The following is a 57,671-nucleotide window of genomic DNA, read 5'->3' as shown; positions in this document are numbered from 1 at the left end:
TCTTTTTACTTTTCCTGTTAATACACTTACTCCTTTTGGAAATGGATTACCTGAAGAACGCCTGAACGAAACAATTTGTCCTGTATGCCAAAGAGCATCACCAATAGGTCCATTTAATTGATTCCAAAAAGGATATTCAGCTACTTTACCATTCCCTCTTTTTAATTTCATTACATATTGTGATAAATCTGTAGCCTTTCTTAAAATATCACTCGATTTTTTAAAGTTTTCCAATGTCATTTTACGCATTTCTTTAAACGAAAGCGATCCTTCTTTAGGAAACTTCATTTCTGTATTTTCTAATGTACTTAATGTCATTATTGATAACACTAAAATATGATCTACTGTTTCAAAAACACTTCTGGTATTATCTCCTGGTTTATACGCTAAATCTTTTTCTGTTAAACCTTCAGTTGCCCAATAATAACGAAAACCTAATCCATCAATAGTTCTACTTGCAACAGTACCTGCTGTATATTCTTTTGGAGCTTCTGGAATTTCATAATAAGGTAAATCTTGAGCATTCATATTTATAACATAAAATAGAATTGTAAAAACTGTAGTTAGTAATTTCATTAGTGTTTGTTTAATTGGCTAATTTAATGAAAACTTTCATAGATTTTATTGAATTCAAATTGCGTTATTAACAAAAAAAATCCTTCTGAGAAAACCTCAAAAGGATTAAATTAATATTTATATTTAATGGTATAAATTACTTTTTTATAAGCTTTAAAACTTCACTTCCTTTATCCGTTTTAAACAAAGCAAAATAAATACCTGTGTTTAATTTTTCTATAGGTATAGAAAGCTGATCTGTATTTAAGTTAGTTAAATCAATAGCTTTTTCTCCTAATATATTGTACACTTTTACAGCATTAATCATACTATTATTAGTTGTTATATTCCAAATTGATGAAGATGGATTAGGAGATACAGAAAATGCTATCGATTTTTCATCATCTATACTTGCTGTTGATGATTTATAGAAATAAATATTATCAATCCAAATATTTCCATTTCCGTCATATTTTAACTGATCTACTTTAGTTAAATCTACCACATCACTAAAACTAGATAAAGGAATATCAACACTATTCCATTCTTCTACGGTTCCTGAAGGAATTAACAAATATTCTTTTTCCATTGCTGGTGTTGATACCGCCGAAGAATTGATTAAGAAAAATCCTAAATCGGTAGAGCTTTTTGCCCAAAAATCTATATGAATGTGTGTTTTACCAGATACATCAACTGGAGCAGAAAAAGCATGACCTTGATAGTTTAATCCTCCTAATTTAATCGTATTATTTCCGCCAATTATTTCCTCTGCGAACGTTGTACTTTGTCCCCAATCAGGATTGAAGTTTGTACCAGACACGTTGGTATAGGCATCACTATAAATAGAAATCACCTCAAATGCTGTTTCATCTCTAGTAGGAGCTGTAGCACCTGCTGCTGGCTCTTCAATAGTACAAGCATTAGCACATGAGCCTCCACAGTCAACACCTTCTTCGTCACCATTTTTTAAACCATCTGAACAAGTAGCTGCTAATACTACTCCTCCATCAAAATCATCAAAATAATAAGTATCGTCATTTCCTGCATTAGCATCTCCAAAATCAGTAAAAATCACCAATTTTGAATATTTAGATAAACCAGCTCCAAAATCTACGCTTATATTTTGCCAACCAGTTCCTGTAGTAGTAAAAGCTAATTCTGTATTTCCATCTGGTCCTTCAAATTTTAGCAAATGTGATCCGCTTGAACCAGTTCCTGTTCCGGTAGGATTTATTCTAAAAGTAATAGTGTTATTACTATCATCAGATAAATCAACAAATTGTGTAAGCACCAGTGATGCTCCGTCAAAAGCCATATTAGCTCCTATTAATTTTAATGTTTTGTTACTTGCATCGCTTGGATCTGCCTCATAACTTACAGAAGCTCCATTAAAAGCTTCAAAATTCTCGTCTGCTACATCCGTAAAATCTATAGGAAACACCTGAGCATACCCTAAAGAAATTATGAACATAAAGATAACGGGGGTAACTTTTCTAATCATTCTATATTGTTTTGTTTGTAAAAATTGTTTCATACAATTTACGCAATTTTAAGCAAAACAAAAAATAACAACCTAAATACAAGTAACTTAACAATAAAAAAGAGACTACTTTAAAAGTAATCTCTTTTGATTTATCATAAAATAGTATTGTAACTATTTCAATTTTATCTACTAATAATAGGTAAATCTACGAACTTTAGCGATATGCTTTGCTAAACGCATTACTTGATGAGAATATCCATACTCATTATCATACCAAATGTAGATTACAATTGTATTACCATCAGCAATTGTAGCTTTGCTATCAAAAATTGAAGGAGCAGTTGTTCCTACGATATCAGAAGAAACTAATTCGTTATTTAATGAATATTTAATTTGCTCTACTAAATCACCTTCTAAAGCATACTTTTTCATAATTGAATTAATAGCATCTACTGAAGCTTCTGAATTCAATTGTAAATTTAAAATAGCTAAAGATCCATTAGGTACTGGTACTCTAATTGCGTTAGAAGTTAATTTTCCTTCTAAAGCAGGCAATGCTTTTGATACTGCTTTTCCAGCACCTGTTTCAGTAATTACCATGTTTAAAGCAGCTGCTCTTCCTCTACGGTACTTTTTGTGCATATTATCAACCAAATTTTGATCGTTTGTATATGCATGAATTGTTTCTAAGTGTCCTTTTTTAATACCGTAATTATCTTCTAATACTTTTAAAATTGGAGTAATAGCATTAGTAGTACAAGAAGCAGCAGAAAAGATATCTATGTTATCAGGATTGTTCTCTAAATGGTTTACACCGTGAACAATATTTGGTACTCCTTTACCTGGTGCAGTTAATAATACTTTACTTGCTCCGTTTGGTACTAAATGACGACTTAATGCTTCTTTATCTCTAAAAGCACCTGTGTTGTCTATAATTAAAGCATCGTTAATACCGTACTTAGTATAATCAATATCTTCTGGTTGCGCTGCAGAAATCATATAAACGGTCGTTCCGTTAATGATTAAAGCGTTATTATCAGCATCAACTTGAACTGTCCCTAAGAAATCACCGTGAACAGAATCAACACTTAATAAAGAAGCTCTTTTTTCTAAAACAGATTGATCTATTTTTCCACGAGTAACAACAGCTCTTAATCTTAATTGAGAACCTTTACCCATTTTACTACTTAACTCACGAGCTAATAAGCGTCCGATACGTCCAAAACCATATAATACAACATCTTTTGGAGCTATTTGATTTGCTTGAGTAGCATCTTTAAGTTGATTTTTAACAAAATCAACTTTATCTAAATTACTATCGTCAATTAAGTGATATTCGTAAGCTAACTTACCAATATCTAACTTTGATGCTGGTAACTCTATTGATTGTATAGCTTTTGCTATTTCTAAAGCATCTTGAATAGAAATTGGCTTTGCTACAAACTCTCTAGCATAATCTATTAAGTTAAGAACTTCACTAGCTCTTTTATCTACTAAAGGGTTTCTAAATAGCACTAATTCAATAGACTTGTCGTACCATAAGTCGTTTACAACATTAATGAATTCTGTGGTTGCTCTACGTGTTTGAGCTTGTGCTACCACTTCTTTTTCGTAATTTGTTATTGTTGACATAGTTGTGTGTTAACTAATATTAAAATTTTTGCAAAAGTAGTTATTTCAAACGATTTCGTAACTTTTTTAAAATAAAAAACTCGATATTTTTTTATATCGAGTTTTTTATTGTATTAGAAATTATTAAAATTTATACCTTTCTACTTCTCCTTTAAGGTTCAACATTTCAATGTACATTCTATCATTGGTCTTCCCATAAGTTTCTAAAATTGAAACTGCTTGTGATGCGTTTAAGATTTCTTTACCATTAATTTTAGTTATAATGAAACCTTTTCCAACTTCGAAATACTCAAACCCTTTGTTTGAAGATTCTACTATTTTGGCACCTCCTTCAATGTTTAATTTTTTCTTATCTGATTCTGTTAAATCTTTCAAAATTACACTAAACCTATTAGATACAAACGAAGTTCTCTTGCTCAAAGTAACCGTTTTCACTAACTCTTCACCGTCTCTGTCAACAGTTAAATCAATTACTTCTCCTGGTCTTTTGGCTTTTAATTGTCCTTTAAGATCTGAAAATTTAGAAATTTTTACATTATTTACCTTCGTAATAACATCTCCTGCTTTTAAACCTGCTTTTAATGCATCACTATCTTCATCAATAGACCCAATTCTTACTCCTTCTACTTCATCAAAACTATTAGGATCTGGTCTAAAACCAATTAATGCTTCTTGTACATTTCCATATTCTAATAAATCATCTACAATCTTTTTAGTTATGTTAGACGGTACTGCAAAAGAATATCCTATGTATGAACCTGTTCTTGATGTAATAGCTGTATTAATACCTATCAATTCTCCTCTTGTATTTACTAATGCTCCACCACTATTTCCAGGATTTACAGCTGCATCAGTTTGTATAAAAGAATCTACCACGTTTTTGCTTCCTTCTAAATCTCTTCCTTTAGCACTAATAATTCCTGCTGTTACAGTAGAATTTAAATTATAAGGATTACCTACAGCCAGCACCCATTCTCCTATTCTTGCATTGTCAGAATTACCAAATGTAATATAAGGTAACTCAATGTCTGAATCTATTTTTAATAAAGCAATATCATTATCAGGATCAGTACCAATTAATTCTGCAATTACTTTTTTTCTGTTGTTTAAAGTAATTTCAATTTCTGTAGCTTGATCAATAACATGATTATTGGTTACAATATATCCATCCGAAGAAATGATTACACCACTTCCTGTTCCTACTTGCTGTCTCTTACTTCTACCAGATCCTCCAAAAAATTCATCTAAAGGATTATAAACCTCTTTTACAGCTGTATTTTTAACATGTACTACAGCATTTACTGTTTTTTCTGCTGCTTCTGTAAAATCAGTAGGCTCTGCAACTGTATTTACAATTGCTGGTGTATAATTAGCTCTAACGGTTTGTAAAGCTGGTTCTGCTGTTTTTTCAATAATAAGTTGGGGTTGTTCTATAAATAATTTGTAACCTCCTAACGCAAACACTCCTCCTAAGAAAGCGATGCCTAAAATTCCAAATACTCTCTTCATAATTACTAAATTTTGTTACTCAAATATACAATTTAAACATTTTAACTCAATCTGTTTAACTTCATTTTAACGCACTTTAACCAGTGTTTAACAGTACTCTTATCTTATGTAAATATGTATCTTTGCGACACATGAAAATTACTTTTAAAAAATACCAAGGAACTGGGAACGACTTTATAATAGTCGATAATAGAGCGAATAACTTTCCAAAAGAAAATGTTCAAATTATCAATTCATTATGCCATCGTAATTTCGGAATTGGAGCAGATGGCTTCATTCTTCTTGAAAATGATGAAGATACAGACTTTAGAATGGTTTATTTCAATGCTGATGGAAATGAAAGTACAATGTGTGGTAATGGAGGAAGGTGTATTGTCGCTTTTGCTCATCAATTAGGAATTTTTGAGCACTCAACAACCTTTAATGCTATTGATGGACTGCATCACGCAACTATAAAAGACAATATTGTTTCTTTACAAATGATTGATGTAAATAGTGTAGATATAAAAGAAAATTATGTTTTTACTAATACTGGATCTCCTCATCATGTTGAATTAGTTTCTGATATTGGAAATTTTGATGTTTTCAATAAAGGAAGAGACATTAGAAATAACATATATGGTAAAGAAGGTAGTAATGTAAATTTTGTTGAACCACTTGGTGAGGGTGCTTTTAGATTAAGAACTTACGAAAGAGGTGTAGAAAATGAAACCTTGGCCTGTGGTACGGGTGCAACTGCTGCTGCAATAGCAATGTACGCTACTAATAAAACCAACAAAAATACCATTGACTTAAAGGTTGAAGGTGGAAATTTGACAGTATCTTTTGATTATAATAACAATATATACTCAAATGTATTTTTAAAAGGTCCTGCTGATTTTGTTTTTGAAGGTAACATTATTGTGTAATATTTCTTTAAAATCTTTAAGTTTACAGCTACTAAATTAATTTAATGAATACATTAAAAGGAAAACTAGTTTCTTTAAAGGCTATAGAACCTGAAGATCTCGAATTTTTGTTTACAATTGAGAATGATGAATCTTTCTGGGAATTAAGCAACACACAAGCTCCTTTTTCTAAATTTTTATTAAAGCAATATATTGAAAACTGTCATTTAGATATATATGAAGCCAAACAACTTCGATTAGCCGTTAAAGAAAATGGTACTAATAAAAATGTAGGTTTAATTGATTTATTTGATTTTGATCCAAAAAATAAAAGAGCTGGAGTTGGAATCATTATTCATACAAATTCTCAAAAAAAAGGATATGCTTCTGAGGCTTTAAGTTTATTAATTAATTATAGTTTTATACATTTACAGCTGCATCAACTTTATGCTAATGTTACAAGTGATAATAATAACAGCTTGCATTTATTTAAAAAGCATAATTTTAAACAAATAGGTATAAAAAAAGATTGGATTTTATCAAAAGGTGCTTATAAAGATGAAATCTTATTTCAACTGATTCATGAAAAATAAATTAATTTACATTGTAGTTGCACTATTTTTAATTGGTGGTATTTTTGGTTTTTCTTATTACAAAAAAGTGTTTGGAAAAACTGTTATTAAAGATGCTGAAATATTTATTCCTACAAATAGTAATTTAGATGAAGTTTCCAAACTTATAAGTAATGTAGTTGAAAACACAAGTGATTTTACCTTTGTTGCAGGTTTAAAAAAATACAATAAACCAAAGGCTGGTAGGTATTTATTAAAAAAAGGAATGACTACCAATGCTCTTGTTAATTTATTAAGATCAGGAAATCAAGTGGCTGTTAAAGTTACTTTTAACAATCAAGATTCATTAGAAAAATTAGCTGGTAGAATAGCACAACAAATAGAAACTGATAGTGTTTCTTTGTTAACTGCAATGACTGACATTTCTTTTTTAAAAAAACAAAATCTTGATAAAAGATCTGCTCTTGCAATGTATATTCCTAATCAATATGAATTTTACTGGAATACTAGTCCTGAAAAATTCAGAGATAAAATGTTGAGTTATTACAACAAGTTTTGGAATAAAAATAGGACTGCAAAGGCTGAAAAACTTGGACTTACAAAAAATCAAGTTTCTACATTAGCCTCGATTGTTCAAAAAGAAACCGCCAAAGTTTCTGAAAGACCAACAGTTGCTGGATTGTATTTAAATAGATACAAGAGCGGCTGGGCATTACAAGCTGATCCAACGGTTATTTATGCTTTAAAAGAAAAAAATGGACAAGATTTTATTGTTAAACGTGTTTTGAATAAAGATTTAGAAATAGATTCACCATACAATACTTATAAAAATGTAGGCTTACCTCCTTCTCCAATTGGTATGCCTGATATTTCTGCTATTGATGCCGTTTTGAATCCAGAACAACATCAATATTATTATATGTGTGCTAGTGTAGATAAAATCGGATTTCATGATTTTGCCAAAACTTTAGCACAGCATAACAGAAATGCAGCTAAATATCAGCGTTGGATCAGTAAACAAGGAATTAAAAGATAATTTTTTACTCAAATAATCATTTTTTTTACAACATTACAAACTAGCTTTCAATACTTTAATTTTACCATTAAAATTTTAGCGATAATTTTTTAGAAAAAAATAACATTTTTAACAATAATACAGGTTTTTAACACGTTAATAGCTTAGTTTAGTTGAAACTACTGTTTTTTTAACAAAAATTTATTCTTCAATAAATTAACCTATTTTAGGAATTTTAACAAGTTAAACGAAGCAGAAATTATGTTTTTTCTATTTTAAAACCCTCTTTACTATAAAAATAATAATACCGAAAAAACAAGTGTCTTTTTCGGTGTATTGCCATTTGTATTTTTATCATATATTTGCCCCCGCTAAACAGAAAGTATATTAATTATCAGAAATTTAGGACTTTTGTTACTAGTGCTATTAGTTTCTAGTTTTACAAAAGAAAAAGAAATTAAGACAACCAAAGTTACACCTAAAAACTACTACAAAGCTACAGAGGAGATTTTAATCTTAGAAAAAGATTTTATTGGGTTTAAAGAAGCATTAGCTTTTAAAGAATCTCAAGGTAGATATAGAGTTATTAATAAATTAGGGTATTTAGGAAAGTATCAGTTTGGAAAAAGCACTTTAAGAAGATTCAAAATTTACAATTCTCAAGAATTTCTTAAAGATCCACAATTACAAGAGAATGCTTTTATAGCTCTTTGTAAAGTGAATAAATGGATTTTAAGGAGAGACATCTCTCGTTTTATTGGGAAACGAATTGATGGAGTTTTAGTAACCGAATCAGGAATTTTAGCTGCTGCGCATTTAGCCGGAGCAGGAAATGTTAAGAAGTTTTTACGTTCTTATGGTAAATTCCAATTTAAAGACGCTTTTGGAACCTCAATTAAATCTTATATGAGAAAATTTGCAGGATACGATGTATCATATATTAAAGCAGATAAATTCGCTAAGGTTTAATAAAAAATATCAAATTAAAAGTTTAAAAGGGAAACAGTTATATCTGTTTCCCTTTTAAGTTTTATAATATTTACTGAAATAAGTCTGACGAAATTTTAAATAAATAATTATTTATTTTGAGAACTATTAAAGAATCAAATTTCATAAATCAGCATAACTCATTAAATAATTATTTCTTAAAAGTAAACCTCAAAAAACTAACTAACAGGATTATAAATTTCAACCTGTAATAATTGAATACTTTATTTATTTTAATTGCATTGAGTCATTGCACATCAATAATCTGATGAAAACAACTGATCAAAAGTTTTTCAGATAGTTTTGGATAAAAAAAATCGCCTAAAATAAATTTAGACGATTATTAGTATTATAAATCTTGAAAGATTGCGTGCATCATTCTCTTCTTATCATTGATGCTCTCTTCTAATGCAATCATCGTTTCTGTTCTACTAACTCCATGAATTTCATCTATTCTGTAGATGATATCCTTAGCATCGTTAGTGCTCTTTGCTCTAACTTTACAGAAGATGTTATACTTACCTGCAGTTACATAAGCTACAGTAACGTTTGGAATTAATCTTAAATTATCAATAACGTGTTGAGTCATTGACGTTTTTTCAAGAAATATTCCAACGTGAGCTATAAAAGAATATCCCATCTTTTCATAATCTAACGTAAGTGTAGAACCTTGAATAATTCCTTCGTCTTCCATTTTCTTTACTCTAACATGAATAGTACCTGCTGATACTAATAATTTTTTAGCGATGTCGGTAAAAGGTGTTCTTGCATTCTCGATTAAAATATCTAATATTTGATGATCGATTTCGTCTAATACAAATTTCTTCATTTTTAAATTTTATTCATAGTAGACCACAAAAATATGAATAATTAATAACAAATAACAAGTTTTTGGCATGTTAAATTTAATAATTAATAATACTTTATTGACCGAAAACGATTTCGGTATGGCCTATATATTCGTTTAAGTTCCCTTTTTTTTGTTCTTTTAATTTTGAAATTAATTGATTCTCTACTACTTGATCTATGTATAAGAATGCAACGTCTTCTTTTTGTTCGTTTCTATGGATAACATCATAAAAATTTTTAATGTTATCTGGTATATTAAAATAAGGTTTATAGACTTTAAACTCAGTGTTAACAGTGATATGATAAATACCTTGAATTAAAGCATAAAAATTAAATTCTCTTGTTTTTTCTCTCTCATAATCATCTGGGTAATGTCCTGCTTCAATTAAAATTGTATTATGCCCCAATTTTTGAAAGTTATCTCCTGTAGCTGTAGGATAAAATTCATCTGTATACCTACCAATATGATCTGGAATAATTTGTTGTAATAATTCATTCATAGCAACAATTACATTCATAGTTGCAATTCTTCCATCTGTTAGCTTTCTTGTTTCTTCTTCAGAAGGTGCTAAAAATGAAATGGTTGCTGGCTTCTCAGTTCCTTTTACTCCAAAAATTGTGCGTTGATCGTGTAAATTGAAACAAAAATGTGGATTAAACTCATCTAAATGTTTCCTTAAAAGGACACTTTCACAAGCTTTTAAATCAACAGCATCTCTATTTAAATCTACTTTATTAGCATTCACCCTAGTATATGCCAATGCTCCATCTGGATTTAACATTGGAATTATCTCTATAGTACAACTGTCTATTATTTCTTTTACAATACTAGGATTGGTATTTTGAGTCATAAAATTTAAGAAATCAAAAACAGCTTTTGTACCTGTACTTTCATTTCCATGCATTTGACTCCAAATTAAGATTCGCTTTTCTCCTTTACCAAATCTTAATTTATAAATATCTCTCCCTTGCTCTGACTTACCAATTATTTCTTTTGAAACAAATCCGTTTAACTCAACATACAAAGGTTCAATATCTGTTAACGTAATCCATTTTCCGTGTAACTTTTTCTCTTTTACATCAGGATATACTTCCTGTAAAAAATCTATATCTAAAATATTCATCATCTAAATTGAAAACCACGACTTCACAAGTTCTCTTTCTACGGGGGCTACAGAGTTATGTACATAATCATTTTTTATAGCATCATATTTATAGTCTAAACTCCATTCTTCTATGTTAGCATGTAATTCTTTTAATGAATTGCAAATAAACGTTAACTCATCATTTGTAACTGTAGGATGAAGAGATAAACGAACCCAACCTGGTTTTTCTACATTACAACCTTCTAAAATTTTACTTTCAATAGATTTTGAAGTTACTCTATCAACATTTAATAAAAAGTGACCATAAGTACCTGCACAAGAACAACCACCTCTGGTTTGTATACCAAAACGATCGTTTAATAATTTTACTACTAGATTAAAATGATACTTTTCAAAATAAAAAGAAAATATACTTAATCTTTCTTTATGATTTGGCGCTAAAATATGTACTCCTGATAATTTTTCTAAACAATCAAATAGTACTTTATTAATTTCATCTTCACGCTTTTTTATAACGTCTGTACCCATTTGATCTTTTAACTGAATTGATAATGCAATTCGAATTGTTTGTAAAAAAGCAGGTGTTCCTCCATCTTCACGCGTTTCTACATCATCTATATAATCATGTTCTCCCCAAGGATTTGTGTATGTTACAGTTCCTCCTCCTGGGTTATCAGGAATCATGTTTTTGTATAACTTCTTGTTAAATACCAAAACTCCAGAACTTCCTGGACCTCCTAAAAACTTATGTGGTGAAAAGAAAATGGCATCTAAATACTCATCTTCATTTTCAGGATGCATATCAATATCTACATAAGGAGCACAGCATGCAAAATCAACAAAACATAAACCATTATATTTATGAATTAATGCTGCAACTTTGTGATACTGTGTTTTAATACCTGTTACGTTAGATCCACCAATAATAGATGCTATTTTAATAGGTCTATCTTCGTATTCCTTAATTTTTTGCTCAAACAAATCTAAACACACCAATCCTTCATTATTACAAGGAACCACTTCCACATCGGCAATGGTTTCAATCCATGAAGTCTGATTAGAATGATGCTCCATGTGACTTACAAAAACAATCGGTTTTTTGTCTAGCGGAACTTCTGTATGATCTTTTAAATTTTCAGATATTTTTAATCCTAAAATACGTTGGAACTTATTAACTACTCCAGTCATTCCTGATCCTTCAGTAATTAATACATCATCTTTTGATGCATTTACATGTTGCTTAATGATTTTTCTTGCTTCATGATAAGCCAAAGTCATTGCTGCACCAGTGGTAGACGTTTCTGTATGTGTGTTGGCTACAAAAGGTCCAAACTCATTCATTAACTTTTCTTCAATTGGTCGATATAAACGACCACTCGCTGTCCAGTCTGTATATATTAATTTTTTTTCTCCATAAGGAGTGGTAAACGTTTGGTCAACTCCTATAATATGTTTTCTAAACTGATTAAAATATTGCTCTAAACTCATTCCCTTATTGTTTACGCGTTACGAATTTCTATAAAATTATTGAATCTACACATTCCTTACTTAATATTTAACAACCCTAGTAATTTTGTATGGTTTTATATAAAATGAAAAAACTCGCACTAGGCGAGTTTTTTGTTAAGCTATTATTTCTTTTATTTCAGATATAAATCGTTCTGCTAAATCATCTGCTTTTGTTTGCGATTTAGCTTCGGTATAAATTCGAATAATGGGCTCAGTATTTGATTTTCTTAAATGAATCCATTCTTCTGCAAAATCAATTTTTACACCATCAATTATATTTACATCTTCATTTTTATACTTCTCTGCCATAGTAGATAAAATTTCATCTACATTTATTTTAGGAGTTAATTGAATTTTATTCTTACTCATAAAATAACTAGGATAACTATCTCTTAATGTTTTACAAGATACTTTTTTTGTAGCTAAGTGCGATAAAAATAAAGCAACACCTACTAAAGAATCTCTACCATAATGTGAAGCAGGATAAATAATACCACCATTACCTTCTCCACCAATAACAGTATCAGTATCTTTCATCATTTGTACTACATTTACTTCACCAACAGCACTTGCCGTATACTTTCCGCCATGTTTTTCAGTTACATCACGTAAAGCTCTAGATGAAGATAAATTAGAAACAGTATTTCCTCCGTTCATTTTACCTAACACATAATCGGCACAAGCAACTAAAGTATACTCTTCACCAAACATTGATCCGTCTTCAGATATTAATGCCAAACGATCTACATCAGGATCTACAACAATACCTAAATCTGCTTTTTCTTTTACTACTAATTCAGAAAGATCTGTTAAGTGTTCTTTTAAAGGTTCTGGATTATGAGGAAAATGACCATTAGGCTCACAATATAATTCTACGCATTCTACACCTAACTCTTTTAATAAAGCAGGAATAGCAATACCACCAGTAGAATTTACACCATCTACTACTACTTTAAAATTAGCACCTTTAATAGCATCTTGATCTACTAAATCAAGTTTTAAAACTTCTTGAATATGTTTTTCTATGTAATCGTTTTTACTTTCAACAGTACCTAAACTATCTACATCAGCAAAATCAAAATCTTCTTTATCGGCAATACTTAAAATTACCTTACCATCTTCACCATTTAAAAACTCTCCTTTCTCATTTAATAATTTTAATGCATTCCATTGTTTCGGGTTATGTGACGCTGTTAAAATTATTCCTCCATCTGCTTTTTCAATAGGAACTGCCACTTCTACTGTAGGGGTTGTAGACAATCCTAAATCAATAACATCGATACCTAAACCAATTAAAGTATCAGATACTAAACCGCTAATCATTTTACCAGAAATACGAGCATCTCTACCAATAACAATCTTTATTTTTTCTTTTTCTGAATTTTTATTTTTTATGAAAGTACCATAAGCAGCTGCAAATTTTACAGCATCAATAGGAGTTAAATTATCTCCTGTGTTACCACCAATAGTACCTCTAATCCCTGAGATTGATTTTATTAATGTCATCCTTTCTTTTTTGGTTTCGAGCAAATATAAACATCTAAAATAGATGTGTTGCCAATTAAACTTTAAAATATCATATGTTAACAAAAATGACCATTCTTTTTTATAAGAATGCCTATTATTCACATAAAAAACCACTGCTTAAACAGTGGTTTTATAAATATTATGATTGTTTTATGCTTACAGAGCAAACATAAAACCAGCGTTTATGTATCCTCCAGATCCAATTCCTGAATAAGAAGCTCTTAACGCTACAGAATTACTTAATTTGTATTCAAAAATTGGTCTAAAGTAAAAACCATTTCCTAAATTGTTAATTCCAATAGCATATCCCATATCTAATCCAAGATCAATATCGCTAGTTGCATGAAAACGTCCTGCAATAGCTAAAGGTAATATAATAGAATTTCCATCTGTTATAACTGCAAGTCCTGTAGCAGCACCAACACTAAATCTATCTTCAGCATTGAATAAATAGTCTACATCACCTCCTACAACAAAAGAAGATCCTCCGTTAGTAGTAACACCAATATGACCACCTACTCTTAATTGTCCGTCTTGCGCATTTGAATTAATAGCAAATGCTACTAAAAACATTAGAAATACAATTTTTCTCATTTTTTAAAATTTTAATTTTTTGTTTTATTCATTAACGACAAATATACTCTTAAAGTATAGCTACGAATTTATCAAACTTTATTCCAAAAAAAAAGAATCACTAAAATAAATGGGAATTACTCCACATATTTAATGAGTTGAATATTTAGCAAAACCAACTTAAATTACTAAAAATAAACTACTAACAAAACACTATCTTAAAATCAAAAGTGTTCCTCAAACATTTAATTTTACAATAAGAAAAACCTTCTGTTTAGAAGGTTTTTCATTTATCTTTCTTACTGTTTTAGATGTACTATTTTATAAAAGTTCTACTTGTGTAAGTATAATATTTGGGGGGCGCATTAAGAACTTTTATAAAATTGCTCAACCTAATGTGGTAGTTTATCTTTAAACAAACCATATAAGAAAGTACCAATAATAGATGATAATAAAACGATAACTAAAGGTAAATACCCTACACCTATTAGTGTAAACATTGGTCCAGGGCAAACTCCTGCTAAAGACCAACCTAAACCAAAAATTACACCTCCAAACATATAACGTTTAAAGCTTTTGGTTTTAGGATTTAATGCTATTTTTTCTCCATAAAAAGATTTAATTTCTAACTTTTTAATTAATTGTATTCCTACTATTCCTATTATTAATGCAGAACCTATAATACCATACATATGATATGACTGGAATTTAAACATTTCATATATGCGAAACCAAGAAGCTGCTTCAGACTTAAACATTGTGATTCCTAAAAGAATTCCTATAAATAAATATATAATTGTTCTCATTACTTAAAATATTAAAGGGAACATTAAATGAACCATTAACAATCCTCCTAAAAAGAAGCCTATTACTGCAATTAGCGAAGGCAACTGCAAATTACTTAATCCTGATATTGCATGTCCAGAAGTACATCCTCCAGCATATCTTGCACCAAAACCTACAAGAAGACCACCTATTATTAAAATCACAACCGATTTAAAACTTAATAAAGCTTCCTTCTGAAATAATTTTGTGGGTAAATAAGCTTCACCTGCGCTATTAAACCCTAAATTCTTTAAATCACTAACTGTATTAGGGTTTATAATTACTGTAGCATCAACTGTTAAATAATTAGATGCTATAAATCCTCCTATAATAGTTCCTAACACCACTATTAAATTCCATTTTTGTAATTTCCAATCAAACTTAAAAAAGTTAGTTTTTTGTCCTGCTCCGCAAATGGTACACATTGTTCTAAGATTGGCAGACATTCCAAAATTTTTACCTGTCATTAATAATAAAAACATTATAAGAGCAATCATTGGTCCTCCAACGTACCAAGGCCATGGTTTATAAATCCAATACATTTTATTTATTTTTTGACAAAGTAAACTTATTACCTATCTACTTACAGTAACCTATGTTACTCACTGCAAAAAATCTTAATTTAATCTGTGAACTTTTAATTCATCAGTATAACTTTTATAATGTTGATGGACATAAATAATTTGATACTTCAATATTCGCTTCTTTAATTGCTTTGAACCCACCTTTTATTTCAATAAAATTATGGACTCCTCTACTCTTTAAAATTGAAGCAGCAATCATACTCCTATAACCACTAGCGCAATGAATATAAAAAGTTGTTTCTTCAGGAAATTGAGTTAAATAATCATTAATATAATCTAAAGGCGTATTTTTTGCTTTTAATAAATGTTCTGATAAAAACTCTCCTTCTTTTCTTACATCAAAAACAGTAACATCATCACCTGCTATAATTTCTTTAAATGTAGCTACTGATATTGAGTTTACAGTGTCATACTCTTTTGAGCTCTCTTTCCATGCGTTAAAGCCACCTTTCAAATAACCTAAAGTTTGATCAAAACCTACACGTGACAGCCGTTTAATAGCTTCTTCTTCATCTCCCTTTTCAGTTACCAAAAGAATAGGTTGAGAAACATTGGCTATTAAAGCTCCTACCCATGGTGCAAAACTGCCATTTAAACCAATAAAAATTGAACGTGGAATATGTCCTTTTGCAAAATCATTTTGAGTACGTACATCTAATATAATAGCTTCTGAGTTATTTGCTAATGCTTCAAAATCATTAGGGAGCAAACCTCTAGTACTACGCTGTAATACCTCTTGAAAATCATCATAACCATTCTTATTCATTTTCACATTTAATGGAAAATATTGTGGTGGTGGTAATAAACCTTTTGTAACTTCTTTAATAAACTCTTCTTTGGTCATATTAGAACGTAAAGCATAATTGGTTCTTTTTTGGTTACCAAGTGTATCTACCGTATTTTTACTTAAGTTTTTTCCACAAGAAGAACCTGCTCCATGTGCAGGATAAACAATAACATCATCAGATAAAGGCATTATTTTATTTCTTAAACTATCAAATAAGAAACCTGCTAAATCTTCTTTTGTTAAGTCTCCAGCTTTTTGAGCTAAATCTGGACGACCAACATCACCTAAAAACAATGTGTCACCACTAAAAATAGCATGATCATTTCCTTCTTCATCTTTTAAAAGATATACGCTACTCTCCATAGTATGACCAGGAGTATGTAAAACTGTAATTGATATATCTCCTAATTCAAATACTTGTCCGTCTTCTGCTATTATGGCTTCAAAATTAGTTTTTGCATTTGGTCCATAAATAATAGGTGCACCAGTTTCTTTGGATAAAGTGACATGACCACTTACAAAATCTGCATGAAAATGAGTTTCAAAAATATATTTAATTTTTGCTTTGTTTGCTACTGCTTTGTCAATGTAAGGCTTTACTTCACGCAGTGGATCTATAATTGCTACCTCTCCATTACTTTCTATATAATAAGCTCCTTGCGACAAACAACCTGTATATATTTGTTCAATTTTCATTAATATAATTTTACGTTATTTAAAAGTACCAATAAACTCATTTAGAGTCAGTAACATTTGTTACATAACTTTATTTTGAGTCTGTTCAGCTATTTTTCTTGAAAGAGTAGTTTTATGATATTTACCATCATAATAATCTTCTGCTTCATAAGACCTTAAGAATAAATTTTCTTTCCCTAATACATCTACTAAACCACTTTTGTATAAAATATCTCTTGTTGGACCTGAGGTTCCTGAAAACATAATTTTAATTTGTTTCTCTTTTAATTCTTTAATAATTTTTTTTAGCAAATGAATACCACTACTATCAATATAACCAATTGCTTCCGTGTTAATTATCACTAGTTTTAAACTACGCCCTTTGTTTTCAATATGTGTATATAATTGTTTTTTAAAGAAATCTTTATTACCAAAAAATAATTGAGAGTCAATTCTTATTCCTAAAATATCTTCTCTGACATTTGTAAAATCTTTAAACCTCAATACATTCTTATAATAATCTGTATTGTTAACTCTAGCTATTACAGCAATATGAGGAATAGATATTCTGTAAACCATAATTACTAAAGACAATAAGACTCCTATTAAAATACCTTCTTTAATTCCCACTAATAGTGTCATTAGAAAAGTTATAATTAATAGTGTAAATTCATCTTTTCCATTTTTAAATAACTCTACAGGATATGAGATATTTATTAAACCAAAAACGGCAACCATAATTATTGCTGCCAATACTGCATTTGGTAAATAATAAAATAAAGGGGTTAAAAAAAGTAAGGTTAACGCAACTACCATTGCACTTATTAAGGAAGCAATTCCTGTTTTTGCGCCTGCTTGATCATTTACTGCTGTTCTTGAAAAACCTCCTGTCGTTGGATATGATTGAAACAATGATCCTAATATATTAGAAGTTCCTAAAGCTATTAACTCTTGATTAGCTTCTATTTTATAATTATTATGATTTTCCTCTACTGCCTTAGATACTGATATTGCTTCCATAAAAGCAATTAAAGCCAATGTAAATGCTATTGGTATTAATTCTGAAACTCTATTTAAAGGAATTTCTGGTGTTTTAAAAGAAGGAAGCCCACTAGGTACTTCGCCTACTATTTTTACTCCAAATCCATCTAAATTCAATACATATACTATAACAGTACTTAACAGTACTAAAACTAAAGCTGCAGGTATTCTTTTATTAAATTTATTGTTTAGCTTTTTTATTATTACAATTAAAACTATGGCTAACAAACCTATTGTTAATGCATAAAAATTAATGAATCTAATATTCTCAAAAGCACTTATTACTAGTTTATGTACTTGATTACTTCTAAGAATTTCAATACCTAATAAATGTTTTAGCTGACTTAAACCTATGATTATTGCTGCTCCTGAAGTAAACCCACTGATTACAGGTTTTGAAAGAAAATTTACTAAAAACCCCATCCTTAACACCCCAAATAATAACTGGATTATTCCCATGAAAAGCGATAAAAACACAGCCATGGCTATGTATTCATCTATACCAGATAAAGATAAAGCTGCTAAGCCTGAAGCTACCAAAAGAGAATCCATTGCAACTGGACCTACAGCCAATTGTCTAGATGTTCCCATAAAAGCATAAACTATTTGAGGTATTAAAGAAGCATATAAACCAAATACAGGTGGCAAACCAGCAATCATTGCATATGCCATACCTTGAGGTATAAGCATAATTCCCACTGTTAAACCTGCTATTAAATCATCTGTTATATCTGCTTTTTTATAATTAGGAAGCCACTGAAAAACAGGAAATAATTTTTTCAACATACTTTTTATTTTTTTCAAAAGTAGTTGCTACCTTATTTTTTAACAGTAACATTGGTTACAATGCTTTAAAGGTTTTTAATCAGAATATGGCTTCTATGTAATTCTATTTTTCCCAAACTTTCAAGTTTTTTTAATAGTCTAGAAATAACAACCCTAGAAGTATGTAATTCATATGCTATTTCTTGATGTGTATTGTAGATGATTTGTTGTTTAGATATTCTTGATTTTTCTTTTAAATAGTTTAATAATCTCTCATCCATCTTTAAAAAAGCAATACTATCTATGGTAGAAAACATTTCATTAAGTCTATTTTGATAACTTTCAAAAACAAAACTTCTCCAACTTTTATATTTTCCAGACCATTCTTCCATTTTTTGAATAGGGATCATTATTAAAGTGGCTTTTGTTTCTGCAATTGCCCTAATCTCACTTTTAGTATGCCCAATACAACATGATAAACTCATAGCACAAGTATCTCCTTTTTCTAAAAAATATAACAACAATTCATCACCATCATTATCTTCTCTTAAAATTTTAATTGCTCCAGAAATTAATAATGGAATTGAACGAAGATAATCTCCAATCTCTATCATTTTAAATCCTTCAGGAACATCTTTATAAATTCCTACTTGATTAATTTCGTTTAACAATTCTTTTTCAAAAATATGTCCGTAGTTATCTTTTAAATCTTGAATCATAATGTACAAATATGTTTATCCAAATAATTTTAGAAAGGGCGAATAATAAAGGAGATAGCATTAATAATATAACTACCATAGATATCAGAGTAATAAGATAAGTTAATTTGGGTAATAAAACAATCTTTAAAATAAAGATAGCTACAAAAAGAGCAACACCTAATGCATAAGAAACATAATACGAGCCTTGAAAAAACCATGGTTCTATTGAATATTTTAAATCACACACAGAGCATTTTTCTTTAACTTCTCCAAGAGTTGAAAATTTATAAGGATGTCCTACAAAAAAACTTCCTTCATTACATTTAGGACACTTCATCCTAGTTACACTGTACAATTTGGTTCCTTTACCTAACATATAAAAAAATTTATTGTAAATGTAATATGTTACTTTAACCTGCAATGTAACATAGGTTACCTAAAAAATTAAGTTATTTTATAGTGTGGGTATTGATGTCTTTTTTTGTCTTACTAATTATAGTAATAAAACACAATTAGTAACCAAAATAAATTGAAATTACTCCACATATTTATGGAGTTGAATATCGTAAAAACACACTATTGTAAAACCTTTATTAAAGAACAAACTTTGTAACATAAATAATAAAACATTAAAATTATGATTAAAAAATTTACAACAGAATTAGAGTTTCAAAGTGAAGTTTTAAAAAATGATTTGCACATAACAGATCCTAGCGAAATAGAAAACCCAAAACCAGGAAATGGTGATAATACAGTAGACTCAGGTGATGCAGATGATGAAGGAGAAATAAAACCTTTTAAAAAGTAGCATATCATTAAAACAATTTTTAAGGCTTTTACCTATTTATTTTAAATTAAAATTTATGATTTATTTAAAGTAAAAGCCTTTTATATTTGTATTACTCCTATTAACAAAAAATGAAATATATACTCTACTTAATATGTTTACTTAACTTATTTGTAGTTTTCTCTCAACAAAAAAAAATTGATAGTCTACAAAAAATATTGCAGCTCCAAGATGGTATTAGTAAAGTAGATACTTTAAATGAACTAGCTTGGGTACTCAGGAAAGGAAATGATTCAATAGCTGTTTTTTATGCACTTGAAGCACTAAATTTGAGCAAAAAAAACAACTATTATTTAGGGGTTTCAAATGCTTATAACCGTTTAGGAAATATAGCTAAACGTAAAGGTTTTCTATTGAATGCCATAGAGTATTACAATAAAGCCCTACAAATAGACAAACAACAAAACTACATTTATGGTATTGCTAGAGCCAATAATGAACTAGGCAATGTATATGAAAAACAGACAAAAAAATTAGAAGCTCTTACTCATTACAATAGAAGCTTACAAGCTTTCGAAAAAATCAAAAAATTCAAACAAGCTACAACTGTAGCTATTAACATAGGCAAGTTATATTTAGCATATAATACACCAAAAGAAGCTTTAAGTTATTATTTAAGAGCCTTTGAACTCAGTAAAAAAATTAATAGTTCAACCTTAACGGCTTATTGTTATAAAAATTTAGGAATTGTACATCAACAATTAAAAAACTACAAAGAAGCTTTAATTTACTTTAAGAAAGCTAAAACTATTTATGAAGATAAAAAACAAATAATAAAAATGGCAGACATTCAAATGAGTATTGCCAGTACTTATGATTATTTGAACGAAAATGAAATGGCGTTAATGCATTATTACAAAGCATTATCACTTACTAAAAATAATGATACAAAATATAGCGGTTACCTATATCACAATCTAGCAACATTATACAGAAAAATTGGTAAAAAGGATTCTTCATTATATTATTATAACAAAGGAATAAATGAATTTAAACTTTATAAAAACAATAAAAAATTAGCTGTTTCTTACAATAATATCGGAAATTTATACTTCGATAACAAACAATACAATAATGCTCTTAATCACCTGACAAAGAGCTTAGATTTACAACATCAAAATAATGATTCTCTATTATTGGGTTATACATACACCTCTTTGGCTAATGTATATTATAAACTAAATAAGCATACTAAAGCTTATGCATATAAAGATTCTAGCTATTTAATAGAAAAAGGAAATTTTAAAAAAATAAAACAGGCGGATAGATATGAAGTTGCCTATGCAAATGAGAAAAAAAAATTAGAAGCTACTTTACACCGTCAAAAAATTTTAGAAGCAAAAACTACACAAAAAAACACTTATATAATAGCTCTAGTAATAACAGTAATATTATTAATCTTTTTATTTTTTTATGTTGTAAAAGCTAAAAAGCAACAAAAAGAAAAGCTAATTATTACTCATGAAAAAGAGAAACAAATACAAACGTTAATAAACGAACAAGATATACGTACATACAATGCAATGATTGATGGAAAAGAAAAAGAAAGTAAAAGAATTGCTCAAGAATTACATGATAACATTGGCAGCAAATTAGCATTGGTAAAAATATTTTATCAATCTATAGAAAATAATCTAAATAGTAATGATATTGAATACTATGAAAAGGCAAACCTTCTTTTAGATGAAACTTGTAAAGATGTTAGAAATATTTCTCACAGTTTAGAAACTGGCTTCTTATCTAATTTTGGATTAGTTAGTGCCTTAAAAGAGTTAACACAAAACTATGAAATTGCATATAATAAAAGCTCTAAAGAAAACATTTCCATATTATTAACCTTTCATAGATTAGACAACCGTTTAAAAGACAATATTGAAAGACATGTATATAGAATTATACAAGAGCTCTTGAATAACATTTTAAAACATGCAAAAGCTACAGAAGTACATATTCAGCTTTTAAAATTTGAAAACAAACTTAATATTATAGTTGAAGACAATGGCGTTGGCTTTGATACTTCTAAACAACAAAACGGATTAGGGTTAAAATCGATACAACAAAGAGTTATATCTGAAATTAAAGGGAATTATTTAATCGATTCAGGAAAAGGAAATGGTACAACTGTTACTATAGATATTCCTACTTAAAATATAAACTAAATGAAGACTAAAGAGAATATACGAATTATGATTGCAGATGATCATACCATGTTTATTCAAGGTATAAAATCAATGTTATCAAAATATAAACATATACAAGTAGTAAATGAAGCTACAAATGGTGAAGAGGCTATAAACATCTTAAAAAAGAGTGCTCATGAAATAGATATTGCTGTATTAGACATAAATATGCCTAAAATGAGTGGTATGGAGGTTGTTAAATCTATGAAAAAATTGGGTATAACAACTAAAACATTAATACTTACTATGCATCAAGAAGGTACTATTATTAAAGAAATTATTAATGCTGGTGCCAATGGTTATATTTTAAAAAACATTGATAAACAAGAGTTTGTTGACGCTTTAGAAACTATTAATGAAGGTAATGACTACTTAAAAGGAGAAGTGTTAGACAATTATATTACAGCTAATAAAGCCCCACAACCTAAAAACGTACACTTAACTAAAAGAGAAATAGAAGTTTTACAATTAATAGCAAATGATCATACCTCTGGAGAAATTGCATTAAAACTTCATATTGAAGTAAGTACTGTTAATACATATCGTAGAAACTTAATTGAAAAAATTGGTACTAAAAGTTCTCATGGTTTGGTAAAGTTTGCTATTGATCATAAATATATTTAAATCGGCTAGGATTAAAAAAACAGTAAAAATTGAGCCTTAACACTCGTAAAAACTTTTATTTTACGAATCCTACCTAAAAACCAATTACTTATTTTTTCTATAATTTAAAACTTAAAAACATCTATTACGTTGTGATTTGATTCAATTTGTAGACCATTCACAATATATTCAGTTATCAGTAATCAATAAACAATGATCAATTTTTGATAACTGCTAGCCGATAATTGTTAATTGTAATAGTTATAACTCATACCATTTTGTAATGTATTCAAAACTTGATGTTAGATTCTCCTTTTTCATCTTCTGTTGTGACTCATATCGTTTTTTAATGTACTCACAACATAATCAATTACGAATTACTGATAAAAACGTCTTTGCGAGCGGAACGCAGTAAAGCGAAGCAATCTGTTTTTTTCTAAGTAGTAATAACATTTTAAACTCATAAGAAATAGACTACTTAGTGCCTCGTAGTGACAATATATTCAGTTATCAGTGATCAATAAACAATGATCAATTTTTGATAGCTGTTAACCGATGATTGCACAAAGTAAACCTCACATATCTAAAAGATTTGTGAGGTTTTATTTTACAAAAACTCAACACTACTTCAACAAAAACTAACAAAGAACTAAAAACCAACAACTTTAAAACTCCACAAATATGTGGAGTTTTAGTATTCCACAATATTGGGGTGTTTTTGCATATGCTAATCCTACACCTTTGTAATCAGAATCTTAATTAAAATTTTATTAAAATGAAAAGAGCATTACTAGTTGGAATTAACGATTACCCTACAGCACCTTTAAATGGTTGTATTAACGATGCAAAACGCATGCAAGAAGTTTTTGAACGACACGAAAACGATGATAAAAACTTTGACTGTAAAATGTTAATATCAGACACGAAAAAAATAACTCGTGGTTTGTTACGATCAAGTATCATAAAGTTATTCAACCATAACGACGGAGACACCACCCTACTCTATTTCTCTGGTCATGGGGCCACTACAGACGCAGGTACTTATTTGGTAACACAAGATGTACAATCAAATGATCTTGGCGTTAGTTTACTAGAAATTGTAGCACTCGCTAACAATTCTAAAGCAAAAGAAGTTATTATAATTTTAGATTGTTGCCATTCAGGTGGTGCTGGAAATAGTATCGATTTAGGAGAACGTAAAATTATACTACGCGAAGGAGTTTCTATTTTAGCAGCCTCTACAGAAACACAATATTCTTATGAAAAAAACGGTGGAGGTGTTTTTACAGGTATTATTTATGATGCTTTGAGAGGATCTGCCGCTGATGTAATTGGTAGAGTTACCCTTGCTAACCTTTATTATTTTGCAGATACATTATTGGACGCATGGAAACAACGCCCTGTTTTTAAATCGCATGTTTCTCATATGATTTCATTAAGAAATTGTGAATCTAAAATTCCTAATCCTGTTTTAAGAAAATTACCTGAGTATTTTTCTGAAGACAACTCAAGTTTTTCATTATCTGAAAATCATTTACATAATGAAAACCTAGCGTTAGTAACTAAACACTTAAGACAATATTATGCCAACGGACTTTTAACACTAGGTACTACAGATTCATTTGAAGCAGAAGCTTCTAAAAATGGAGTTTGTAAGCTTACCGCTTTAGGAAAATACTATAAAAAAATAGTAGTGGAAAATAGGCTATAGTATGAAAGACACACTAATTATTTATGCTTCTGGCATAGGTGTTCCTAAACTCGTTTTTAAAATAGCATTAATTATAAATGAGAATAATGGAGGTGCTGCAATTACAAACGCTTTACATAGAGCTTCAATGCGAAGAGGAATGGAAAACGGAATTGGTGTATTTGTTTTTATAGGTATTGTAACTTTTCAAATAACTTCTTTTTGTGTACATCAGTACTACAAGAATAAAATAGAGCAAGAAATTTTATTTCTAAAACTAGGGAATACCGATGCCATACTGGCACAAATAGACACTTATTTCATATCCAAAAACCTAAAACAAAAATTAAAATCAACTTATTTATTACCTAACTATTAAACAGTAAAATTATATGAACCCAACAGACAAATACCGATTAATACAAGACATTTATTTTTCGTTACAAACAAGACACAATGCAGAAGGAATTATCAACATACTAAATGAATACGGTATAGATAGTATACCTACAAAAACCTACAATCAAGATTCTATAAAAAAATTATTACAACAAACAGAGAATACTAAAATTATTAAAATTGCTGACGATTTAAACTTAGTTATACCACCTACTAAAACTAATAAAGGTACTACTCATAAAAAAGAACAAAAACCTCTTCAAAAAGTATTTATAAGTCATTCACATCACGATAAAAAAATTGTAGAAAGCTTTGTATTACTACTTCAAAACATCGGAATACCTTCAGAAAATATTTTTTGTTCTTCATTAGAAGGGTACGGTACACCTTTAGGTAAGGATTTTATTAATGATATCAAAAGTCAATTAAATGAAGATGTCTTAGTCTTTTTTATGCTATCAGAGCACTTTTATAAATCGCCAATGTGTTTAATAGAACTTGGTGCAGTTTGGATACAAACAAAGGAGCATATTTCTGTTACTATTCCTCCTTTTGAATTTAAGCAAATGAAAGGTGTTTTTCAGCACTTTAAAGGAATGACTATTGACGATGAAAAAAACTTAGATATGCTTAAAGAAACTTTAGAAAGTAAATTTAACATACCTCATCAAAGCTCATTGGTATGGTCTCCGAAAAGAGAAATGTCTATGCGAAATATAAAATATTTATTACCAACAAATAATGACGTATAAAGTAATGCTCAACGATATTTAGGTTGTGACTCCTATCAATTTGTAATCAATTCACAACGTATTCAATTATCAATGATCAATTATTTATAGAACAACTCATAACATATATTTTAATGTAAATCTAGTTTAAGAATAAAAATGTCGCTCAACTATTGAGACATAAAGACACTGTTCTCTATACAATTTTACTTCTTTATAATTCCGTAAAATCACTCGAACTGACGAAGGTTTCTTATTCAAAATTGACTTGATTTTTAATACACAGAATCTTTTTATGAAAACAAATTATTTTAATAACTATACCTCACAAGGGTTTTTAGTTCCCTTAGCGTTCTTTTTAACTATAAACACTATACTATATCCTTTATTTGGTGTGTTATCTATCATTATTCCAATACTTCTTACACTTTTTTTAATTAGAAGTATAGACACTCATTTATGGAAAAATCCTTTATTCAATTGGATGTTTACTATAAAAGACATTTCTGGAACCTACAGAGGCAGACAAGAATGTCATGTATTTATAGAAGAAAATAACTGCGAAAAAAGATTAATCTATATTGATGTTGACATTATTATCACTCAAACGGCAAGCGAAATAAAAGTAGATTCTTTTTATACATACGACAAAAGAGATCCTTCACATTCAAAAAGTAAATTTTGTTTCATATCAAAAATTAACGATCATAATTACGAACTAGTTTACAACTATGAAAATGGTGGAAAAGAAAGTTTGGATAGACTTGCTACAAAAGATAAACATGAAGGCGCTTGTTTTTCAAAAATTACCATCAAAAATGGGGAGTACTTTTTAAATGGACGGTATTATGCCAATCGGAAACCACTACCCTCTAGCGGAATATTTCCGAACATAAAAAGAATATCAAAAGACATTACTCACCCATTTTAAACAAACCATATATGGCAACATTACACAAAGAATACAATACATTTTACAATACTATAAAACTTACCGACAATAGAAAAGACGGTTTATTAGGTAGTAGAAAAGCAATCAGAAAAAAAGTAAAAGATTGGTTTAAAGAACATAAATCTGATAGGTTACAACCTACTTTTAAAGGACAAGGTTCTTTTGAAATGGACACTACTGTAAACCCTATTGTTGTAAAAGATGAAAACGGAAACGAATTGCGTGCATACGATTTAGACGATGGTATTTATTTTAAAGAAAAAGAAAATGAAAACAATAGAGAAAATATAGCTACTTGGCACAATTGGGTATACGAAGCTGTAAAAAACCATACCAATACAAAAGACCCTATTAGAAAAAATACTTGTGTACGAGTGGTTTTTGCTAATGGACATCACATTGATTTACCTATTTATTACAAAGATGGAGACACACCGGAACTTGCACATCGATCAAAAGATTGGATAGATAGTGATCCTGTTGCATTTACCGATTGGTTTATCAAAAAATCAAACAAACAAATGAAACGTTTGGTACGTTATATAAAAGCCTGGAAAGATTACAGACAGCAAAAAAACACACATTTAAAACTGCCATCGGGGTTTGCATTAACTATTTTAATTGTAAACAATTATGTTTCAGACGACGATGATAGCACTGCTTTTAGAGAAACCGTCAGAAACATATACAACACACTTACTTCATACAATGGTTTTAAATGTTTACGCCCTACGGTACCTGTAAACGATGATGTTTTTGCAGAGTATTCTGATAGCAGAAGAGAAAACTTTTTAACAACCTTATACAGCTTAGTTAACGATTGCGATCGTGCAAACGATGAAACTAATTTTAAAAAAGCTTCTGAGTATTTAAGAGATTATCAGTTTGGAGATCGTTTTCCGAAAGGAAATGATACTGATGAAAATGCACAAAAAAAGTCAATGTCAGATGAATTAAAAACAGCTTACATACCTCCAAAACCTTATGGATATTAAATCACAAATAACTAAAGTATTACAACACTATCCTGAATTGCATTTTAATCAACAGAAAAATACACTTGAAGGTACTCTAGAAATTGATACCAATGATTTTTACACCCTTTTAATTGATTTAACCCCTTGGAACAAGCACTTTCCAAGGGTATATGAACTAGGTGAACGTATTCCTAATAGCATAGATAGACATGTATATGAAGCTGGAAACTGTTGTTTTACCACTCCTCGATTGGAAGAAATTTTACTAAAAACTAAAATAAAAACCATAGCTCAGTTTATGCAGCACATACTAATTCCGTATTTACAAAATAACTCGTATTACGAATTGCATAAACACTATATAAATGGTGAGTTTTCACATAGTAACAGTACACAAGAAACCTATCAAACACTACTTGATACAACAGACAATGTATTGATTTTAAAAGTACTTTTTGAATACATAAAAGGTAACAAATTAAGTCATAAAGACCGTTGCTACTGTGGTAGTGGTAAAACATTACGAAAGTGTGCTAATGGTAATCACAAACGTGGGTATGATATGTTACAATACATTGATATCATACATTTAAAAAAAGATGTTTTAATTCTGAATAATGAACTAGAAGAAATACTAAAAGCACACTAATTACTAAAAATTATGACACGAAAACCTTCTATGAAAGTAAATCAAAAAAGATCGGTACCTGCTATTTTTAAAAACGGAGAACTTGCTGTGTTTTATAATTTAGCCTATAATAGAACAAGTAATTTTATAAATACCATTCAGAAAAAAGATAACGCACATCAATTTAAAGAAATTAGACACCTCTTTTTTCCATTACATTATGGTACAGAAACTCAAAAGGAGAAAATAGATTTTGAAGATTTAAAGAAACCCATTCATGGATTAACCAATCGTACTTACTCTGAATTAAAAGTATTCTTATGGAATGCTGTCAAAGGAAAAAACATACGCTTTGTTACTCCTGAAGAAATTACAGAAATCAACCATATATTACTATTGTTATTGCGTTTACGCGATTACCATTCACATTATTGGCACGAAGAATCGGCTATTTATCCTACAAAAGAAGCAAGAATCGTACTAGATCGTACCTTTAACATTGCCTTACGAAGTTATCAACCTCAAATTAATTTTGCTATTGACGTTACCCCACTTAAAAATTGTTGGAATGTTAAAGATGAAAGAAAGCTAAGTAATATGGGCATCAACTTTTTTTTAAGTTTTTTCTTAACTCGTGGTCAAATGGAGTTGTTTATGAAATCACGTCAATATTTAAATCGTGGTGGATATAAAAATCCACCTACAAACAATAGCAAATACCTGTTTGATGATTATGGGAAACAACGAAAAAATACAGATGGAACTCTACGAAGCGCTGATGATGTTTTAGATTTAGAAAAAAGTAGATTTATTGCCTCTTTTTATGCACAACGTGATGCTTCTGAAAGTGCGGCATATTGGTTAGGTAAATTAACTTTAAATAATAATGATATTATTCAATACCACTTGTTACAAACCACTAACTATTTAGAATCGTTACCTTCATATTTGTACAACGAACTTAGTGATACTAAAAAACTAACCAATGTACAACGTATTGCCAAACGTCCTACCGAATTATTAGCTGCCTCTATAGCACATAGTATTCAAAACGAACCCAATTTGGCTTGGCGCATACGTTCTGATGAATATGTACAGAAAAAAGTAGCACATAATGAAAAACAAGAAGACGAATTACAAAAAATACCTGAAGCGTACTATACTACACAACCTACTTATGTAACAAAATTAGGTACTACCCATGTAACCGCTTCACGTTTAAATCATACCACAGGTAACTCCACTCCTACCGAAATACAAACAACTAACGAGCTATACACTACCAATCAAGATCAAATAATGATTCGATTACAAGTAACCTCAAATACTTATATGCATTTTACTATCGGACATCAAAATCTTAAACATTGGGGTGCTTTGGCTTGTAGTAATAGATTAAATGATAGTGTAACGGCTTTAAAAGCGTTTGCTAAAGATTTCACCAATTGGTTACAATGTTTAACAAAACCAACACATAAAAAAGCTTTTTTTATCAATAACAGCTATTTACAACATTTTAATGGTGAAAAAAATACCGACGGTACTTATAAACACCAATCATTATTACCTAAAATTTTATTACAACTACAACAACCTACACTCTCTAATAAAAAAGCTATGGAAGTGTTACGCAAACGAATTCAACAAAAAATAGAACGTATCACAAATCCGGCTAATAAAAATCATTTTGCTAATTTGGTAACTACTTATAATAAAGGAGAAAACTGTACTGGTTATTTTGAAAAAAAAGAACAAGAAAAACTACTGAAACAAATTAACACCATACAAAATCGCATTTTAGCAAAAAAAGCAAATGAAAAAGATCATTTAAAAAAACAAGAACTACAACGCTTATTAAAAAGAAAAAACAATCAAACCATCCGACATAAAAAAATGCAACTCATGTATGCATCTATTCAATGGTTGTTAGGTAAAAAAGGCAAATTTACATCGGCAACCGCTAAAAAACAGTTTGCTAAATACTGTTACCTGTTAGATGTACAGGCATGGAAAGAGGAAAATAAGTATTTAATTACCGATTGGTTAAATGTTGCGTGTAAAGCCAAACAAAACCTTAAAAATCATGAAAACAACTTATTTGAACCTTATCAAAAAGAAGTACAACAAGCTTTATTAGAAGCCATATCTTTTGATAATTGTTTTAAGCAACTAACAAAATTAGTCCTACAAAAATATAAAGATGAACTAAAGAAGTTACCTACTTATGACAAGTATGAAAACTTAATTGGTTTGGCACGACAATTAGATATTTCCAATCCTTCCAACTCCATCAATAAAAGCGATGAATACTTTCATAATGAACACGCCAACCGTAAAGCTGAAATTTTAGCTCCGTTTTACACCTATAATAAAAACACCAATACCTATAATGCGTATCTTAAATTACCGCACGATTTCTTTTTAATTGCTCCAGAAACTAGAGGTGCTTTAAAACATCGTTTTAAAAAATTGGAAGAATTTACAACTACTAGTTCCAAAATTAAAAGCAAATGGCAATCGTTAGAAAGCAACACCAAGTATCAAACCTATTTTGCCGATTTTAAAGAAACTATTACACAGCTAAAAGTTGCAAAAAGTAATTCATTAACCTCTTCTAACAGCACTACCTTACAAACTATTGAAAAATTGAAAGACCAACGTAAAAAAGTACAACAATGGTATGACGATTTGTATACCGACACCATACTAACTTTACTACAAGAACAGTTATTAAAAAAGAGCAATCAATCTTCTTTACAGTTACCAAAAGAAAAACTATTGACTCTTTCTCATAAAAAAGGAGAAGTTTCTATTAAACACGATGGTATTACCATTAGCTTTCCTGTAAAACGATTAAAAAGTCATGATTTTTATACCATGAACAGAATTAAATCAATTGTAGGTCGATTAAAAAAAGAACATCCAACTAAAGACACATATACCTATCAAGAAATAAAAACCGCCATGCAACAGCATTGGAAAGAGAGTATTGAATTTGTTTCACGATTATTGACCTTTGAAAAAAACTATAAAAAAGAGTTTACTAATAAAAATGATATTTCACTTGCCAACATGGGATATGTTAGTTTTGAAGATTTTAAAAACGAACTAGGTAATAATTTTAGCACTTTAAAAGAAATACGCAACAAAGCTTTACATGCTGATATTTTACCCCCAAATAAATCATATAAAGAGTTAATTAAAACCATTCCTAGGATTAAAAAACCGTATAAAAAACACTCAAAGTCGTTTTATAAACGTTAGTTCCTCAATCCTATAAAACAAATAAAACACTGATAAATAGCAAAATAAAATTAAAAACCCTTAGTTACGTTGTGACTTACATCTGTTTGGAATGTATTTACAGCGAGTATGATGTTTTCTTGACTTACAAACTGGTTGTGACTTACATCTGTTTGGAATGTATTTACAGCTCTAATTTAAATTCGATAAATTTCTTTGATGTTGTGACTTACATCTGTTTGGAATGTATTTACAGCATAATCAATTAGGAATTGTCAATTATGAATTACGAATAAAACACGTCTTTGCGAGCGGAACGTAGTTAAGCGAAGTAATCTGCTTATTGTTAGATGTAAATAATATTTTTAACTAGCAATAAACAGACTACTTCGTGCCTCGTAGTGACGATAAATTTTCAGTTGTCAGGGATCAATAAACAACGATCAATTTTGATAACTGTTAACCGATAATGGTTAATTGAAACAGTTGTGACTTACTTCTGTTTGGAATGTATTCACAGCCCTATATTAGAATTAATATCAGTATCTAATGTTTTGACTTACATCTGTTTGGAATGTATTCACAGCTAGAAACTCTAAGGTCTTTACTCCTATTGCGTTGTGACTTACATCTGTTTGTAATGTATTTACAGCTAATGAATTCTTTTAGTTATCTAAGTTCTTGTTGTGACTTACATCTGTTTGGAATGTATTCATAGCATAATCAATTAGGAATTGTTAATTACGAATTACTAATAAAATAAGTCTTTGCGAGCGGAACGTAGTTAAGCGAAGCAATCTGTTTATTATTAGATGTAAATAATATTTTATTCAGTTGTCAGTGATCAATAAACAATGATCAACTTTGATAACTGTTAACCGATAATTGTTAATTGTAATAGTTGTGACTAACATCTGGTTGTAATGTATTCACAGCATTGTTCCAGCTGTATTTAATTTAGAATATGTTGTGACTTACATCTCTTTGTAATGTATTCACAGCATAATCAATTAGGAATTGTCAATTATGAATTACGAATAAAACACGTCTTTGCGAGCGGAACGTAGTTAAGCGAAGCAATCTGCTTATTGTTAGATGTAAATAATATTTTTAACTAGCAATAAACAGACTACTTCGTGCCTCGTAGTGACGATAAATTTTTAGTTGTCTGCGATCAATAAACAATGATCAACTTTGATAACTGTTAACCGATAATTGTTAATTGTAATAGTTGTGACTTATATCGTTTGTAATGTATTCGCAGCATGATCAATTAGGAATTGTCAATTATGAATTACTAATAAAACACGTCTTTGCGAGCGGAACGCAGTAAAGCGAAGCAATCTGTTTATTGTTAGATGTAAATAATATTTTTAACTAGCAATAAACAGACTACTTCGTGCCTCGTAGTGACAATAAATTTTCAGTTGTCAGTGATCTATAAACAATGATCAATTTTGATAACTGTTTACCGATAATTGTTAATTGTAATAGTTGTGACTTACATCTGTTTGTAATGTATTCACAGCACACCATAAGCAAACATAGGTAAACATAAGGTTGTGACTTACATCAGTTTGTAATGTATTCACAACTGCTTGAGTTGTTGGCTATCCATACCTGATGTTGTGACTTACATCTGTTTGGAATGTATTCACAGCATAATCAATTAGGAATTGTTAATTATTAATTACGAATAAAACACATCTTTACGAGCGGAACATAGTTAAGCGAAGTAATCTGCTTATTGTTAGATGTGAACAATATTTTTAACTAGCAATAAACAGACTACTTCGTGCCTCGTAGTGACAATAAATTTTCAGTTGTCAGTGATCTATAAACAATGATCAATTTTGATAACTGTTTACCGATAATTGTTAATTGTAATAGTTGTGACTTACATCTGTTTGGAATGTATTCACAGCATAAAATTTGATCGTTTGTCGTCATATGTTGTTGTGACTTACATCTGTTTGAAATGTATTCACAGCTTATTCAGTTATCAGGGATCAATAAATAATGATCAATTTTTGATAACTGTTAACCGATAATTGTTAATTGTAATAGTTGTGACTTACACCTGTTTGGAATGTATTCACAGCATAATCAATTAGGAATTGTCAATTATGAATTACTAATAAAACACGTCTTTGCGAGCGGAACGCAGTAAAGCGAAGCAATCTGTTTATTGTTAGATGTAAATAATATTTTTAACTAGCAATAAACAGACTACTTCGTGCCTCGTAGTGACGATAAATTTTCAATTATCAGGGATCAATAAACAATGATCAATTTTTGATAACTGTTTACCGATAATTGTTAATTGAAATAGTTGTGACTTACATCTGTTTGTTATGTATTCACAACATATTTTTCAATAATTCATTACTGCTTTAAGCTTTTGTCAACCCAACAATCGCCAATACATTACTGCTTTAAGCTTTTGTCACACCAACAATCACCAATACATTACTGTTTTAAGCTTTTGTCAACCCAACAATTGCCAATACATTACTGTTTTAAGCTTTTGTCAACCCAACAATTGCCAATACATTACTGTTTCAAGCTTTTGTCACACTAACAATCGCCAATACATTACTGTTTTAAGCTTTTGTCACACTAACAATCGCCAATACATTACTGTTTTAAGCTTTTTAATTTTTCACCTTATAATCAACTACTAAACTTTTGTTAAAAACTAAACCACAGTTAAATAGATTGAAAAATTATAGTAATTTAGAAACAGCTATGAAAGTATTTACTTTCAAAAAATTGTTTTTTAATCTTATAAAAATTTAAGTCTATGATAGCAGCGAATTTACGACGCTATAAGAATATTGAGTTTATTCAATATTTAAGTCAGGTAATTGAAACCGTTAGTAAGCAAGATATAGATGCTTTACTATTAACAGAACCTTTTAATGAAGTGAATTTATTAGTTACCAAATTAAAAGGAGCTTATAAACAAACACAAGGAAGTTCTGTAACTCCAGAAATTCAAGAACTAGATAACAAAAGAGATAAAGCCATTAGAGGGTTTAGAATGTTAGTGAATGCTTACACTACTTTTGAAAATGATGCCATAGCTATTGCAGCTACCAAACTATTAGGTGTTATTGATAAGCATGGTACTAATATTGCTCGTAGAAATTACAATGAACAAACAGGAATTATTGATACTATTATTAAAGATATAGCTAATAGTGTAGAATTAACAGAAACTGTTGTTTCTTTAAATGCTACTGAATGGATAGGTAACTTAAATAAAACTAATCTTGATTTTAACAATAAGTATTTAGAGCGAATTGATGAGTTGGTAGCTAGAGATAATATTGATTTTTTAGAACTACGTACCGATGCTATAAAAGCTTATAAAAATTTAGTTGATCATATTTCTGCTCACACTATATTAAGTGAAAATGAAGCTTACAGTGTTTTAAGCGAAAAAATTGATAGTTTATCTGAATATTATAATAGAGTTGTAGACAATAGGTCTAATGTATCTGTTAATGATGATACTTCTGATACTACCAATGAAGAAAACACTTTGGTAGATAATGCTTAATTGTTTAAACTTCACCATAAAAAAAGGCGCTACAAAATTATGTAGCGCCTTTTGATTTATGATCTTATTCGTTTTCTAATTTCTAATAAACTATCTTCAACTAACAATTTACCATCTCTAAAAACCTCTCTAAGCTCTCCTTGTTTTTCTTCTTCCCAAGAAACCTGATCTATTAATTTATAAGTTCCGTTTTCTTTTTCAATTTTTATTAACCCTTTTGCTGATTTTTTAGTTCCATCATCAGTAATCGGATCTTTAAAAATTTCTCTTCCCTCACCTGCTACTTCTCCATAGGTTGCTTTCATAGCAAAACCAAAAGTATCTCTGGTATTATATTGATAGGTAAACGAACCAATACCTAATACCACATTGGTAGATGCATATCCTTTTTTCTTTAAACGCTCACAAATTTGAGTTGCTCTGTCTAAAGTAATACTATCACCATAAATAGCTCCAATATGCGCATCTAACTCTTTAAAACCTTTATCATTGGTTGTTCCTCCAAAAATATCCCATAACAGTTCTACAACACCTTTTTGTTCTTCTATAGATTTTCCATTCGGGTTTCCACAGATAATATCAACAGGATCACCACTATCAGGGCGAATCACTACTTTTCCATCTCTAGCTAATACTTCTTCTTTTAAATTAGGCAAATACTCTGTTAATACTTTCCATAAATCCCAAGTATCAGAAACAATAGACACAATTCCGTTCGGATATACCTCTGTGATTAAACGTTTAAAAGTTTCTTCTTCACCACTATTGGTTCCCATACACATTACAGAGTGCTCGGTTGCTGCTACAGATCCACCAATTAATTCAGTATCAGAATTGGCATTGTAATAATTTTCTAAAAAGTCTACTGCCGGAATGGTATCTGTACCTGTAAAACTTAATAAGTGTCCCGATGCAGATAATACCGCTGCTTCTAAACCTGCCATACCACGCATAGAAAAATCGTGACCTTGCCAATCTACAAACTCAGTTATTGAAGAGGTTTCATTTGCATAGGTATCTAATATTTTTCGGTATTGTTTAGCTATAGTTGCCGAGTTACATGGCATCCAAATAGTAGTAGATAATAATGTTTCAAAATAATTTGTCAACCAAAAAAACTCTGGCAATGTATTGTACATTGTAAACATTGGTACTCTAATAGGCACAGAAACTCCTTCTGGTAATGCTTTTATAACCATTGGTAAAAAACCTAAATCGTGTAAAGCTTCAATGTGTGTAACACCTACTTGATTTTCGCCTAAATAGTTATTGATACGTCGTGCATATTTTTTTGATATTTCTTCTTTAGGTTGTTGAAAAAAGTTCGTTGTAAAATCTTCAATAATATATTTTTTAATAAAGTATTGTAATCCAAAGAATACTACTTCATTTACACCTGCTATTCTACTTTTTCTTGGTGTCCAATTAGAATATACTAAAGTGGTATTATCAGGATATTGTCTTCTGTGATCTACTTTGTAACCGTCTGTATATAATAAAGGGTTCATATAGTTAATTTTTTAAAGTTTTTAGATTCAGGGCTGTATGAGCCATAAATTGTATTAAAATTTGTTTGTAACACGTTCATATCAATATTTTCTGATAACTGATCTAAACAAGTTATTACGATGTTATTTTTAGTTGATGGATTGTAAATTTGATCAATACTTTTTGCATATAAAAGTAACTCTAAATTCAGTTTTCCAAATCTTAAATGTTTTTGATATTCATTATATGTGCAAGTTTCTTCTTCATTGTTTATTAGGGTTATTTCTTCTTCATTTAACATCCAACCATTACCATGCCTAGTTACATATGATCTTGATACATAAAATGTTTCTATATCATCAATTTGTAATTTATTACAAATTTCTATGGCATTTTTAGCGGTGGTATTGGCATAAGTTACATTCGGAAAAACCCCGTGATTCATGTCTAACAACACTCCTTGACTTCCTTCAAATATAATGGTTTCATATTGTTTTAAAAATGAATAGTCTTTAATTTTCCAATCTATTGCAGCAACGCTTTGTAAAAAATACGATACTTCATTTTGAAGATCTTCGCTATCAGATATTCCGTAATAATTTGCAATACTTTTCAATCGTTCAATTAACAATGGTTTTGGTGCCACTAAATCAATTGCATATAATTTATACGGACCTTCATTTCTTTTCATTGTTGCTCCTATTCCTTTTCCACAACTACCATGCGATAAATTTTTAACATTGTTTCTATTATGCCAAACATCAAAAGGAGTGGTCACTTTTGCTAACGGATGTATGTATAATGTTGTATTTCCATTCTTTTTTTCTAGTTCTTTTTGTTCGTTATATAAAAATGACGGATAAATAGTACAGTGCTCGCTAAAATATGAAGGTAAGCCTCGTAATGCTCCGCTACAAAAACTAGAGTGTACATGTTTTTTTCCTTCGTACATTACCGTGTGTGCTGCTTGTTGCCCACCAGAAAAACGAACGACCATTGCTTCTGGATATTCATTACATAAAAAATCGGTGGTAATTCCTTTACCTTCATCTCCAAATCCTAATCCTATAACTATTTTAGCTTTTTTCATTTTTATTTATTTTAAATAACAAGGGGTTGCCCCCTTGCTATGTTATAACATATCTATATCATCAAAATTGATTCCTGAAATGTCTGTGCTATCCGTTTTACTCTCTACAGCTTGGTAATTATCACACACTAATTTTTTAACAACTTCTGGTATGGTTTTATAATCTTCAACAGAGATACAGTTTTGTCCTAACAAATCTTTCCAACCTTTCTCTGCTTTAGTTGCTCTGTATGAATGACATACATTTATATGAAATACTTCATACTTTTTTTGAGCTGCTGCTAATAATTCTGCCTGAGTAAAGGTTTGCTGACCACTGCCCATAATCTCTCTTACTGCCGATGCTGGTAAGGTTTTTAAATTAGGTTCATCACCAATAGTTACCAAAATACCTTTCTGATTTCTTTTTTCATAAGCATCTGTTTTTGTGTGAAAAGCGGCAAAATACCAAGCTAATAAATAACTTTCTCCTCCATTTCCTCCACCACCAGATTCAATATAGGTACGTGTTAACCACATATCTAATTCATCATCACCAGACTCAAACTGTCCAACTTGTAACGGATACGAATCGCACTCGTGATCTCCAATTCCTAAGAATAACAGTGAAGCATCTGGAACACCGTTTTGAATAATTCCTCCCATTAACTTAGGCAAACCGTCTTTGATTAAATCGTGCGGAATATGCCCCATACTTCCAGTAACATCCAATCCTAAAATAATAGGAAACGAATTTGGATGCACTTCTGAATCTCTAGCCTCTCTAAAATTAACTCCATTAGGATTCATTGAATTATGCGCTTTACGCTCTATGTTTTGTTTAAATATTTCATTTACTGACTTACTTGCGTAGCCTTCTTTCATTGCTTTGATAGCTCTTTTGCTAACGTTATATCTTGTCCCTCCCATAATTAATAATTTTTACCAAATAAATATTCGTATCTCTTTTTTGCGATTTCAAATTGAATTTTAAGATTTCTGATTTTTAATGATAGTTCTATGTCTTTCTCTACAAAACTTTCCGGATCAAAATCAGCAAACGTCAAGCTATTTCTATCTAGCGGACTAATATCAATAGCACCTTCTTGTTCTCTTGCAATTCGTTTAATTTTTAATTCTATATCTTCAATTCTTCGTTTATAAATTAACTCCGAATCCTCTCCTATTGTTTTTGCTCTGTCTTCTCTAATTTGATCATTATTTCTTCTCAGCGCATCTACAAATCTTGGTTTTACATCTTTTTCCATTGGTTACATTTTAATTTTATTATCCTAATTTTAGAGAAAAGATCGTTTCACTACTAGAATTTAGGTTTTAGTAAAGAGTATTAAGTATCAAGAAAGCGAGTTTCGAATTCCCCCCTTTTAACCTCTAACAAAATGTGTACTTCTAACATCAATAATTTCTTCTCTCTTTTCTCATTTCTCTTCTCTAAAGACATCTGTTTAGATAAAAGAATAAAGAGTTTTACAATCAAACTTTTCTTAATGATAGTTCTAGAAACTATCCCATTTAGCTATTAAAACTCTTCTCTAAATGCATTCACAAATTTTTCATCTCTCGAATAAATTGCAAACACAATCTTTTTAAATGATGATTCGAATTTGGTTGTAATTACTTCTTTAAACCATTTTGCTACATCATTGGGTTCGTTTCTAAAAACCCCACATCCCCAAGCACCTAATACGATATTATTGTACTTGTTTTTTACAGCAATTTTTAACACTTTTTCTATTCTTCTTTTCATTACTGTTTCAATTTGATCAGCCTCTTTTGGCGAATTTTTTTTCACTGCTCCTGCATTTACTGCTGGTGCTGTAATGATACTTGCTAAAACTGGCTGATCTAATACTTCCCCCTCTTCATTTTTAAAGATGGGAACCTTCGGGCTGTAAATCATGTAATCCGTATATAAGCCAGAGGTTGTGTTACGATTGACCTCATAATACTCGAAGTTATCATTTAAGCATGGTACCAGTGCTGTTGCTCTTGCAATACTTTCCTCTTGTGCCTGACTTCCCCCTAAATAGCCACCTCCAGGATTTTTAGCCGAAGCAAAATTCAAGTACACTACTTCTTCATTCGTCTCTTTAAGTAGATTTTTAACGCTTTCTAGTGTTGTTGCTTCTTCTACTCTTATTTCAGTTTCAATAGCATGATCTTCTTCCTCTTCTTCAAGCAAATCATCTGATTCATTTGGTGTATATAGTTTTGAATTACTGATTGCATAATCTAATAATTCTTGCATTGATATTCTCTCTTTTCTATCGTTGATATAAAATCCTTGTTCTAAAATTTGAACGGTATTTTCTGCTATATTTTTTCTTTGACTTCTATTTTTCATGATGTTTGTTTTAATGTCTGTAATCTTATTTGCGTAATTACAACACAAATATATATCAAGAAAACAAATCCACAAAATTATTTTGTGTTTTTTTTACACAAAGTTGTTTTTTCGAAGCAATCATATCATATAAAAGAGTAATAAACACATTCAATAAGTAACTGATAACAAAAAAATAAACGCTATTTTGATGTTCTAAAAATTAATTTCATCTTTGCATTATAAATTGTTAAAAGAGTTATGCTAATAGATTTTGTAAAAGATTTATTTGAAACAGGAAAAATTAAAGTAGCTAAAGAAATGACAGACTTTAGTGAAAATGATAAAGAAATTGCTTTAGAAATACTATCACGCTATTTTGAAACGTATTCAAAACAATTCCCAAACAGTCATACCCTAAACTTTAATGTAGATACTGCCTTTTGGGCGATAGATTATTTATATAAATTGTGTCAAGTATTACTGTTAAGAGAACTAAGTGATGAGCAAGTTTTAAATTATTTACCAAAATACGCACACAAACAATCTAGAAACGAAGTGTTTTCTGTAGATTTAATTTTTCAGTTTATCCCTGAATTATTTCGAATATCAAAAGAATTATCTCCTGCTGATGTGGTTACTCATGAAATGAAAGAATTGGCTAATACATGGAGCTTTTCTTTGTTTGAAATAGCAGAAAATATGCAGGTTGGCTATATTGAAAACGATTCTGTATTACTAGATGTATTTTGCAATAGAATTATTGAAAAAAATTATACGAAAGCAATTATATCTGAAACCATAAAGAATAATGTGCTAACACACATAGGAAACCATTCTAATTCTTTTTGGAAAGAAATAGAAAGTATTGAAATAAAAAACTATTAATCAAAATATTGATTATACTAAGAATATGAAAAATAATATAGAAGAGAAAATTAATAATTTACACGAAGTTTTAAACCATATAAAAAACACATTTATAGGTAAAGACCATATTATCGATTTATTGGGTATTTGTTTAGTTGCTCAAGAAAACCTTTTCTTGTATGGACCTCCAGGAACTGCAAAAAGTGCTATTGTAAAAGAGCTTTCTAAAACATTAAAAGGAAAAACTTTTGAGTACTTACTAACGAAGTTTACAGAACCTAATGAATTATATGGTCCGTTTGATATTAGAAAATTAAAAGAAGGTGATTTGATTACTAATACAGAAGGAATGTTACCTGAAGCTACGCTTATCTTTTTAGATGAGTTGTTTAATGCTAATAGTGCTATTTTAAATAGTTTATTAATGGTTTTAAACGAAAAAGTTTTTAAACGTGGTAAAGAAACGAAAAAAATACCTGCTTTAATATCAGTTGGAGCCAGTAACAATTTACCTGAAGATGAGGCTTTACAAGCTTTATTTGATCGTTTTTTAATTAGAGTTAAATGTGATAATGTTGCTCCAGATTTACTAGCAAACGTACTAAATGCTGGTTGGAAACTACAACAAAAAGTAGTGAAAGAAATACCAACTATAGAAGTAAGTACAATATTAGATTTACAACAAGAAATGCTTTCAGTAGACCTCTCTCCTATTACCAATCAATATATTGAAATGGTTTCGAGGTTGAGAAATGCTGGTATTTCTGTTTCTGACAGACGTGCTGTAAAACTTCAACGATTGGTTGCAGCTAGTGCATTGCTTTGCAAACGTGATAAAGCTATATTGTCTGATTTATGGATTTTTAAGTATACCTGGGAAAATAATGAACAACGAGAAGTATTAAATAACATTGTTGAATCTATTATTAAAGAGGATACTGAAGAAAATCAACACCCAAGAGCTTTAGAAAATAATATTCCTGATCCTGAGGAGATTTACAAAGATGCTACTGAACTTTTAAATAAATGGAAGAGTAACAACATTACAAGTGCAGATAGAGCTACTATAAAGGACAAATTAAGAAATTTAACCGGACGCTGTGATTGGATTAGCAATACAGAAAAAAGAGAGTTTGTACTAACACCTATAAATGAGTTATGGGAGTTGATTTTGAATAAAAAAGAAATAACTAGTTGATAAAAGGTTATGAAAGAAGAAATTGTACTCAAAATTGACCCTGAATTTAAAAATACGCTAGCTGCAATAAGAGATATTCCTTTTATTGAAATTGCTGAATATTTAGATTTTATTTGGTTAAAGTGTACTACTGAAAAAGAAGAAATTAAAGAACGGTTGTATGAGGTACGTTTTAAAAATTGGTATGTTTTAAAAGATAACTACTTATTTCAAAAACAGCACTCAACTCCAGAAATGCGCTTTTTTGAAGCATCATGGACTCCTGTACATTTATATTTTAAAATTAACTTACCTGTTGCTGCTTTTAGTGGTAAAGCAACTTCTTTAAAAATTAATTTACAGTTAGAAAATCATTCACAAATTGAAGAAAGTGTTGGATTATTGACTACAAAAGAAATTCTTGGTAGTTATTTAATAGATGCTCCTAATTTTAGGTTTAAAAATTTAAAATATGCTGAAAGTGAAGCTAATGATGTTTTTATTTTTGGCACGCCATTTTTACCTATTCAAGGAATTACTTATTGGAAATTTCATAATATATTACTTCCTAATGGACGTATTTTAAAAAGTAAAACACATTTAGCTTTATTCAAACAAAGTATTACTGATGATTCTTTATTTCTAATTACTGCTGACAATACATATCAAGAAATTTCTACTAAACATGTGTATCCATTAACTAGAAAAGCAATTGTAAATGGAATATAATGTAATACATAGCAAAGCCGATTATTTTAAAGCTTTTTCTAATTATTTCTGGAATTGGGGAGATAACGGAACGGTTATTTCTTCTTCATTTTCCAATACTACAATTGGTTACAGAGAAGATATTACATTATTATTAAATGATGTTGCTCCTTCTATATCTCCTAGGCTTGGTAGTGTTTTATTAATTTTATATGCTTGCTCTGATAAATTTATAAAACCAACATACGAAAACGCTAAAAATATAATTAACAATGCTGAAGAAGATGATACATCTAAAGAAATTTTAGAGTACCATATTGTAAAAGCTTTTCAATTATTAAGAAAAATAAATAGACTTCCTGAAGAATTAAAAAAAGGACAAAAAAGAGTTTTATTATTAACTGAACTATTGCAACATAATAAAATCACAATTCCTAATTTTAAAGAAATACTTAGCGATTTTAATTCAGGTAACTATGATGGAACTATTTTTATTGAACAACATCAAGTTACATATGCAGAAATTTTAGCTGATTTTCATGTATTATCAGAAATTGATGATCAATATGCCTCTTCTGAAATTCTTAATGAGAAATTAGAAACAGGTGTTGTTGGTTTAAAAAAAATGGACTCACTTTTAGAAGAAAAAGATTTTTTAAAAAGTTTATTAAACCATAAAGAAACTGCTGTTTTAAGTGACATTGCTTCGCATTTAATAGCAGGACTGAAAATTCCTGTTTCCTCAGAAAATACGGGCGACTTATCTTTAGGTGGCGTGTCTGATGTTACCAATAAAGGAGACTTTGATAAACTATTATTAAGCGAACTAGCATATAATGAAGAGTTATTTCTTTCTCGTCTTATTAACAATGAAGCTTTATACTTTAAGAGAGAAATAGCTTCAGAAAATATATCTAAAAATCGAATTCTACTTCTTGATACTACCATTAGAGTATGGGGAACACCAAGAATTATTGAATTAGCCTTGGCTTTAGCATTTAAATATCATTCTAAATCAAACATTCAAACTAAAGTGTTTTTGCTAGATGGTGACGCTTACACAGAAGTTACTTTAAATTCTATAGAGGAAGTAAAAAACACACTAAAACTTTTATCTCCTCATTTAGATTGTAGTAATAGTTTAGATGCATTTTTAAAATCTGACGAAATAAACACCAATGATGAAGTTATATTTTTTGTAGAGGACTCTAACTTTAAAACAGAGGAAGTACAAAAGATATTTAATGAAAATAGTCAGATTTTCAAATTTTTAGCTACAATTCATAGAAATGGTACCGTAAACTATTTTAGCATTATGAATGGAATGTTAAAGCATATGGGAGATGTTGACATTGATATTGAAAATATTGTAAATAAAAAGAGGACTTTTGGAAACAAGAAACAAGACACAGATTCAATACAATATAATACGCTTCCATTTGTTCCTACTTTTTATCAAGAAGCTCCCAAATACCCTATTCTAAATAGAATTACCAATTACCCAGAAATATCAAAGGTGATGTACCTCCCAAATGAAAAGGGTATCATTTTAAAAAATCGTTACAATGAACTAGTTCACTATCCAAATAAAAGTCAAAACGGAGGCTATGTGTTGGAAAAAAACATTGGTAGTTATCATTATAAGTTTGTATTAAGTAATACTAAAGAAAAAGTATATCTTTTAACATATACTCCAAAACGATTAGCAGGATTTTCTACAATTCATCTTGGTGATTTTTCTGTTGATTATTATGATATTAAACAGTCTTTTAATTTAGATTGTAAGAAAATATTTGTTACTACTTTTAATGAAGATTTTTACATTAAAGCTGGTAGAGATAGCTATATTTTTGATAAGGATTCTTTGACATTAATTGCTTCTAGTAACATAAAATCAAACGAAAAAGAAAGTAAAGAACAAGATTACAGTGTTGGACGAATGGAAACTCCTTTTGTAAATATTAATAAAGTAAAAATTACAAATACAGGCGAATTAACTATAAACGATGATCAAATTTTAAATTTTCATAAAGCTTCTAATCAAGATACATGTAATTTTACCAACAAATACACGATGAGCTATTACAATGAAGGTAAAAATTTATCATATGTAGTAAGTGAAAACACACAAATTTTAAAAAGAACAGCTCTTTTTAATAATTCAAAATTAAAATTTAGGTATGTTACTTTTAAAGATGGTAGCGAGATATTATTTGATAATAAAGGATTTGCGCATTTAAAAAGTACGAATGAAAATATTCCTGAAATTACAATTCAGCTAAACTTAAATAGCACTCCTTGTTTTTATGTAGATGGTGAAGCTATTTGTGCTCCTACTAATATGATACATAGAGATTTTAATGTTGAGATATTAAAACCATCAGAAATTAACGAAAGGTATCTTACGCCTTTTATTAATAACATTTTAACTGCTTATGAAAATGGAAATTAGTCTTAAACATACATCTAAAAAACAATCACTTGTTGCTGCTTTTTATATCCCATCTGTTAATCCTGAAAAATGGTTGACTATTTTACACCAAAATAAAATTGGAATACATGATATTACTTGTTTTTTAGTCCCTGAATCTTTAGCTAATATTAATGCTTCAGGAATTTTTATAGTACTAAAGCAACCGATTAAAATAGAAAATACAACAATTCAATATCCTTATTATAAAGTTGCAGAAAATTTATTTATCCCTTTTGCAACCTCTTTATTTCCTCCTTTAACTAATGAAGAATTAAATAGTAGTTTTAAATATTACATGCAATGTTTTCATTCAACTATTGGAATGATTGGATGGGAAAAAGAAGATATTTTTAATTGGAATAGCATTGAAGTTGACTTTAAAAAAGATACTATTGATTGGTCATTGGCTACTTTCAATCCTTTTACAGTACCTAAAATTGTTAGTGTTTCTTTAATTGCTCCTGAAAACGAAGAAGAACTTATTAATGAATTAGAAAATGAAATTGATAAAAAAGATTTATCAGATATTCCCTTAAATGAAGATGAAAAAAAGACATTAACAGGTCAGATTAAAGATAAAATCAAAAAAACATTCTTAAAAGCTGGTTTAGGCGTTATTAAATCTCTAATGGATGGAGGTATTATACCTTCTGGAAGTTTTTCATCTGGAAGTGGCAGTAGTGTTAGTGGAAGTATTGGTAATAATAGCAAATTTTCAGGAAAAAGTTCTGGTATAACTCCATTACAAAAATTACATAATTGGTTTAAAAATAATTTAGAAGAACTAGAAAAACAACAGCAAAAAGAGCTAAATAAGCTGCTAAAAATGTTTGATGATAATATTTCAGAAGCATTAAAATATGCTGTTCCGCTTGGTGGTGATGAACTTGGTAGAAATAATAACGAACCTCCTTCTTATAAACTTTCAAAGCAAACACCTTCTTTTAGTTTAGGTAATATGAGAACTGGAGTTTCTACCTATGGTTGGAATGTTGACAATCATTATTATGAACTTAGACAAAAATATTTAAAAGCAGCTGAAATAGAAGTTGAGAATAAAAATTTTAGAAAAGCAGCTTATATATATGCACACTTATTAAAAGATTATCATAAAGCTGCCAATGTTTTAGAACAAGGCGGTTATTACAAAGAAGCAGCTGTATTATACTTAGATAGAATGCATAATAAACAAAGTGCCGCTACTTGTTATGAAAAAGGAATGTTGTATGAAGAGGCTATTGATATTTATAAAGAACTTGATAGAAATGAAAAAATAGGTGATTTATACCAATTATTAAATAAAGAGGATTTATCTAAAAAGTACTTTAAAATAACTTCTGAAGACTATCTTCTAAAAGAAGATTATATAAATGCTGCTCGAATAGAGAAAGAAAAGTTAAAGAGTACCGAAAATTCCAAGGCTATTTTATTAAAAGGGTGGACTGATTATAAGAAATCAGAAATATGCTTATCTAAATATTTTGAAGAGTCTTTTGAAGATGAATCAGAAAATATGAAGTTAATAATTGATAAAGTTTATAAAAAACATACCAATGAACAATCTGAAAGTAAACTTTTAAATGTACTAACCAATATTCCTTTAAATAAATATAAAGCCAAAGACTTAGGTGCTAACATTGCTTATAAAATTATCAGTAAAAAAATAAGAAAGGGAAATACAACTGATATTTATAAACTAAAAAGTTTTGTTGATGATCGCTTTTTAGGTACAGATATTACTCGTTTTGTTAGTAATAAAGCTAGAAAAAAGAAAAATACTAATCCACTTACAATAGAATTAGATAAAAACTTAAATTGGGTTAAATGCATAAAACATAAAGGAATCATGTTATTTGTTGGTCATGATACCAATAAATGGTGGTATATAGCTAGAGTTAACAAATATGGTAATATTGAATATCATACTTTAAAAAATCAGTATATTCAAAACACATATATTGAACTGATTAACAATGATTCTTACTCTGATGAAGTTTTAATTGTTTTTACTGGAAATGGCAAAGGTATATCTGAAAAAACCACCTTACATAAAAATAAATATTTTGATACAACTATTAAGCTAGCACATCATTATGAATTTAGTGAATCTTATTCGTATTATTCGATGAGTTCAAATGCTTATTACGCAATTGAAAAAGATGAAAAAACATACGATATTTCTATATACAGTAGTGATAAAAAATTTAGAAAAGTAATTACTCTTAAAAATAACAAATCTCTCGATTTACAAAGCATTAAAAAGCTTCAATATTTTGATGAATATTTATTTAGCTACACTAGTAACAGTTTATTTGCTGTTGATGAAAAAACAGGTAATGTTATTTCTCTTAACTTAGATACAGGCATCAAAAACTTTAAATTATTACACTTCAATAATATTTTAATTAAAACTTATAGTGGGTTATTGGTTTATTCTTTCAATCAAAAAGAGTTTATTATTAAAACCTCTCTCTTTTCGAGTGACTTTTTTGGAAAAGATGCTTTTTTTATTGGTAGTGATATTGTTGCTGTTTATTCTGATATCATCATAAAATTATTTTCAATAAAAAACATCGAAGCTGAGTTGATTGACACTGTTAGAATAAACGGCATTATAAGCTGTTTACCTGTGAATAGAGATCAGTATGCTGTTTTTACAAAAAATAAAAAGATACAAATACTATCAGTTTAAATTTGTGCGTGTAAAATGATTTAAGAAATCAGGTAAACTTTTATATAAATCAACTTTATAATAACTACAAAGCTCTTCTAAATAACGACTTGTATAAAACTCTTTTGGACAAACAACTATTAGCTTATTAGTTTTCACATACATTCTTAATTCTATCAATGAAATTGGTGATTTTGATTCTGGTAAAAGATTTAGAAGCACAATATCTGATAACTCTAATGCTTTCAACTCCCATAAAATATGATTTCTCATTTGAGTGTCAGTAAGGTTATCATGATTGTCAATGGTAGGATCAAAAAAATCATATGTATTATATAATTCATTAATTATTGAATCCCTCCAAGTATTCGTAACATTTATATCCATGCTACCTGCTAAAAAAATTCTTTTTTTAACTCCTATCTCTCCCGGTAAAGTTATTGTTGAATTATATATCATTACTAAAAAAAGATTCAGCTTCATCAGCCAATAATTTAAAATACTCCTTCCCTTCTACATTATCAATCATAAACTGAGGAATATCTGAAATACCATAAACTCCAGATAAAATACCTGTTGTAATTGAAGCCAAAGAATCTACATCTCCACCAATTAAAATACTTTTCTTTAATACTTCAAAAGGACTTTTACAGTTTTTTAAAAGATATAAAACACAACCTGTAGTAAATTTAGAGTCTGACGGAACACCTTTGATACCTGACAGAAAATAGGGCTTTTCTATTGGTTGTGAGCCACACAAAACTTCATAATCTTTAAGTGTTATCTTTTCAAAAGAATCTATAACTGCTACTTTTTGTAAATAACTTTTATATTCATCATTTAAATCAACAGTATCAAAACAATATTTAATAATATCTTTTCTATTTCCTTTTTTTACGATTAAAAACTCTGCTACCCTAGCAATACATTGGCTTGATAATATTGCATTGATATTAGGATGTGTAGCTGTAGCATTAATTTTTGCATACTCATTTATCAACTCAGGTTGCATTAAACCTAAAAATACCACTCTCATAGCAGGAGCATTTCCTGGGTTAGGTCTATCTTTTTGAAAAGATCTGATTTCTTCTATTGTTTTTTCACCTGAATAATACCAACGCATAGAACCATGACCGTTTCTTCCATAGCCTTTTTTAGCAATTCCTTGTTCATATTCTTCAGTCCATTTTTTAACTAGCAATGCTTCATTAAAATCTTCCTGAGAAATTAATGCTTTTAAAACACCAATGGTCATTTCTGTATCATCGGTATAATCCCAAGCTTTATAATTTTCTGTAAAGTTTTTTAATTTATCTTTTTCAGTTTTAATCAAATGACGAACATTTACAAATTCAGAAAAATCTACATTTTTCTGAATCCAGTCTCTATCTTGAAACTCTACTCCTGCTCCAAATGCATCACCTATAGCTGTGCCTAACAAAATATTGTAAATGTTCATTTTTTGATAATTTAATTATTGTACATACTTGTAAAATTCAAAATGATCTCTTTTTGAGATTGAGTTAATTTGGAATTTACATATGCTATATCTTTTTCAGTTATATCATTGTAATGATAGGCACTTAAACCAGCAACTATGGAAGCAATTGTATCTGTATCTCCTCCTAAGCTTACAGCCAATTTTATAGCTTCGTGAGTAGATTTTGTATTGTTGAATACTTTATAGACTGTACTTAAAGTTATATCAGACTTTAGCTCCATTTTTTCAAATTGCTCTATTTGAAATAGTTCTTCTTTTTTCTTTGGTTGATGATAAAGCTCATATAAATTCATCGCTGCTTTAAGTGATATAATGTGAGAATGTGAAGTATTGATAGAATCACATAATCCTTTTAAATCTTTAAGTAGAATAAAAGGAGAGATTCTCATAATACTGCCATTTCCCCATGAATTTCCAATGGTACCTAAAGGTGTATTTATCCACTTTTTAAAACCACTACCAAAACCACATCCTACATTTTCGAGTGCATGCTTTTTAAAGAAATACTCTATACTTTTCTCACTGCTCTGTTGAATTAAATATTCACAAGCTGCAATAGTCATTATGCTATCATCTGTTATTCTTGCTCTATCATTGTATATGATAACATTATCCTTAATAGCTACATTTTCTTTCAATTTAGATTCATAAGGCTGACCAACTAAATCTCCTAAAATTACTGCATATATTGAATTCATAACTATTTATTTAACTGATCCCTCACTTCCATTAATGCAAAACCTAGCAAATTTTTTCCTCTCCATGCATTAGGATTCTCTGCTTTTTCATTAGATGCTCCCATTCCTATTCCCCAAATTCGATCTCTTGGACTGGCTTCAACAATTATTCTATTTTTTGTAGTCAATAAAAAAGCCTTTAAAGATTCATTTTGAGAAAACTTAGCTAAATTACCTTGAACCACTATTTGAAACTTTTGTTCATCCCAAATAGCTGGATCGAAATTCTCTACTTTTCTTCCTAGCTTTTTTGCAGCTGCTGGCGATTTACATTCTAAAATCTTCTTTAAATGGATATCATCATTAAACAATCTGGCTTTTTCAGCCATCATATAATGTTCTGCTGTCTTATACAAAACTCCATTCACTTTAAAATCAGACTCCCACCATTGACTAAAACAGCTTTTACCTATACTTTCGTCTTTATTAGGTTGATGTCCCCAGAAAAACAAAAACTTCAATCTTTTACCTGTATCTTGAATACTTTGTATCGTATATTTCATTTTCAAAACCACTTTGTGTTATAATGACGCAAATATAAATCAAGAAAAAGAAGAAACAAAACTATTTTGTGTTTTTTTTACACAAAAAAAAAGACATCCTGTATAAGAATGTCTTTTAACTATTATTTTTTAGTGATTATTTAGCGCTAACTTTTTTACTTTTAGGCTTATTTTTCACGTATTTATCTAACCATTGCTCTTGCTCCCACAATAAATGTAAAATAGACTCTTTTGCTCTATAACCATGGCTTTCTTTTGGTAACATTACTAATCTTGCAGTAGCACCTAATCCTTTCAATGCATTAAAATAACGTTTACTTTGTAAAGGATATGTTCCTGAATTGTTATCAGCCTCACCATGAATTAATAATAAATTCCCCTTCATTTTATCCGCATGCATAAAAGGAGACATACCATTGTAGATTTCTGGTGCATCCCAGTAACTTCTTTCTTCACTTTGGAAACCAAAAGGAGTTAGCGTTCTATTATAAGCTCCACTTCTTGCAATACCCGCTGCAAATAAATTTGAATGAGATAATAAATTAGCTGTCATAAAAGCACCATATGAATGTCCTCCAACTGCTACTCTTTCCCTATCGATATATCCAAGATTGTCTACAGCATCAATTGCAGCTTTTGCGTTTCCTACCAATTGCTTTCTAAAACTATCATTTGGTTCTTCTTTTCCTTCACCAACAATTGGAAACGAAGCATCGTCTAATACAACATATCCTTTCGTCACCCAATAAATCATAGATCCCCAGAATGGGTATGTGAATTCGTTTGAGTTAGAAGTAGATTGAGAAGCACTCTTCTTATCTTTAAATTCTCTAGGATATGCCCATAAAATCATTGGCATTTTTTCTTTTTTAGCCTTATCATATCCTACTGGTAAATATAATGTACCTGATAACTCTAAACCATCATCTCTCTTATATTTAATTACTTCTTTATGTACGTTTTGTAAGCTCTTAAAAGGATTTTCAAAATCTGTGATTTGTTTTAAATCTTTTTTTCCTTTTATTTTTCTTACATAATAATTAGGATATTCGTTTGAAGATTCTACTCTAACTAAAAAAGTACCTTTCTTTAAATCTAAAGCATAATAAATATTCTCAACTTTATCTTTATAAGCTGACTGATAAACTCTGGTTGTCTTTTTATTTTTTAACTTAATCTTATCTATAAAAGGAAACTGACCATCTTTAGTGTATCCATCACCAATAAGATAAGCTTCTCCTTTGTCTATACTTACTACATATCTACCTAATTCATTTTTTGAAGAAACAAAACTACCAGGATCACTATACCTGTCTTGATAGTTTCTATCGTATAAAATTGTTGGCTGTTCTTTATTATTTTCAGGATTGAATACATAGGTTTTCATGTTTCTAGTATTCCACCAGTAGTCGTAAGCAATCGCTACGTTTTTATCATCTGTCCATTGAATTCCAGAGAATCTGTTTACAGACTTAAAAATAGATGTTGGTTGTCCATTAAAAGGTGCTGCTAATTGAAACACCTCATCTCTGTGAGAAACCTCTTTTTTAGGATCTCCTCCATCTAAGGCTTCTGCCCAATAAATTGTTGCTGGCTGGTCTCCTCTCCATCCCATAGAACGTTTTCCTTTTCTTGTAGCCATAAAACCTTTTGGTCTTACCTCATCTAAAGGAACTGAATTTACTGTTTTTACAAAAGTAGCATCGTCTTTGTAAATTTTTGTTTCACTTGGGAATCTTCTGTAAGGAACTAAATATGAAAATGGTCTTAAAATGGTAGAAACCATAACATATTTTCCATCAGGTGAAAAAGACATCCCTGTATACATTCCTTTGTTTAACCACAATGACTTTGCTCCACTAATGCTTATTTTGTAAATTTCAGAAGTAGCTAATTGCTCAAAATTATACTCATCATCTTTAGTTTTTAATAAATCTTGATACGTTCTGTTTTGAGCCTTTACTCCTTCACTTACAGATACTGTAGGTCCTTGAGGTACTGCTGTAGCTTTATCAATTAGAGGTTTTCTATCGCTTGGTAATGTTTTAACAAGTAATTCGTTATTATTATTAAACCACACAAAAGGTCTTCTCATGTTAGCATTAATAATAGGCTCTGTAATTTTTATTGCCTTTGCTTCTGCAATATTTACAACCCATAACTCAACACCTGTAGTTACTGTATTGGTAAAAGCCATCATTTTTTGATCTGGTGACCACTGTACATTGCTAATTCTAGGATTAGTTGGCAATCCTTTTACTTGTACTAATGTTTTACCACTAGTTTTTCTTAGCTTGATATTGTTAAAGTAATTTGCTCTACTTGAAATATTTGTCTTAGGATTAATTCTAAGTCCTCCTAATCTCATTTCTTTTTCAGATAACTCAACGATTGACTTATAATAATCTCTATATAAAAATACCATTTGCTCACCTTTTTCATCCATTCTTACAGATGGAGCAAGTGGTACATCAACCAAATCTAAAATTTCTTTCGAAGGCTTTTGATAAGTAACACTTTCTTGGGCTTGTACACTTACTGTTAGTAACAATAAAAGCACAAAAAGATTCTTGAATTTCATTTTTAGTTAGTTTAAGATTTTATTAATGAGTAATAATAGTTAATTCATTACGATTTACTATTAATTTTTTCTTAAAAAACTATCACATCACTAACCTAAAAACCAAAAACTTATGAATATTTCTTTTTAATTACTTTATACGGACTTTCGTTTCTTCCCTTTTCTTCTGGATATAATAAATACACAGGTTCAGTTTGAACAAACTCTTTTGTTTCTATATTTAATGCTGATAGTTTTCCTTTAAAAGCAGCACCAGTATCTACATTCCATACATTACAACCTTGCATTGGTTCATTAATATTATAACGAGTTGTAGGGGTATGCCCAATATAAATTTCTTTAAATAGTAACAATCGTTTAGGATATAACAGCGAATCTTTTTTGATACGCTTATCCATGATTAATGCCATTTCCCAAAGTGTTCTATCCCAATTGTAATTGGATTCATATACTTCTTTGGCGGGTCCATGCATAGAGGTAAATCCTGCATGAATAAACAATCTATTTTCTGTATCTACATGAAATAACTTCATGCGTTCTAAAAACTGTAAATGCTCTTTTTTCTGAGTTTCTGAATATCCTTCATAACTTTTTATAGTCATCAACCCTCCATGAAACAGCCATATATCATTTATATCTAATGATTTTAACCATTTTTCTAGATACACATCATGATTTCCTTTTATAAAAACGCAATGGTGCTCTTTTTCTAACTCCATTAAATAATCTAATACTTGAGCAGATTCTCCCCAACCATCTACATAATCCCCTAAAAAAATAAGATTATCATCGGGTTGTAAAGCTAACTTTTCTATCAGCTGCTTTAAAGCTTTTAATCCTCCATGTATATCTCCTATCGTAAATGTTCTCATTGTCTTCTTTATCTTATTGCTATATTTTTTGCTATTAATGCTGGTAAGTTATAAACTCGTTCTTTAGGAATCAACCTTTTTGCTTCTTTATATTTTCCTTCTTTGAGTAATTGGTTAATTTTTTTGGTTAAAGGTGTTACATCTACGATCTCTTCTATCCAATCATTATTGTACTCTTCTATTAAAAAGCGACTAATACCTACTTGGATAGTTCTGTTTTGTAATTTTCCTCCTTTTAAAGAACGCTCCGGATCCCACTGAATATGAACTTTGGCTTGTTTAAATTTCTCTTCCCATTCTAAACCACTTTTATAAACTGTTTTATCAGGATCTGTTAATACGCCCATAGCAAGTGCTTTCTCCCAACAATCTCGTTTTATTTTAATACCTAAAATATATTCTTGATTCGATTTTGTTCCCCAATTACTTCGCTCCATTAACCATAAATATGACGGTTTTATCCATGTCATTCTTGTAAATGAAAATGGAGCTTCAAATCGGTTATTTTTGATTGCAGGCAATGCTATTTTCTTATTATATGCTTGGTAAACAGTAATTGTTTTGCTATCAAAATCGGCTCTTATTTCTTGTTGTTTTAACATTTCTTCCTTTTCTTTTTCTTCTTTGTTATGTAAGAATACTTTCAAACAAATTCAAAAAATCTAATGCTGTACCTCTGTAAGAATGAAATCGTTTTTTATCTGAGAAATTATTGGTAAAACCATTGTCTTCTAAATTTACATCAATTACATGTCCGCCATATTGTAATGTTTGTTGAACTAACCTGTTAGGTAAATTTGTTGCTCCCGAACTTCCTAAAATGATTAATAAACCTGAGTTTTTTGCTATTTTTAAAGTAGTATGTAGCTTAAAAATACGCTCGTTATAAAACTCATCAAACCATAAAATATTAGGTCTGGTATGGTCTCCACATTCTGGACAAACTAATAGTTTACTCTCCTCATAAGTTAAATCTTCATCTATCTCTTTTAACGGTATACTTTTAGGTATTTCATAAATATCTTTAGTACACTCTGAAGCACATCTCATCTCTCTTAAATTCCCATGAATTTCATACACATTTTGTAACCCTGATCTTTGATGTAAATTATCAATATTCTGAGTTATTACATTAAAACGATCTTTTAAAAGCTCTTCTAATCTTACTAATTTATAATGTGCTTCATTCGGATTTGCTTCAGCGAACATTTTCTTTCTAAAAAAAGTGTATTGCCAAACTTCATCTGCATTTTTAGAAAAATGTTCAAACGTACCAAAAGATTCTGGTTTATAATGTTTAGATCCTTTTATCCATATACCGTCAGTCCCCCTGTAAGTAGGAATTCCACTAGCAGAAGAGATACCTGCTCCGGTTAAAAAAGTAACTTTATTTCTCTTTTTTATATTTAAAGCTTCTTGTATAACATCTTTTAATGCTTCCATGATATTAATAATCCCAAATTAATCCTTTTTCATTTAATTTATATTGAAACTTTTGAGTTTCACCAAAGGTTTCATACTTCTTATAATTTCCTAAAATAACTTCATTGTATGCTAAAAAAATTTGGTTTGATGCTATATCAAAAGGCATACGTCCGCAACCAGTACAAAGTCCAGGTATGGCAACTGTATGAATATTTTCATGATTTTTAGCAGCTATTAAAATAGCTTTCATAGCTAAATAAGCATTCACAGAAGTTGCGATATTAAAACTCATAGGTACTCTCATTGTAGGTGCAGAAATTAAATACGGTATTTCTTTATTTCTTGTTGAAATTATCATTGATTTTCCTACTAATAACTCTCGCTCTTCTAGTTTAGATATCCTGTTTTGCAATTCATCTTGCATATGCCATCCAAAAGTTTCTGATAAATGTATATCTAAACCTCCATCCATAAAACCAAATGAATTAGCAGGACTTACAATTGCATCGCAAGATACTTTTACAATATCTTCTTGAATAATTTCAACATTTTCATATTGATCAAAATCTTTCTTCCATGCTTCTTCTAATCCTAAATCTTGATACACTAGTTTTATTTTCAATGTCTTCATTTTACTTTCTTTTATTCTCCATACCAATCGACTTCATGTTCTATTAGTATTGAATCATTCTTTTTAATTAAAATTTTATCTGTAAATAACTTGGTTTCTTTTCTACTCTGCGGACCTCCACCTATACGAATCAAATGATCTATATAACTTATGAACTCAGCTGATTCTTCTCCAAATTTTTCTCCTTTTAAAATTACTTTTGATACTGGATATGTACCACTAACAACTTTCAAAGCTTGTTTAGCTGAAAAACCTACAGTAATAAACCCATATTTATCTGCTAACTCATATGCTATTTTAGGAATACCTGAATTGGTATAACCACTTACAACCTCAATAATAGCATCTGTATGTTTTTCCTTTAGCTCTTTAAATAAATTATCTAATAACTTGTATGCTGTTTTTTTATCAAACTTATTTTTACTAAAACCAACAACACCATACCTTACTATTTCATACTTCATAACCAACTTTTAATCTAGCACTATTCTCTTTTGTACATTATATCTGTTCGTAATACATATTTTTCTCCTGAAACAATTTCTTTACCTTCATGGCGTAATCGATGTCTAAAAACCAATGCCATTCCCTTTTTAGGTGTTACGGTAAATAATTTTCTAAATTCAGTTTCTCCTCCTTCAAAATCATCATTCAAATAAATTAAAAAAGAAAACTTACTTTCTTCTATCAAGTTTCTTTTAAAACTTCCATCTATATGCATTTTAAAACGTTGTCCCTTTGAATATTTATACACTCTAAACATTTCATTTAATCCAATGCTTTTGTAAAAACCAACTTTTTCAGGTACAAACTGTTCCATTTTACTCCAGAACTCATTTGCTAAATCTTGATTAAAAAACATGAGTCGATCATTGTTTCTAATGCCTTTAAACATCACTTGTTCTCCGTCAATATTTACTTTAGCTTCTTCAAACTCTTTTGCTTTGTATGTTGCTAAATATTGCTCACACTCTTCTTCTGAAAGGAAACTTTCTACTAAAAAAACCTCGTCATGTAATTTTACTTTTTTCATAACTTTTCAATTTATTGTTTTAAACATCCATATAGGGTTTGCAAATAGTCCATGCGCTATCTATATTTTCTGAAGCTTCTTTTAATCTTTTTGATGCCTCTAACAGTTCGGTTGAAAGTTTTATTCTGTTTCTTTCTTTATCTGCTAACGAATCTTTATGTAATTTTAGAGAAAGTAATTCTAGAAATTCC

Annotated in this window: 52 protein-coding genes (2 of these 52 running past the window's edge); 20 read left to right on the top strand and 32 right to left on the bottom strand. The window is 29.5% G+C overall.

Going from position 1 to position 57,671, the window contains the following annotated elements; genetic code table 11:
• The 4 genes from EYW44_RS01960 to EYW44_RS01945 all read right to left on the bottom strand — a co-directional run.
• Positions 1-576, bottom strand: the 5' portion of a protein-coding gene (locus EYW44_RS01960) for a DinB family protein (protein WP_132721861.1). It extends 3 nt beyond the left edge of the window; the window shows 576 of its 579 coding nt (coding positions 1-576); its start codon is at positions 574-576; its stop codon lies beyond the left edge, outside the window.
• Positions 577-712: 136 nt separating this feature from the next.
• Entirely contained in the window at positions 713-2,089 is a 1,377-nt protein-coding gene (locus EYW44_RS01955; protein ID WP_132721859.1) for a T9SS type A sorting domain-containing protein, read from the bottom strand.
• Between the two features lie 138 nt (positions 2,090-2,227).
• On the bottom strand, positions 2,228-3,670 hold the full coding sequence (locus EYW44_RS01950) for a glyceraldehyde-3-phosphate dehydrogenase (protein ID WP_132721857.1): 1,443 nt from the start codon (positions 3,668-3,670) through the stop codon (positions 2,228-2,230).
• 123 nt (positions 3,671-3,793) lie between these two features.
• Positions 3,794-5,179 carry a trypsin-like peptidase domain-containing protein gene (locus tag EYW44_RS01945; RefSeq protein ID WP_132721855.1) on the bottom strand — a complete coding sequence of 462 codons (1,386 nt, stop codon included), beginning with the start codon at positions 5,177-5,179 and terminating at the stop codon, positions 3,794-3,796.
• A gap of 131 nt (positions 5,180-5,310) precedes the next feature.
• Here EYW44_RS01945 and dapF point away from each other — a divergent pair, with 131 nt between their 5' ends.
• The 4 genes from dapF (at position 5,311) to EYW44_RS01925 (ending at position 8,622) form a co-directional block, all read left to right on the top strand.
• Positions 5,311-6,087 (top strand): diaminopimelate epimerase, encoded by a 777-nt coding sequence (gene dapF, locus EYW44_RS01940; protein WP_132721853.1) that lies wholly within the window; start codon positions 5,311-5,313, stop codon positions 6,085-6,087.
• Between the two features lie 44 nt (positions 6,088-6,131).
• Positions 6,132-6,659, top strand: coding sequence for a GNAT family N-acetyltransferase (locus EYW44_RS01935; RefSeq protein ID WP_132721851.1), 528 nt, complete (start codon positions 6,132-6,134; stop codon positions 6,657-6,659).
• Positions 6,649-7,674 carry an endolytic transglycosylase MltG gene (gene mltG, locus EYW44_RS01930; protein ID WP_132721849.1) on the top strand — a complete coding sequence of 342 codons (1,026 nt, stop codon included), beginning with the start codon at positions 6,649-6,651 and terminating at the stop codon, positions 7,672-7,674. Before EYW44_RS01935 ends, mltG begins: the two co-directional genes overlap by 11 nt.
• 390 nt (positions 7,675-8,064) lie before the next feature.
• On the top strand, positions 8,065-8,622 hold the full coding sequence (locus EYW44_RS01925) for a peptidoglycan-binding protein LysM (RefSeq protein WP_373681041.1): 558 nt from the start codon (positions 8,065-8,067) through the stop codon (positions 8,620-8,622).
• 367 nt (positions 8,623-8,989) lie between these two features.
• Here EYW44_RS01925 and EYW44_RS01920 read toward each other — a convergent pair whose 3' ends face one another.
• The 11 genes from EYW44_RS01920 to EYW44_RS01870 form a co-directional block, all read right to left on the bottom strand.
• The gene (locus EYW44_RS01920) at positions 8,990-9,469 is read right to left on the bottom strand and encodes an Lrp/AsnC family transcriptional regulator (protein WP_132721845.1); all 480 of its coding nucleotides are present in this window, start codon (positions 9,467-9,469) and stop codon (positions 8,990-8,992) included.
• Between the two features lie 94 nt (positions 9,470-9,563).
• Positions 9,564-10,613 carry a M14 family zinc carboxypeptidase gene (locus tag EYW44_RS01915; protein ID WP_132721843.1) on the bottom strand — a complete coding sequence of 350 codons (1,050 nt, stop codon included), beginning with the start codon at positions 10,611-10,613 and terminating at the stop codon, positions 9,564-9,566.
• A 3-nt stretch (positions 10,614-10,616) separates the two neighbouring features.
• Positions 10,617-12,083: an aminotransferase class V-fold PLP-dependent enzyme gene (locus EYW44_RS01910; RefSeq protein WP_132721841.1), complete on the bottom strand. Its 1,467-nt coding sequence runs from the start codon at positions 12,081-12,083 to the stop codon at positions 10,617-10,619.
• A gap of 135 nt (positions 12,084-12,218) precedes the next feature.
• Positions 12,219-13,610: a phosphoglucosamine mutase gene (gene glmM / locus EYW44_RS01905; RefSeq protein ID WP_132721839.1), complete on the bottom strand. Its 1,392-nt coding sequence runs from the start codon at positions 13,608-13,610 to the stop codon at positions 12,219-12,221.
• Positions 13,611-13,787: 177 nt separating this feature from the next.
• Complete coding sequence (locus EYW44_RS01900; protein WP_132721837.1) at positions 13,788-14,225, bottom strand: hypothetical protein; 438 nt, start codon at positions 14,223-14,225, stop codon at positions 13,788-13,790.
• A gap of 371 nt (positions 14,226-14,596) precedes the next feature.
• Positions 14,597-15,010, bottom strand: a complete 414-nt coding sequence (locus EYW44_RS01895) for a DUF6691 family protein (RefSeq protein WP_132721835.1) — start codon at positions 15,008-15,010, stop codon at positions 14,597-14,599.
• Positions 15,011-15,013: 3 nt separating this feature from the next.
• A complete protein-coding gene (locus tag EYW44_RS01890; protein ID WP_132721833.1) occupies positions 15,014-15,571 on the bottom strand; it encodes a YeeE/YedE family protein in 558 nt (185 codons plus the stop codon).
• A gap of 115 nt (positions 15,572-15,686) precedes the next feature.
• Complete coding sequence (locus tag EYW44_RS01885) at positions 15,687-17,096, bottom strand: MBL fold metallo-hydrolase (protein ID WP_132721831.1); 1,410 nt, start codon at positions 17,094-17,096, stop codon at positions 15,687-15,689.
• 60 nt (positions 17,097-17,156) lie between these two features.
• Positions 17,157-18,902: a SulP family inorganic anion transporter gene (locus EYW44_RS01880; RefSeq protein ID WP_132721829.1), complete on the bottom strand. Its 1,746-nt coding sequence runs from the start codon at positions 18,900-18,902 to the stop codon at positions 17,157-17,159.
• A 65-nt stretch (positions 18,903-18,967) separates the two neighbouring features.
• Positions 18,968-19,600 (bottom strand): Crp/Fnr family transcriptional regulator, encoded by a 633-nt coding sequence (locus EYW44_RS01875; protein ID WP_132721827.1) that lies wholly within the window; start codon positions 19,598-19,600, stop codon positions 18,968-18,970.
• On the bottom strand, positions 19,578-19,919 hold the full coding sequence (locus EYW44_RS01870) for a DUF983 domain-containing protein (RefSeq protein ID WP_243643590.1): 342 nt from the start codon (positions 19,917-19,919) through the stop codon (positions 19,578-19,580). Before EYW44_RS01870 ends, EYW44_RS01875 begins: the two co-directional genes overlap by 23 nt.
• A gap of 300 nt (positions 19,920-20,219) precedes the next feature.
• On the opposite strand from EYW44_RS01870, the gene EYW44_RS22060 reads away from it, so the two are divergent.
• From EYW44_RS22060 to EYW44_RS01820, 11 genes are all read left to right on the top strand, one after another.
• Positions 20,220-20,390, top strand: a complete 171-nt coding sequence (locus EYW44_RS22060) for a hypothetical protein (protein ID WP_165872136.1) — start codon at positions 20,220-20,222, stop codon at positions 20,388-20,390.
• A gap of 110 nt (positions 20,391-20,500) precedes the next feature.
• Positions 20,501-22,576, top strand: a complete 2,076-nt coding sequence (locus tag EYW44_RS01865; RefSeq protein ID WP_132721823.1) for a tetratricopeptide repeat-containing sensor histidine kinase — start codon at positions 20,501-20,503, stop codon at positions 22,574-22,576.
• 12 nt (positions 22,577-22,588) lie between these two features.
• On the top strand, positions 22,589-23,233 hold the full coding sequence (locus EYW44_RS01860) for a response regulator transcription factor (protein WP_132721821.1): 645 nt from the start codon (positions 22,589-22,591) through the stop codon (positions 23,231-23,233).
• 754 nt (positions 23,234-23,987) lie between these two features.
• Positions 23,988-24,923 carry a caspase family protein gene (locus tag EYW44_RS01855; protein WP_132721819.1) on the top strand — a complete coding sequence of 312 codons (936 nt, stop codon included), beginning with the start codon at positions 23,988-23,990 and terminating at the stop codon, positions 24,921-24,923.
• Between the two features lies 1 nt (position 24,924).
• Positions 24,925-25,281 (top strand): hypothetical protein, encoded by a 357-nt coding sequence (locus tag EYW44_RS01850; RefSeq protein ID WP_132721817.1) that lies wholly within the window; start codon positions 24,925-24,927, stop codon positions 25,279-25,281.
• Between the two features lie 13 nt (positions 25,282-25,294).
• Positions 25,295-26,053 carry a toll/interleukin-1 receptor domain-containing protein gene (locus EYW44_RS01845; RefSeq protein WP_132721815.1) on the top strand — a complete coding sequence of 253 codons (759 nt, stop codon included), beginning with the start codon at positions 25,295-25,297 and terminating at the stop codon, positions 26,051-26,053.
• A 274-nt stretch (positions 26,054-26,327) separates the two neighbouring features.
• Positions 26,328-26,963, top strand: coding sequence for a hypothetical protein (locus EYW44_RS01840; protein ID WP_132721813.1), 636 nt, complete (start codon positions 26,328-26,330; stop codon positions 26,961-26,963).
• 11 nt (positions 26,964-26,974) lie between these two features.
• Positions 26,975-27,979 carry a cyclic GMP-AMP synthase DncV-like nucleotidyltransferase gene (locus EYW44_RS01835; RefSeq protein WP_132721811.1) on the top strand — a complete coding sequence of 335 codons (1,005 nt, stop codon included), beginning with the start codon at positions 26,975-26,977 and terminating at the stop codon, positions 27,977-27,979.
• Entirely contained in the window at positions 27,969-28,610 is a 642-nt protein-coding gene (locus tag EYW44_RS01830; protein ID WP_132721809.1) for a hypothetical protein, read from the top strand. Before EYW44_RS01835 ends, EYW44_RS01830 begins: the two co-directional genes overlap by 11 nt.
• 12 nt (positions 28,611-28,622) lie before the next feature.
• The gene (locus tag EYW44_RS01825; protein WP_132721807.1) at positions 28,623-31,853 is read left to right on the top strand and encodes a hypothetical protein; all 3,231 of its coding nucleotides are present in this window, start codon (positions 28,623-28,625) and stop codon (positions 31,851-31,853) included.
• Between the two features lie 2,782 nt (positions 31,854-34,635).
• Entirely contained in the window at positions 34,636-35,397 is a 762-nt protein-coding gene (locus EYW44_RS01820) for a DUF6261 family protein (protein WP_132721805.1), read from the top strand.
• Positions 35,398-35,453: 56 nt separating this feature from the next.
• Here the strand turns inward: EYW44_RS01820 and EYW44_RS01815 are convergent, their stop codons facing one another.
• The 5 genes from EYW44_RS01815 to EYW44_RS01795 all read right to left on the bottom strand — a co-directional run bounded on the left by EYW44_RS01815 (position 35,454) and on the right by EYW44_RS01795 (position 40,319).
• Complete coding sequence (locus tag EYW44_RS01815) at positions 35,454-36,905, bottom strand: nicotinate phosphoribosyltransferase (RefSeq protein ID WP_132721803.1); 1,452 nt, start codon at positions 36,903-36,905, stop codon at positions 35,454-35,456.
• Complete coding sequence (locus EYW44_RS01810) at positions 36,902-37,975, bottom strand: adenylosuccinate synthetase (protein ID WP_132721801.1); 1,074 nt, start codon at positions 37,973-37,975, stop codon at positions 36,902-36,904. Before EYW44_RS01810 ends, EYW44_RS01815 begins: the two co-directional genes overlap by 4 nt.
• A 42-nt stretch (positions 37,976-38,017) precedes the next feature.
• Positions 38,018-38,884: a hypothetical protein gene (locus tag EYW44_RS01805; protein WP_243643589.1), complete on the bottom strand. Its 867-nt coding sequence runs from the start codon at positions 38,882-38,884 to the stop codon at positions 38,018-38,020.
• A gap of 2 nt (positions 38,885-38,886) precedes the next feature.
• A complete protein-coding gene (locus tag EYW44_RS01800; RefSeq protein ID WP_132721799.1) occupies positions 38,887-39,222 on the bottom strand; it encodes a hypothetical protein in 336 nt (111 codons plus the stop codon).
• Positions 39,223-39,494: 272 nt separating this feature from the next.
• Positions 39,495-40,319, bottom strand: a complete 825-nt coding sequence (locus EYW44_RS01795; RefSeq protein ID WP_132721797.1) for a TIGR02452 family protein — start codon at positions 40,317-40,319, stop codon at positions 39,495-39,497.
• A 240-nt stretch (positions 40,320-40,559) separates the two neighbouring features.
• Here EYW44_RS01795 and EYW44_RS01790 point away from each other — a divergent pair, with 240 nt between their 5' ends.
• Genes EYW44_RS01790 through EYW44_RS01770 form a run of 5 tightly spaced genes read left to right on the top strand, consistent with a single transcriptional unit; the run spans position 40,560 to position 48,218 of the window.
• Entirely contained in the window at positions 40,560-41,186 is a 627-nt protein-coding gene (locus tag EYW44_RS01790) for a hypothetical protein (protein ID WP_132721795.1), read from the top strand.
• A 25-nt stretch (positions 41,187-41,211) separates the two neighbouring features.
• A complete protein-coding gene (locus tag EYW44_RS01785) occupies positions 41,212-42,366 on the top strand; it encodes an AAA family ATPase (RefSeq protein WP_132721793.1) in 1,155 nt (384 codons plus the stop codon).
• 9 nt (positions 42,367-42,375) lie between these two features.
• The gene (locus EYW44_RS01780; RefSeq protein WP_132721791.1) at positions 42,376-43,074 is read left to right on the top strand and encodes a hypothetical protein; all 699 of its coding nucleotides are present in this window, start codon (positions 42,376-42,378) and stop codon (positions 43,072-43,074) included.
• Positions 43,064-45,505: a hypothetical protein gene (locus tag EYW44_RS01775; protein ID WP_132721789.1), complete on the top strand. Its 2,442-nt coding sequence runs from the start codon at positions 43,064-43,066 to the stop codon at positions 45,503-45,505. The genes EYW44_RS01780 and EYW44_RS01775 overlap by 11 nt, the downstream gene beginning before the upstream one ends.
• Positions 45,495-48,218: a hypothetical protein gene (locus tag EYW44_RS01770; RefSeq protein WP_132721787.1), complete on the top strand. Its 2,724-nt coding sequence runs from the start codon at positions 45,495-45,497 to the stop codon at positions 48,216-48,218. The genes EYW44_RS01775 and EYW44_RS01770 overlap by 11 nt, the downstream gene beginning before the upstream one ends.
• Here the strand turns inward: EYW44_RS01770 and EYW44_RS01765 are convergent.
• From EYW44_RS01765 to EYW44_RS01710, 12 genes are all read right to left on the bottom strand, one after another.
• Positions 48,210-48,656 carry a nucleoside 2-deoxyribosyltransferase domain-containing protein gene (locus EYW44_RS01765; RefSeq protein ID WP_165872135.1) on the bottom strand — a complete coding sequence of 149 codons (447 nt, stop codon included), beginning with the start codon at positions 48,654-48,656 and terminating at the stop codon, positions 48,210-48,212. The genes EYW44_RS01770 and EYW44_RS01765 overlap by 9 nt on opposite strands.
• A complete protein-coding gene (locus tag EYW44_RS01760) occupies positions 48,646-49,656 on the bottom strand; it encodes an ADP-ribosylglycohydrolase family protein (protein WP_132721783.1) in 1,011 nt (336 codons plus the stop codon). The genes EYW44_RS01765 and EYW44_RS01760 overlap by 11 nt, the downstream gene beginning before the upstream one ends.
• A gap of 11 nt (positions 49,657-49,667) precedes the next feature.
• Entirely contained in the window at positions 49,668-50,396 is a 729-nt protein-coding gene (locus EYW44_RS01755; protein ID WP_132721781.1) for an ADP-ribosylglycohydrolase family protein, read from the bottom strand.
• Between the two features lie 2 nt (positions 50,397-50,398).
• A complete protein-coding gene (locus EYW44_RS01750; RefSeq protein WP_132721779.1) occupies positions 50,399-50,938 on the bottom strand; it encodes an NADAR family protein in 540 nt (179 codons plus the stop codon).
• A gap of 136 nt (positions 50,939-51,074) precedes the next feature.
• The gene (locus tag EYW44_RS01745) at positions 51,075-53,519 is read right to left on the bottom strand and encodes an alpha/beta hydrolase family protein (protein ID WP_132721777.1); all 2,445 of its coding nucleotides are present in this window, start codon (positions 53,517-53,519) and stop codon (positions 51,075-51,077) included.
• A 110-nt stretch (positions 53,520-53,629) separates the two neighbouring features.
• Positions 53,630-54,391, bottom strand: a complete 762-nt coding sequence (locus tag EYW44_RS01740) for a metallophosphoesterase family protein (protein ID WP_132721775.1) — start codon at positions 54,389-54,391, stop codon at positions 53,630-53,632.
• Positions 54,392-54,399: 8 nt separating this feature from the next.
• Entirely contained in the window at positions 54,400-55,038 is a 639-nt protein-coding gene (locus EYW44_RS01735; RefSeq protein WP_207893730.1) for a DUF4291 domain-containing protein, read from the bottom strand.
• On the bottom strand, positions 55,019-55,834 hold the full coding sequence (locus EYW44_RS01730; protein ID WP_132721773.1) for an SIR2 family NAD-dependent protein deacylase: 816 nt from the start codon (positions 55,832-55,834) through the stop codon (positions 55,019-55,021). The genes EYW44_RS01735 and EYW44_RS01730 overlap by 20 nt, the downstream gene beginning before the upstream one ends.
• A gap of 4 nt (positions 55,835-55,838) precedes the next feature.
• Complete coding sequence (locus EYW44_RS01725) at positions 55,839-56,447, bottom strand: macro domain-containing protein (RefSeq protein ID WP_132721771.1); 609 nt, start codon at positions 56,445-56,447, stop codon at positions 55,839-55,841.
• Between the two features lie 11 nt (positions 56,448-56,458).
• Positions 56,459-56,911, bottom strand: coding sequence for a hypothetical protein (locus EYW44_RS01720; protein WP_132721769.1), 453 nt, complete (start codon positions 56,909-56,911; stop codon positions 56,459-56,461).
• Positions 56,912-56,931: 20 nt separating this feature from the next.
• Entirely contained in the window at positions 56,932-57,480 is a 549-nt protein-coding gene (locus EYW44_RS01715; protein WP_132721767.1) for a prolyl hydroxylase family protein, read from the bottom strand.
• Between the two features lie 19 nt (positions 57,481-57,499).
• Positions 57,500-57,671 carry the 3' portion of a hypothetical protein gene (locus EYW44_RS01710; protein WP_132721765.1) on the bottom strand. The gene runs 92 nt beyond the window's last position, so only the last 172 of its 264 coding nucleotides appear in the window; its start codon lies off the right edge, out of view — the gene reads right to left on this strand; the stop codon is at positions 57,500-57,502.

The sequence above is a fragment of the Tenacibaculum sp. M341 genome (assembly GCF_004337695.1).
GTDB lineage: Bacteria > Bacteroidota > Bacteroidia > Flavobacteriales > Flavobacteriaceae > Polaribacter.
Note: the sequence above shows the minus strand (reverse complement) of the source record. Positions and strands in the feature narration are given on the sequence as shown.

Excerpts from the sequence above, each read along its gene's own strand:
- EYW44_RS01750 (WP_132721779.1), bottom strand. The coding sequence starts at position 50,938 with ATGAAATATACGATACAAAGTATTCAAGATACAGGTAAAAGATTGAAG.
- EYW44_RS01765 (WP_165872135.1), bottom strand. The coding sequence starts at position 48,656 with ATGATATATAATTCAACAATAACTTTACCGGGAGAGATAGGAGTTAAA.
- EYW44_RS01805 (WP_243643589.1), bottom strand. The coding sequence starts at position 38,884 with ATGGGAGGGACAAGATATAACGTTAGCAAAAGAGCTATCAAAGCAATG.
- EYW44_RS01830 (WP_132721809.1), top strand. The coding sequence starts at position 27,969 with ATGGATATTAAATCACAAATAACTAAAGTATTACAACACTATCCTGAA.
- EYW44_RS01715 (WP_132721767.1), bottom strand. The coding sequence starts at position 57,480 with ATGAAAAAAGTAAAATTACATGACGAGGTTTTTTTAGTAGAAAGTTTC.
- EYW44_RS01835 (WP_132721811.1), top strand. The coding sequence starts at position 26,975 with ATGGCAACATTACACAAAGAATACAATACATTTTACAATACTATAAAA.
- EYW44_RS01820 (WP_132721805.1), top strand. The coding sequence starts at position 34,636 with ATGATAGCAGCGAATTTACGACGCTATAAGAATATTGAGTTTATTCAA.
- dapF (WP_132721853.1), top strand. The coding sequence starts at position 5,311 with ATGAAAATTACTTTTAAAAAATACCAAGGAACTGGGAACGACTTTATA.
- EYW44_RS01725 (WP_132721771.1), bottom strand. The coding sequence starts at position 56,447 with ATGAAGACATTGAAAATAAAACTAGTGTATCAAGATTTAGGATTAGAA.
- glmM (WP_132721839.1), bottom strand. The coding sequence starts at position 13,610 with ATGACATTAATAAAATCAATCTCAGGGATTAGAGGTACTATTGGTGGT.
- EYW44_RS01810 (WP_132721801.1), bottom strand. The coding sequence starts at position 37,975 with ATGAAAAAAGCTAAAATAGTTATAGGATTAGGATTTGGAGATGAAGGT.
- EYW44_RS01790 (WP_132721795.1), top strand. The coding sequence starts at position 40,560 with ATGCTAATAGATTTTGTAAAAGATTTATTTGAAACAGGAAAAATTAAA.
- EYW44_RS01825 (WP_132721807.1), top strand. The coding sequence starts at position 28,623 with ATGACACGAAAACCTTCTATGAAAGTAAATCAAAAAAGATCGGTACCT.
- EYW44_RS01910 (WP_132721841.1), bottom strand. The coding sequence starts at position 12,083 with ATGAGTTTAGAGCAATATTTTAATCAGTTTAGAAAACATATTATAGGA.
- EYW44_RS01850 (WP_132721817.1), top strand. The coding sequence starts at position 24,925 with ATGAAAGACACACTAATTATTTATGCTTCTGGCATAGGTGTTCCTAAA.
- EYW44_RS01875 (WP_132721827.1), bottom strand. The coding sequence starts at position 19,600 with ATGATTCAAGATTTAAAAGATAACTACGGACATATTTTTGAAAAAGAA.
- EYW44_RS01860 (WP_132721821.1), top strand. The coding sequence starts at position 22,589 with ATGAAGACTAAAGAGAATATACGAATTATGATTGCAGATGATCATACC.
- EYW44_RS01720 (WP_132721769.1), bottom strand. The coding sequence starts at position 56,911 with ATGAAGTATGAAATAGTAAGGTATGGTGTTGTTGGTTTTAGTAAAAAT.
- EYW44_RS01895 (WP_132721835.1), bottom strand. The coding sequence starts at position 15,010 with ATGAGAACAATTATATATTTATTTATAGGAATTCTTTTAGGAATCACA.
- EYW44_RS01775 (WP_132721789.1), top strand. The coding sequence starts at position 43,064 with ATGGAATATAATGTAATACATAGCAAAGCCGATTATTTTAAAGCTTTT.
- EYW44_RS01785 (WP_132721793.1), top strand. The coding sequence starts at position 41,212 with ATGAAAAATAATATAGAAGAGAAAATTAATAATTTACACGAAGTTTTA.
- EYW44_RS01900 (WP_132721837.1), bottom strand. The coding sequence starts at position 14,225 with ATGAGAAAAATTGTATTTCTAATGTTTTTAGTAGCATTTGCTATTAAT.
- EYW44_RS22060 (WP_165872136.1), top strand. The coding sequence starts at position 20,220 with ATGATTAAAAAATTTACAACAGAATTAGAGTTTCAAAGTGAAGTTTTA.
- EYW44_RS01770 (WP_132721787.1), top strand. The coding sequence starts at position 45,495 with ATGGAAATTAGTCTTAAACATACATCTAAAAAACAATCACTTGTTGCT.
- EYW44_RS01740 (WP_132721775.1), bottom strand. The coding sequence starts at position 54,391 with ATGAGAACATTTACGATAGGAGATATACATGGAGGATTAAAAGCTTTA.
- EYW44_RS01845 (WP_132721815.1), top strand. The coding sequence starts at position 25,295 with ATGAACCCAACAGACAAATACCGATTAATACAAGACATTTATTTTTCG.
- EYW44_RS01880 (WP_132721829.1), bottom strand. The coding sequence starts at position 18,902 with ATGTTGAAAAAATTATTTCCTGTTTTTCAGTGGCTTCCTAATTATAAA.
- EYW44_RS01865 (WP_132721823.1), top strand. The coding sequence starts at position 20,501 with ATGAAATATATACTCTACTTAATATGTTTACTTAACTTATTTGTAGTT.
- EYW44_RS01935 (WP_132721851.1), top strand. The coding sequence starts at position 6,132 with ATGAATACATTAAAAGGAAAACTAGTTTCTTTAAAGGCTATAGAACCT.
- EYW44_RS01755 (WP_132721781.1), bottom strand. The coding sequence starts at position 50,396 with ATGAATTCAATATATGCAGTAATTTTAGGAGATTTAGTTGGTCAGCCT.
- EYW44_RS01945 (WP_132721855.1), bottom strand. The coding sequence starts at position 5,179 with ATGAAGAGAGTATTTGGAATTTTAGGCATCGCTTTCTTAGGAGGAGTG.
- EYW44_RS01780 (WP_132721791.1), top strand. The coding sequence starts at position 42,376 with ATGAAAGAAGAAATTGTACTCAAAATTGACCCTGAATTTAAAAATACG.
- EYW44_RS01885 (WP_132721831.1), bottom strand. The coding sequence starts at position 17,096 with ATGAAAATTGAACAAATATATACAGGTTGTTTGTCGCAAGGAGCTTAT.
- EYW44_RS01955 (WP_132721859.1), bottom strand. The coding sequence starts at position 2,089 with ATGAAACAATTTTTACAAACAAAACAATATAGAATGATTAGAAAAGTT.
- EYW44_RS01815 (WP_132721803.1), bottom strand. The coding sequence starts at position 36,905 with ATGAACCCTTTATTATATACAGACGGTTACAAAGTAGATCACAGAAGA.
- EYW44_RS01870 (WP_243643590.1), bottom strand. The coding sequence starts at position 19,919 with ATGAAGTGTCCTAAATGTAATGAAGGAAGTTTTTTTGTAGGACATCCT.
- EYW44_RS01950 (WP_132721857.1), bottom strand. The coding sequence starts at position 3,670 with ATGTCAACAATAACAAATTACGAAAAAGAAGTGGTAGCACAAGCTCAA.
- EYW44_RS01745 (WP_132721777.1), bottom strand. The coding sequence starts at position 53,519 with ATGAAATTCAAGAATCTTTTTGTGCTTTTATTGTTACTAACAGTAAGT.
- EYW44_RS01800 (WP_132721799.1), bottom strand. The coding sequence starts at position 39,222 with ATGGAAAAAGATGTAAAACCAAGATTTGTAGATGCGCTGAGAAGAAAT.
- EYW44_RS01920 (WP_132721845.1), bottom strand. The coding sequence starts at position 9,469 with ATGAAGAAATTTGTATTAGACGAAATCGATCATCAAATATTAGATATT.
- EYW44_RS01730 (WP_132721773.1), bottom strand. The coding sequence starts at position 55,834 with ATGGAAGCATTAAAAGATGTTATACAAGAAGCTTTAAATATAAAAAAG.
- mltG (WP_132721849.1), top strand. The coding sequence starts at position 6,649 with ATGAAAAATAAATTAATTTACATTGTAGTTGCACTATTTTTAATTGGT.
- EYW44_RS01855 (WP_132721819.1), top strand. The coding sequence starts at position 23,988 with ATGAAAAGAGCATTACTAGTTGGAATTAACGATTACCCTACAGCACCT.
- EYW44_RS01915 (WP_132721843.1), bottom strand. The coding sequence starts at position 10,613 with ATGAATATTTTAGATATAGATTTTTTACAGGAAGTATATCCTGATGTA.
- EYW44_RS01760 (WP_132721783.1), bottom strand. The coding sequence starts at position 49,656 with ATGAACATTTACAATATTTTGTTAGGCACAGCTATAGGTGATGCATTT.
- EYW44_RS01795 (WP_132721797.1), bottom strand. The coding sequence starts at position 40,319 with ATGAAAAATAGAAGTCAAAGAAAAAATATAGCAGAAAATACCGTTCAA.
- EYW44_RS01840 (WP_132721813.1), top strand. The coding sequence starts at position 26,328 with ATGAAAACAAATTATTTTAATAACTATACCTCACAAGGGTTTTTAGTT.
- EYW44_RS01890 (WP_132721833.1), bottom strand. The coding sequence starts at position 15,571 with ATGTATTGGATTTATAAACCATGGCCTTGGTACGTTGGAGGACCAATG.